The sequence below is a fragment of the Streptosporangium sp. NPDC000509 genome, assembly GCF_042898365.1.
Classification (GTDB): domain Bacteria; phylum Actinomycetota; class Actinomycetes; order Streptosporangiales; family Streptosporangiaceae; genus Streptosporangium.
The window spans coordinates 230,687-285,699 of record NZ_JBIAYX010000005.1; the positions used below are offsets into that span (position 1 = coordinate 230,687).

General features: G+C 66.3%; 56 protein-coding genes, 4 tRNA genes and 4 pseudogenes (2 of these 64 running past the window's edge). 40 read left to right on the plus strand and 24 right to left on the minus strand.

Features of this window, described 5'->3' with window-relative positions; genetic code table 11:
- The 5 genes from sigJ to ACFY3D_RS11800 form a co-directional block, all read left to right on the plus strand.
- A protein-coding gene (gene sigJ, locus ACFY3D_RS11780; protein ID WP_389978041.1) for an RNA polymerase sigma factor SigJ crosses the window boundary here: on the plus strand, positions 1–58 show its 3' end. 953 nt of this gene lie to the left of the window's left edge; the window shows 58 of its 1,011 coding nt (coding positions 954–1,011); the start codon falls outside the window, past its left edge; it ends in the stop codon at positions 56–58.
- 486 nt (positions 59–544) lie between these two features.
- A complete protein-coding gene (locus ACFY3D_RS11785; RefSeq protein WP_350941385.1) occupies positions 545–886 on the plus strand; it encodes a YciI family protein in 342 nt (113 codons plus the stop codon).
- Between the two features lie 21 nt (positions 887–907).
- Positions 908–2,134, plus strand: a complete 1,227-nt coding sequence (locus tag ACFY3D_RS11790) for an RNA polymerase sigma factor (protein ID WP_389978045.1) — start codon at positions 908–910, stop codon at positions 2,132–2,134.
- Positions 2,135–2,946: 812 nt separating this feature from the next.
- Positions 2,947–3,288, plus strand: a complete 342-nt coding sequence (locus tag ACFY3D_RS11795; RefSeq protein WP_389978048.1) for a DUF3147 family protein — start codon at positions 2,947–2,949, stop codon at positions 3,286–3,288.
- Positions 3,285–3,668: a DUF3147 family protein gene (locus ACFY3D_RS11800; RefSeq protein ID WP_389978051.1), complete on the plus strand. Its 384-nt coding sequence runs from the start codon at positions 3,285–3,287 to the stop codon at positions 3,666–3,668. Before ACFY3D_RS11795 ends, ACFY3D_RS11800 begins: the two co-directional genes overlap by 4 nt.
- A gap of 68 nt (positions 3,669–3,736) precedes the next feature.
- Here ACFY3D_RS11800 and ACFY3D_RS11805 read toward each other — a convergent pair whose 3' ends face one another.
- The 4 genes from ACFY3D_RS11805 to ACFY3D_RS11820 all read right to left on the minus strand — a co-directional run bounded on the left by ACFY3D_RS11805 (position 3,737) and on the right by ACFY3D_RS11820 (position 7,547).
- Entirely contained in the window at positions 3,737–4,732 is a 996-nt protein-coding gene (locus tag ACFY3D_RS11805) for a DNA topoisomerase IB (protein WP_389978054.1), read from the minus strand.
- A complete protein-coding gene (locus ACFY3D_RS11810; protein WP_389978058.1) occupies positions 4,732–5,595 on the minus strand; it encodes an SDR family oxidoreductase in 864 nt (287 codons plus the stop codon). The genes ACFY3D_RS11805 and ACFY3D_RS11810 overlap by 1 nt, the downstream gene beginning before the upstream one ends.
- 233 nt (positions 5,596–5,828) lie before the next feature.
- On the minus strand, positions 5,829–5,954 hold the full coding sequence (locus tag ACFY3D_RS11815; RefSeq protein ID WP_389978061.1) for a hypothetical protein: 126 nt from the start codon (positions 5,952–5,954) through the stop codon (positions 5,829–5,831).
- 126 nt (positions 5,955–6,080) lie between these two features.
- Entirely contained in the window at positions 6,081–7,547 is a 1,467-nt protein-coding gene (locus ACFY3D_RS11820) for an MFS transporter (protein WP_389978455.1), read from the minus strand.
- A gap of 173 nt (positions 7,548–7,720) precedes the next feature.
- On the opposite strand from ACFY3D_RS11820, the gene ACFY3D_RS11825 reads away from it, so the two are divergent.
- The 3 genes from ACFY3D_RS11825 to ACFY3D_RS11835 all read left to right on the plus strand — a co-directional run bounded on the left by ACFY3D_RS11825 (position 7,721) and on the right by ACFY3D_RS11835 (position 10,237).
- The gene (locus ACFY3D_RS11825; protein ID WP_389978064.1) at positions 7,721–8,440 is read left to right on the plus strand and encodes a TetR/AcrR family transcriptional regulator; all 720 of its coding nucleotides are present in this window, start codon (positions 7,721–7,723) and stop codon (positions 8,438–8,440) included.
- Between the two features lie 137 nt (positions 8,441–8,577).
- Complete coding sequence (locus tag ACFY3D_RS11830) at positions 8,578–9,432, plus strand: enoyl-CoA hydratase/isomerase family protein (RefSeq protein WP_389978067.1); 855 nt, start codon at positions 8,578–8,580, stop codon at positions 9,430–9,432.
- Positions 9,433–9,436: 4 nt separating this feature from the next.
- On the plus strand, positions 9,437–10,237 hold the full coding sequence (locus ACFY3D_RS11835) for an alpha/beta fold hydrolase (RefSeq protein ID WP_389978070.1): 801 nt from the start codon (positions 9,437–9,439) through the stop codon (positions 10,235–10,237).
- Between the two features lie 46 nt (positions 10,238–10,283).
- Here ACFY3D_RS11835 and ACFY3D_RS11840 read toward each other — a convergent pair whose 3' ends face one another.
- The 3 genes from ACFY3D_RS11840 to ACFY3D_RS11850 are packed head-to-tail and all read right to left on the minus strand — an operon-like array spanning position 10,284 to position 14,061.
- A complete protein-coding gene (locus ACFY3D_RS11840) occupies positions 10,284–11,504 on the minus strand; it encodes an amidohydrolase family protein (RefSeq protein WP_389978073.1) in 1,221 nt (406 codons plus the stop codon).
- 52 nt (positions 11,505–11,556) lie between these two features.
- Positions 11,557–12,954 carry an L-serine ammonia-lyase gene (locus ACFY3D_RS11845; protein WP_389978075.1) on the minus strand — a complete coding sequence of 466 codons (1,398 nt, stop codon included), beginning with the start codon at positions 12,952–12,954 and terminating at the stop codon, positions 11,557–11,559.
- Positions 12,955–13,005: 51 nt separating this feature from the next.
- Complete coding sequence (locus tag ACFY3D_RS11850; protein WP_389978078.1) at positions 13,006–14,061, minus strand: Lrp/AsnC family transcriptional regulator; 1,056 nt, start codon at positions 14,059–14,061, stop codon at positions 13,006–13,008.
- A gap of 91 nt (positions 14,062–14,152) precedes the next feature.
- On the opposite strand from ACFY3D_RS11850, the pseudogene ACFY3D_RS11855 reads away from it, so the two are divergent.
- The 5 genes and pseudogenes from ACFY3D_RS11855 to ACFY3D_RS11875 form a co-directional block, all read left to right on the plus strand.
- Positions 14,153–14,344 (plus strand): annotated as a pseudogene (locus ACFY3D_RS11855) (imidazolonepropionase); the annotation flags it as partial.
- Between the two features lie 41 nt (positions 14,345–14,385).
- On the plus strand, positions 14,386–15,855 hold the full coding sequence (locus ACFY3D_RS11860; protein WP_389978081.1) for an MFS transporter: 1,470 nt from the start codon (positions 14,386–14,388) through the stop codon (positions 15,853–15,855).
- Positions 15,856–15,884: 29 nt separating this feature from the next.
- Complete coding sequence (locus ACFY3D_RS11865; protein ID WP_389978085.1) at positions 15,885–17,075, plus strand: amidohydrolase; 1,191 nt, start codon at positions 15,885–15,887, stop codon at positions 17,073–17,075.
- Between the two features lie 121 nt (positions 17,076–17,196).
- Positions 17,197–17,322, plus strand: a pseudogene (locus ACFY3D_RS11870) (ABC transporter ATP-binding protein); the annotation flags it as partial.
- 473 nt (positions 17,323–17,795) lie between these two features.
- The gene (locus ACFY3D_RS11875; RefSeq protein ID WP_389978465.1) at positions 17,796–17,993 is read left to right on the plus strand and encodes a hypothetical protein; all 198 of its coding nucleotides are present in this window, start codon (positions 17,796–17,798) and stop codon (positions 17,991–17,993) included.
- Between the two features lie 966 nt (positions 17,994–18,959).
- Here the strand turns inward: ACFY3D_RS11875 and ACFY3D_RS11880 are convergent.
- Positions 18,960–19,124: pseudogene (locus ACFY3D_RS11880) on the minus strand (helix-turn-helix domain-containing protein); the annotation flags it as partial.
- 556 nt (positions 19,125–19,680) lie between these two features.
- Between ACFY3D_RS11880 and ACFY3D_RS11885 the strand changes: the two are divergent.
- The 8 genes from ACFY3D_RS11885 (at position 19,681) to ACFY3D_RS11920 (ending at position 26,252) form a co-directional block, all read left to right on the plus strand.
- Positions 19,681–20,154: an ATP-binding protein gene (locus ACFY3D_RS11885; RefSeq protein ID WP_389978088.1), complete on the plus strand. Its 474-nt coding sequence runs from the start codon at positions 19,681–19,683 to the stop codon at positions 20,152–20,154.
- A 131-nt stretch (positions 20,155–20,285) separates the two neighbouring features.
- Positions 20,286–20,804 (plus strand): hypothetical protein, encoded by a 519-nt coding sequence (locus ACFY3D_RS11890; protein ID WP_389978091.1) that lies wholly within the window; start codon positions 20,286–20,288, stop codon positions 20,802–20,804.
- Positions 20,805–21,521: 717 nt separating this feature from the next.
- Positions 21,522–21,881 carry a plasmid replication, integration and excision activator gene (locus ACFY3D_RS11895; protein ID WP_389978094.1) on the plus strand — a complete coding sequence of 120 codons (360 nt, stop codon included), beginning with the start codon at positions 21,522–21,524 and terminating at the stop codon, positions 21,879–21,881.
- Between the two features lie 250 nt (positions 21,882–22,131).
- Positions 22,132–23,505 carry an FtsK/SpoIIIE domain-containing protein gene (locus ACFY3D_RS11900; protein ID WP_389978097.1) on the plus strand — a complete coding sequence of 458 codons (1,374 nt, stop codon included), beginning with the start codon at positions 22,132–22,134 and terminating at the stop codon, positions 23,503–23,505.
- On the plus strand, positions 23,502–23,693 hold the full coding sequence (locus ACFY3D_RS11905) for a hypothetical protein (RefSeq protein WP_389978100.1): 192 nt from the start codon (positions 23,502–23,504) through the stop codon (positions 23,691–23,693). The genes ACFY3D_RS11900 and ACFY3D_RS11905 overlap by 4 nt, the downstream gene beginning before the upstream one ends.
- Positions 23,690–25,378 (plus strand): replication initiator, encoded by a 1,689-nt coding sequence (locus tag ACFY3D_RS11910; RefSeq protein WP_389978103.1) that lies wholly within the window; start codon positions 23,690–23,692, stop codon positions 25,376–25,378. Before ACFY3D_RS11905 ends, ACFY3D_RS11910 begins: the two co-directional genes overlap by 4 nt.
- A 58-nt stretch (positions 25,379–25,436) precedes the next feature.
- Complete coding sequence (locus ACFY3D_RS11915; RefSeq protein WP_389978106.1) at positions 25,437–25,691, plus strand: hypothetical protein; 255 nt, start codon at positions 25,437–25,439, stop codon at positions 25,689–25,691.
- Between the two features lie 39 nt (positions 25,692–25,730).
- Positions 25,731–26,252, plus strand: a complete 522-nt coding sequence (locus ACFY3D_RS11920; RefSeq protein ID WP_389978109.1) for a hypothetical protein — start codon at positions 25,731–25,733, stop codon at positions 26,250–26,252.
- Positions 26,253–27,106: 854 nt separating this feature from the next.
- On the opposite strand, the gene ACFY3D_RS11925 is transcribed toward ACFY3D_RS11920, so the two are convergent.
- The gene (locus ACFY3D_RS11925; protein ID WP_389978112.1) at positions 27,107–27,421 is read right to left on the minus strand and encodes a hypothetical protein; all 315 of its coding nucleotides are present in this window, start codon (positions 27,419–27,421) and stop codon (positions 27,107–27,109) included.
- A 56-nt stretch (positions 27,422–27,477) separates the two neighbouring features.
- Positions 27,478–29,043: a recombinase family protein gene (locus tag ACFY3D_RS11930; RefSeq protein WP_389978115.1), complete on the minus strand. Its 1,566-nt coding sequence runs from the start codon at positions 29,041–29,043 to the stop codon at positions 27,478–27,480.
- Positions 29,044–29,110: 67 nt separating this feature from the next.
- Here ACFY3D_RS11930 and ACFY3D_RS11935 point away from each other — a divergent pair.
- The 4 genes and pseudogenes from ACFY3D_RS11935 to ACFY3D_RS11950 form a co-directional block, all read left to right on the plus strand.
- Positions 29,111–29,905, plus strand: a pseudogene (locus ACFY3D_RS11935) (ATP-binding cassette domain-containing protein); the annotation flags it as partial.
- A gap of 59 nt (positions 29,906–29,964) precedes the next feature.
- Positions 29,965–30,729, plus strand: a complete 765-nt coding sequence (locus ACFY3D_RS11940) for an ABC transporter permease subunit (protein ID WP_389978457.1) — start codon at positions 29,965–29,967, stop codon at positions 30,727–30,729.
- A gap of 24 nt (positions 30,730–30,753) precedes the next feature.
- A complete protein-coding gene (locus ACFY3D_RS11945; RefSeq protein ID WP_389978119.1) occupies positions 30,754–31,926 on the plus strand; it encodes a sensor histidine kinase in 1,173 nt (390 codons plus the stop codon).
- Positions 31,923–32,621: a response regulator gene (locus tag ACFY3D_RS11950; RefSeq protein ID WP_389978122.1), complete on the plus strand. Its 699-nt coding sequence runs from the start codon at positions 31,923–31,925 to the stop codon at positions 32,619–32,621. The genes ACFY3D_RS11945 and ACFY3D_RS11950 overlap by 4 nt, the downstream gene beginning before the upstream one ends.
- Positions 32,622–32,966: 345 nt before the next feature.
- On the opposite strand, the gene ACFY3D_RS11955 is transcribed toward ACFY3D_RS11950, so the two are convergent.
- The gene (locus ACFY3D_RS11955) at positions 32,967–33,344 is read right to left on the minus strand and encodes a VOC family protein (RefSeq protein WP_389978124.1); all 378 of its coding nucleotides are present in this window, start codon (positions 33,342–33,344) and stop codon (positions 32,967–32,969) included.
- Positions 33,345–33,570: 226 nt separating this feature from the next.
- On the opposite strand from ACFY3D_RS11955, the gene ACFY3D_RS11960 reads away from it, so the two are divergent.
- From ACFY3D_RS11960 to ACFY3D_RS11980, 5 genes are all read left to right on the plus strand, one after another.
- Positions 33,571–34,155, plus strand: a complete 585-nt coding sequence (locus ACFY3D_RS11960; protein ID WP_389978127.1) for a tyrosine-type recombinase/integrase — start codon at positions 33,571–33,573, stop codon at positions 34,153–34,155.
- A 272-nt stretch (positions 34,156–34,427) separates the two neighbouring features.
- Positions 34,428–34,748, plus strand: a complete 321-nt coding sequence (locus tag ACFY3D_RS11965; protein ID WP_389978130.1) for a hypothetical protein — start codon at positions 34,428–34,430, stop codon at positions 34,746–34,748.
- 233 nt (positions 34,749–34,981) lie between these two features.
- Positions 34,982–35,818, plus strand: coding sequence for a hypothetical protein (locus ACFY3D_RS11970; RefSeq protein ID WP_389978133.1), 837 nt, complete (start codon positions 34,982–34,984; stop codon positions 35,816–35,818).
- A gap of 533 nt (positions 35,819–36,351) precedes the next feature.
- Positions 36,352–36,780, plus strand: a complete 429-nt coding sequence (locus ACFY3D_RS11975) for a hypothetical protein (RefSeq protein WP_389978136.1) — start codon at positions 36,352–36,354, stop codon at positions 36,778–36,780.
- 197 nt (positions 36,781–36,977) lie between these two features.
- Positions 36,978–37,811 (plus strand): tyrosine-type recombinase/integrase, encoded by an 834-nt coding sequence (locus ACFY3D_RS11980; protein WP_389978139.1) that lies wholly within the window; start codon positions 36,978–36,980, stop codon positions 37,809–37,811.
- A gap of 255 nt (positions 37,812–38,066) precedes the next feature.
- On the opposite strand, the gene ACFY3D_RS11985 is transcribed toward ACFY3D_RS11980, so the two are convergent.
- Positions 38,067–38,142: transfer RNA gene (locus ACFY3D_RS11985), tRNA-Lys, on the minus strand.
- 116 nt (positions 38,143–38,258) lie between these two features.
- Between ACFY3D_RS11985 and ACFY3D_RS11990 the strand changes: the two genes are divergently transcribed.
- Positions 38,259–38,882, plus strand: a complete 624-nt coding sequence (locus tag ACFY3D_RS11990) for a 3'-5' exonuclease (protein ID WP_350941368.1) — start codon at positions 38,259–38,261, stop codon at positions 38,880–38,882.
- 64 nt (positions 38,883–38,946) lie between these two features.
- Here the strand turns inward: ACFY3D_RS11990 and ACFY3D_RS11995 are convergent, their stop codons facing one another.
- Positions 38,947–40,104, minus strand: coding sequence for an acyl-CoA dehydrogenase family protein (locus ACFY3D_RS11995; protein WP_389978142.1), 1,158 nt, complete (start codon positions 40,102–40,104; stop codon positions 38,947–38,949).
- Between the two features lie 154 nt (positions 40,105–40,258).
- Between ACFY3D_RS11995 and ACFY3D_RS12000 the strand changes: the two genes are divergently transcribed.
- Entirely contained in the window at positions 40,259–40,717 is a 459-nt protein-coding gene (locus ACFY3D_RS12000; protein WP_389978145.1) for a PspC domain-containing protein, read from the plus strand.
- A 1-nt stretch (position 40,718) separates the two neighbouring features.
- Here the strand turns inward: ACFY3D_RS12000 and ACFY3D_RS12005 are convergent, their stop codons facing one another.
- Entirely contained in the window at positions 40,719–42,014 is a 1,296-nt protein-coding gene (locus ACFY3D_RS12005) for an MFS transporter (protein ID WP_389978148.1), read from the minus strand.
- Positions 42,015–42,181: 167 nt separating this feature from the next.
- Entirely contained in the window at positions 42,182–42,532 is a 351-nt protein-coding gene (locus ACFY3D_RS12010; protein WP_389978151.1) for a metallopeptidase family protein, read from the minus strand.
- Positions 42,533–42,566: 34 nt separating this feature from the next.
- Between ACFY3D_RS12010 and ACFY3D_RS12015 the strand changes: the two genes are divergently transcribed.
- From ACFY3D_RS12015 to ACFY3D_RS12030, 4 genes are all read left to right on the plus strand, one after another.
- Entirely contained in the window at positions 42,567–44,081 is a 1,515-nt protein-coding gene (locus ACFY3D_RS12015) for a metallophosphoesterase (RefSeq protein ID WP_389978154.1), read from the plus strand.
- Positions 44,082–44,172: 91 nt separating this feature from the next.
- Positions 44,173–44,245 (plus strand) — tRNA-Glu (locus ACFY3D_RS12020).
- A 103-nt stretch (positions 44,246–44,348) separates the two neighbouring features.
- Positions 44,349–44,423 (plus strand) — tRNA-Asp (locus ACFY3D_RS12025).
- A 28-nt stretch (positions 44,424–44,451) separates the two neighbouring features.
- A tRNA-Phe gene (locus ACFY3D_RS12030) sits at positions 44,452–44,525 on the plus strand.
- Between the two features lie 609 nt (positions 44,526–45,134).
- On the opposite strand, the gene ACFY3D_RS12035 is transcribed toward ACFY3D_RS12030, so the two are convergent.
- The 9 genes from ACFY3D_RS12035 to ACFY3D_RS12075 all read right to left on the minus strand — a co-directional run bounded on the left by ACFY3D_RS12035 (position 45,135) and on the right by ACFY3D_RS12075 (position 52,391).
- On the minus strand, positions 45,135–46,406 hold the full coding sequence (locus ACFY3D_RS12035; RefSeq protein WP_389978157.1) for a tyrosine-type recombinase/integrase: 1,272 nt from the start codon (positions 46,404–46,406) through the stop codon (positions 45,135–45,137).
- Complete coding sequence (locus ACFY3D_RS12040; protein WP_389978160.1) at positions 46,406–46,585, minus strand: helix-turn-helix domain-containing protein; 180 nt, start codon at positions 46,583–46,585, stop codon at positions 46,406–46,408. Before ACFY3D_RS12040 ends, ACFY3D_RS12035 begins: the two co-directional genes overlap by 1 nt.
- The gene (locus ACFY3D_RS12045; RefSeq protein WP_389978460.1) at positions 46,578–47,933 is read right to left on the minus strand and encodes a replication initiator; all 1,356 of its coding nucleotides are present in this window, start codon (positions 47,931–47,933) and stop codon (positions 46,578–46,580) included. The genes ACFY3D_RS12040 and ACFY3D_RS12045 overlap by 8 nt, the downstream gene beginning before the upstream one ends.
- 131 nt (positions 47,934–48,064) lie before the next feature.
- On the minus strand, positions 48,065–48,196 hold the full coding sequence (locus ACFY3D_RS12050) for a hypothetical protein (protein WP_389978163.1): 132 nt from the start codon (positions 48,194–48,196) through the stop codon (positions 48,065–48,067).
- Between the two features lie 12 nt (positions 48,197–48,208).
- Positions 48,209–48,838 (minus strand): DUF2637 domain-containing protein, encoded by a 630-nt coding sequence (locus ACFY3D_RS12055; RefSeq protein WP_389978166.1) that lies wholly within the window; start codon positions 48,836–48,838, stop codon positions 48,209–48,211.
- Between the two features lie 5 nt (positions 48,839–48,843).
- On the minus strand, positions 48,844–50,226 hold the full coding sequence (locus ACFY3D_RS12060) for an FtsK/SpoIIIE domain-containing protein (RefSeq protein ID WP_389978168.1): 1,383 nt from the start codon (positions 50,224–50,226) through the stop codon (positions 48,844–48,846).
- A complete protein-coding gene (locus tag ACFY3D_RS12065; RefSeq protein WP_389780257.1) occupies positions 50,219–50,557 on the minus strand; it encodes a hypothetical protein in 339 nt (112 codons plus the stop codon). The genes ACFY3D_RS12060 and ACFY3D_RS12065 overlap by 8 nt, the downstream gene beginning before the upstream one ends.
- 326 nt (positions 50,558–50,883) lie before the next feature.
- Positions 50,884–52,086 carry a helix-turn-helix domain-containing protein gene (locus tag ACFY3D_RS12070; RefSeq protein ID WP_389978171.1) on the minus strand — a complete coding sequence of 401 codons (1,203 nt, stop codon included), beginning with the start codon at positions 52,084–52,086 and terminating at the stop codon, positions 50,884–50,886.
- Positions 52,083–52,391 carry a putative quinol monooxygenase gene (locus tag ACFY3D_RS12075; protein WP_030905153.1) on the minus strand — a complete coding sequence of 103 codons (309 nt, stop codon included), beginning with the start codon at positions 52,389–52,391 and terminating at the stop codon, positions 52,083–52,085. The genes ACFY3D_RS12070 and ACFY3D_RS12075 overlap by 4 nt, the downstream gene beginning before the upstream one ends.
- Positions 52,392–52,618: 227 nt before the next feature.
- Between ACFY3D_RS12075 and ACFY3D_RS12080 the strand changes: the two genes are divergently transcribed.
- From ACFY3D_RS12080 to ACFY3D_RS12095, 4 genes are all read left to right on the plus strand, one after another.
- Positions 52,619–52,951, plus strand: a complete 333-nt coding sequence (locus ACFY3D_RS12080; RefSeq protein WP_389978174.1) for an ATP-binding protein — start codon at positions 52,619–52,621, stop codon at positions 52,949–52,951.
- Entirely contained in the window at positions 52,948–53,151 is a 204-nt protein-coding gene (locus ACFY3D_RS12085; RefSeq protein WP_389978177.1) for a hypothetical protein, read from the plus strand. The genes ACFY3D_RS12080 and ACFY3D_RS12085 overlap by 4 nt, the downstream gene beginning before the upstream one ends.
- Positions 53,148–53,420 carry a hypothetical protein gene (locus ACFY3D_RS12090; RefSeq protein WP_389978180.1) on the plus strand — a complete coding sequence of 91 codons (273 nt, stop codon included), beginning with the start codon at positions 53,148–53,150 and terminating at the stop codon, positions 53,418–53,420. Before ACFY3D_RS12085 ends, ACFY3D_RS12090 begins: the two co-directional genes overlap by 4 nt.
- Positions 53,421–53,757: 337 nt before the next feature.
- Positions 53,758–55,013, plus strand: the 5' portion of a protein-coding gene (locus tag ACFY3D_RS12095) for a type I restriction-modification system subunit M (RefSeq protein WP_389978183.1). 355 nt of this gene lie beyond the right edge of the window; the window shows 1,256 of its 1,611 coding nt (coding positions 1–1,256); it begins with the start codon at positions 53,758–53,760; the stop codon falls past the right edge of the window.

A 55,013-nucleotide genomic window follows, 5' to 3' on the forward strand; every position in this document is an offset into this window, starting at 1 on the left:
AACGCCGGCTCCGCCACAACAGGATCCAGATATGGATCACGAAAGACGACTGCGATAGGCACGCGAGCATCGACACGTACCGACACCCGTAGGACTCCGCGGACGAGACCACCCGCGCGGCCGACGATGCCGCGTTCGCTCCTCGACGACGTACATTCCGCGACCCTGTGGGCCGACGGGGAGCAGACCCCGGCCGTGCTCGCGAAGCTCTTCGTCAAGCGCCCGCTCGCCGAGCACCGCCAGGCGTGGCCCGTCGTGACCTCTCGGCGTCATCGTGTGGTCCGGCCCCGAGAAGGTCTCCACGTGAAGAGTCGCCGCCCCGTCCGCGCGCGGGACACGCCCACCCGGCCGGCTGCGCGAAAGAATCTTGGTGTGGGCTGTAGTGGAGGGCCTTTCCCGTTCGTCATCCACATGACGCACGGGAGAGGAGGGCACCCATGGACACGCATGGGCATGGTCACCGGTGCACAATCGCCCTGTGCCGAAACATGGCCACCACGATCGCCGTGATGGTCACCGCCGGCTACACGATAGGAGCAACCCGATGAAGTACCTGATGCTGGTGTGCACCGACCCGGCCTACACGCCCGGCCAGGACGACGGCGCCCCGGATGTGGAGGACTGGGTCACGGAGATGGACGGCAAGGGGATCCGGCTGATGGGCAACCGCACCCGGCCGGCGAGCGACGCGACCACGGTTCGCGTCCGCGACCGCAAGGTGCTGCTGACCGACGGCCCGTACGCGGAGACCAAGGACCAGATAGTCGGCTTCGACGTCCTGGAGTGCGGCGACCTCGACGAGGCCATCGAGGTCGCGTCCAGGCACCCGATGGCGTGGGCCGGGATGATCGAGCTGCGTCCGTTCTGGCCCGACGGTGAGGACTGACGGCCAAGACGGACGACGTCGATGACAGCTCAGGTGGCTCGGGTGAAGGACCGGATCGCCGGGATCTACGCCGACGGGTGGAGTCGGATCGTGGCGACCATGATCCGATTCACCGGCGGCGCCTGGGACCTGGCCGAGGAGTGTACGCAGGACGCGTTCGCGCAGGCACTCCAGAGGTGGCCCGAATCAGGCGTACCGGATCAGCCACTGGCGTGGCTCACCACCGCGGCACGCCACCGCGCGATCGACCGGATGCGTCGCGCGTCGACCGAGGCGGCGAAACTACGGGAGGTGGCCGCGTTGGACCCGGAGCCGTCGCCCTACTCGAGCGACAGCGAGATCCCCGACGAGCGCCTGGAGCTCATGTTCACCTGCTGTCATCCGTCGCTGAGCCTCGAAGCCCAGGTGGCGTTGACCCTGCGGAGCCTGACCGGCATGAGCACCGCCGAGATCGCGCGTGCGTTCCTGGTGCCGGAACGCACCATGGGCCAACGCCTCTTCCGCGCCAAACAGAAGGTCGCGCACGCGGGCATTCCGTTTCGGGTGCCGCCCGCGCACCTACTGCCGGACCGCCTTCCCGCCGTACTCCACGTGCTCTACCTGCTCTTCAACGAAGGGTACGGAGACCCGGAAAAGGCCCGGCTGTGCCGGGAGGCCATCCGTCTCGCCCGGGTGGTGACGGCGTTGATGCCCGACGAGCCGGAAGCGCACGGCATGCTCGCGCTGATGCTGCTGCACGACGCCCGGCGGCCGGCGCGTACGGACGCGGCCGGCGACATGGTCACCCTCGCCGAGCAGGACCGCTCGCTGTGGGACCGGGCGCAGATCGCGGAGGGGGCCGCGATCTGCGAACGAGCCCTACGGCGACGCCGCGCCGGGCCGTTCCAGCTCCAGGCGGCCATCGCGGCGTGTCACGCCACCGCGCCGGTCGCCGACCAGACGGACTGGCCGCAGATCGTCGGGCTGTACACGCGGCTCGCGCGGATGGCACCGAGCCCGATCGTGGATCTGAACCGGGCCGTGGCGATCAGCATGGCCGACGGTCCCGAGGCGGCGCTGCCCCTGGTCGACGCGATCGCCGGGACCGGACAGCTCGACGACTACCACCTGTTGCACGCCACCCGCGCCGACCTGCTGCGACGCGCCGGTCGTACGCGGGAGGCGGCCGACGGCTACCGCGTGGCGATCGACCTCGCACCCACCGACGCCGAGCGTCGTTTCCTGCGCGACCGGCTGCGGCTCCTCTGACGGCATACTCGGCTCCGCACGCGGCGAGGACCTTCACCGCGTCGCCCGCCCCGACCATGCGCCCGGATCCGTCGGCGATCCGATGGACCCCTGACCACCGATCGACCACCGACCGATACGCGAAGTGTTCCTCATCGTCGAAGACGATGTCTTCTCCGGCCCCTCGCCGCGCCCGGCGTCCCGCAGCGCCACCGGGCATTCACTCGTGCCGGGAATGATGATGATCTCTCCTTCCTTCACCACTTCAAGAGCATGAATTTGCCCTGATCTCTCCGATCCAGGGCAGGGCGATGGGCATGGAGCATCCACACGCGCCTGTCCTGGAGGCCCTGGCCGTCCACCACGCGTCCGGCCGGCCTCCTTTTCACCCGCCCGGTCACAAGCGGGGCCGAGGCGTGGATCCAAGGGGCGTCGAGACCATGGGCCTGGGCGTCTTCCGGCTCCGGCCCGCTCAACGCCACGAGCTCGTCAGTGCTGATCTACGCGGCTCTCGACGGCCGACGCAGGCACATGGTCGAGCACGGCCACGACGTCTACGAACGGCCGCCGCCCCCGACCCACCGGCCCCGCCCGCACCGAGATCGACGATGTCTACGGCACGCATGTGAGCCGAGGTCGAGCAGGTGCCCGCCGACAGGGCGGCCTGCCGGATCTCCGTCGAGATACCGCCCCCTGCTCGCCGGGCATGCCGGGCGACCTCACCGATGACGTGCCCCGCCGCCTGAACACGGGGGTCGACGCGGGCATGGTCGTGCCGGACGGTGTCCGGGTGGTCCGGGACCGTACCCGGACCTGAGAACAGGAGGACGATCATGGAACAGGTGTGGTTACTGGCGGCGCGTGGACTGCTGGGCGGTGTCCTGGTGGCCGTCTTCGCGGTTCTCGGAGAGATCACCAAGCCGAAGCGGTTCGCGGGCATCTTCGCCGCCGCACCCGCCGTGGCCATCGCCGGGATGACGATCACGGTGCTGAGCGAGGGGGACCTCGCGCTGGCCCGCTCCGCGCTGGGCATGATCGCCGGTGCGGTGGCGATGGTGGTCTACTGCCTGCTGGCGGTGCCGCTCGTACGCAGGTGGGGTGCGCTCAAGGGGTCCGCGTCGGCGCTGGTCGTGTGGGCGGTCGTCGCCTTCGGCGGATGGCTGGTGGTCTCATGAGCGGCATCGAACCGGAGCCGTCGAAGATCCGCACCATCTCGCTTCGCGGACTGGCCGTGCGTTTCGCCTTCGGCGCGGTGATCTCGGTGGCGGCCGGTCTGGTCGGCCACTACTTCGGGCCGCTGGCCGGAGGCGTCTTTCTGGCGTTTCCCGCCATCCTGCCTGCCACGTTGACCCTCATCCAGGAAAAGGAGGAACAGCGCGCTCCGGCCGCCCAGGACGCGAAGGGCGCCACGCTGGGCGCGGTCGGAATGATCGTCTTCGCCGTGTGCGTCTGGGCGGCGATGACCGGCCTTCCCGCCTGGCTCGCCCTGACGATCGCCACAGCGGCCTGGGCGCTGACGGCCCTCCTGCTCTACCGGGTGACCACTCCGCGGTAACGCCGTCACAACCGCCCGCCTCCCGGACGACGCGATCGATGTGGTCCGCCGCGCCGTCATCGCGGCGGCTACCCTCCTCGTTTCAGCAGGGCGATGACCGCGCGTTCGGCCGGACCGTGCGTGGCCGGGCCGTCAGCCTCGCCCAGATCCGTCAGCGCGCGTTCGATGGTCTTTCCTTTCTCGTACGCGGCGATGACCCGGGGATCCACATAGGAGGCGCGGGCGACCGCCGGGGTGTTGCCGAGATACTCGGCCACCTCCTTCACGACCCGGGCGACCGCCCGCCGGCGGCCGGTCCGGGTGCGGACCCGTTTCGAGACGGCCAGGCCCACGGCGGCGTAGACGGTGGCGTGCCAGGTACGGAAGTCCTTGGCGCTCACCTCGGTCCCGAAGCGGTCGCGCAGGTAGTCGTTGATGTCCTCGCTCCTGACGTCGAACCAGGCGCCGTCGTGCTCGTAGCGCAGCAACTCGCCCTTGTCGGAGATCCTCCGCAGCGCGGCGACGACCCTGCGGACGTCCGGGTCGGTGATCTCGACCTCGCGCGGCCTGCCGCCCTTGGCGGGGTAGGCGCAGGTCACCCGGTCCTTCGTGCAGGTCACGTGCTCCATGCGGAGGGTGGCCAGGCCGAAGGACTCATACGATTCCCCGCCGACGCGGAACAGGCCGATGTCGAGCATCCGGGCCGCCGCCGCCAGGACACGCTCCCTGGTCAGGCCCTTCGTGTCGAGGTCGGCCTGGACCCTCTTCCGGAAGTCGGGCAGCCGTTCGGCCAGTTTCCCGACGCGCTCGAACTTGGCGCGGTCCTGCTCCTCGCGCCAGACGTCGTGGTAGCGGTACTGGCGGCGCCCGGCCGCGTCGGTGCCGACGGCCTGGATGTGGCCGTTCGGGTCGCGGCAGATCCACACCTCGCGCCAGGCGGGCGGGATGACCAGCCTCCTGATCCGGTTCAGGGTGCGCCGATCCTTCACCGGACGGCCGCCGGTGTACTCGTACGAGAACGACCGCCCGCGTCTTCTCCGGGTGATGCCCGGTTCGGCCGGATTACTGGGGCGTAGCTCGGCCATCAGCCCGGGAGGGTCTCGCCACCGATGGGCGCCAGCACCTCACCCGTGTAGTAGGACGAGAGCCGCCCCGAGGCGAAGAACACATACGACGGCGCGATCTCGTCGGGGTCGGCGGCCCGCTTCATCGGAGTCTGCTTGCCGAACTCGTCGACCTTCTTCTCCGGGAAAGTGGCCGGGATCAGCGGCGTCCACACCGGGCCCGGCGCCACCGCGTTGACGCGGATGCCCTTGTCGACCAGGTTCTGCGCCATCGACATGGTGAACGCGTTGATCGCGCCCTTGGTCGCGGCGTAGTCGATCAGGGTCTTGTTGCCGCGCAGGCCGTTGATCGACGAGGTGTTGATGATCGCCGAGCCGTCCCCCATGTGCCGCAGGGCCGCCTTGGTGACCCGGAAGTAGCTGTGGATGTTGACGGCGAAGGTGTGCTCCCACTGCGCGTCGTCGAGTTCGTCGAGCGAGTCGACCGGCGCCTGATAGGCGACGTTGTTGACCAGCAGGTCGAGCCCGCCCAGCTCCTTGACGGTCTGCTCGACCACCTCGGCGCAGTGGTCGGCCCGGCCGAGGTCACCCGGCAGCAGAACACACCGCCGCCCCTCCCGCTCGACCAGCTCGCGGGTGTGCTCGGCGTCCTCGTGCTCGCTCAGATAGGCGATCGCGACGTCGGCTCCCTCCTTGGCGAAGGCGACGGCCACGGCTCTGCCGATCCCCGAGTCACCCCCGGTGATCAGGGCTTTTCTGCCCTTGAGCAGGCCCCGGCCCTCGTAATCACGCATCTCGTCCTGTGGCTCGGGGCTCATCTGCCCGCTGCTCCCTGGATAATCCTGCGTCTGACCCGGCGGTGTCTGGTTCGCTTCCTCAGGCATCCTCTTCGCGTGCCCCCATGAGCGACCGGTTAACGCGAGGGCGTAATCCGTGGAACGACTTTTGGGTTGGCGCGAAGCGGGCAACGGACCTTGTCCTTGCTTTACCTCGTCGTCGGGTGTGTCCTTCGGTTCCTGGTCCTGCCGGGTCGCGGCGATCGGGGTACTGAGCTTCGAGTTCCTCGTACTGCGCGAGCGGCTCGTCGCTCAGGGGCTATTGAGACGGTCGACCGAGCCTAGGAAGGGTGCTCGACTCGTTGGTCCTGGGTGTGCTCGGCCGGCGTCAACGCGTCGTCGATCTCGTCGATGAACAGCCGCGCGTACTTCTGGGCGCAGAATCCGGGTCCACGTCGACCGGGCACGATAAGGCGTCTCGGCGCAGAGGGTTGTCAGGGTACGAACGCTGCCGCGGCTGACCTGGCTATGGAGCTGACGGAGGGCGGTATGTCTGTCCGCATCTCCGAGGATGCTCTTGTCGCGGGCAGGGCTCAGGCGGGCTGGGCCGCGTTTCCGTGCGTTGTGCCACGGTCGTGTGGTCGACGGCGGGAGATCGCCAGCGCGACGATGGTCGCGACGGCGAACAGCACGAGCATCACGAGGATGTAGAGGGAGACTCCCGCCGCGGAGTTCACCGGCTCGCCGTTGCCGGTGAGGGAGGTCGCCCGGAGGATGCTTCCTCCGATGATGTTGAGGATCACAGCGCCGACACCAAGCATTACCTGGACCAGAGCGGCCACGATTCCCTGTTTCTCCTCGCTCACCAGGGTTGTCGACAGGTTGAACCCGGAGGTGACCACGGCCCCGGCGGTGAAGCCGAGGAGTCCGGCGGAGATGACGGCGGGGAGGAAAACGGAGGTGGAGAACAGCAGCCCGAGTGTGGCGAATGTGCCAATGACCATTCCGCCGGCGAGTGTGCGGGCTGGGCCGATCCGTCCGGCGAGCCATCCGGCGAGGATCCCGCCTGTCATGGCGCCGAAGGACGGCACGGCGAAGAGCAAGCCGAGCGCCCCCGACGCGCCGGCGAGCCCGTACCCCAGCCCTTCGTCCACGGGGGTCTGTGCGATCAGCCCGACTAGCTGAAGGAGTGCCTGGTAGGCGCCGGCACCGAGCACAACGACCACCAGGGTGGCTACGACAGGACGAGTAAGCATCCGCAGATCGATGACGGGTTCGGGCAGGCGCAGCGCCGTCAGGACCCATGCGCCAAGGAGGACGATCCCGACAATAAGCAGGGCGATCATGCCGGCGCTCATCCAGCCCAGGTCATGGCCCAGGCTGATGTACGCCAGGATGCCCGCGAGGCCCGTCCCGAGAAGCACGGCGCCGGCGACGTCCACGCGGCTTCTCACCTTGATCGGCGACTCGGGCAAGAAGATGCGGACGGTCAGCGCAGCGAGGAACGCGAGCACGGCGGACACGACGAAGACCGAGCGAAAACCGTACGCACCTACGACGATCTCGAAGAGGAAGGGCGAGACGATGCCAAGGACCGCGGAGCCAGAGGTGACGATGCCGACGGACGTCATACCGACGCGGGGCGGGAAGACCTGGCGGATGAACACGACGGTGATGAACACGGAGCCGACGGCGGCGCCTTGAATCACGCGGCCGACCAGGAAGATCCCGATGTTGGGGGCCAGGAGGCAGACCAGCGCGCCGATGCCGCCCACGAGTAGTGCGAGGACGAGCATTCGGCGTTTGCCGAAGACATCGGCGCTCTTGCCGAGGAGCGGTGCCCACATCGCGCCGGCGAGGATCGCACTGGCGTTGAGCCACGCGCTCTGGTCGGTTTCGAAGAACTCCGACATCTGCGGCAGCACGAGCAATGGTGCGACGACGACCGTGTCAACCAGCGTGTTGGCGACGATTAGGATGGTGACCCACCAGAGGATCCGACCGCTCCACCCGCTGCCTGGAGTCTCGGTCTCGGAGAGGCTCGTGGGTGTCTGAGTCATGGCCACTTCCCTGAATCTGGACTCGATCGGGGCATCGATCTGAGATTCCGGACATTGTCGGCCTGCCCGGCTAACGCCCCTAGCGTTTGCAGGAAAGTGGCCATGGTTGGCGACTCGACGCGGGAAACTGCCGGGATTGAGCATCTTGCGAACGTTTCGGGCGACATCGTTGCATGATCGTCTGGTCACTACGATCGGGAGTCGCCGACGAGAAGCGGAGGGAGAGTCATCGATGCGGCCGTGCCGGTCGACAGAACACGCAGGTGGGCCGGATCCGCGTCGATGCGACGAGAATGAGTGCAGAACTACAACCGGCACGCCGGCCGGGGGGCCGCACGCGGCTGGTCAGCAAGCGTCTGTGGGCGGCCACGCTCGAGATCCTGGCCGAGAAGGGGGTTGACGGCCTCCAGTACGAGGACCTCGCCGCGCGAGCACAGGTCGCTCGGGCGACGGTGTACCGACGTTGGCCGAATCGAGGGGACCTGTTCCGCGACATACTCGCGCGGTTCGCGGAGACCTTTGTCCCCCTCCGCGACTCCGGTGACATCCACGACGATCTGGTCGCGTTCGTCTGTGCCTTCGCCGAGGCCTCCGCCACTCCGGAAGGTCGCGCGGTCCTGCAAATCCTGATGCGGAAGGCCGACGAGAGCGACGGCCTGCGCGAGATAGGCCTGGAACTCCTTGAGCGGCGCACGGATGATCTGCAACTCCGGCTCGATGCGGCAGCGGCCCTTGGTCAGCTTCCGGCCGTCGATGCGCGTTTCGTGAACATGATGCTCGCCGGACCTGTGCAGTGGTTCCTTGTCCGCCGGACTCGACCATTCACCAGAGACGACGCGGACAAGATCGTCGGCATGGTCCTCGCCGGTTTGCGGCAAGGAGGTGCCGTATAGGTCGCGAAATCTTCGCGGGCGCGCGTTCAAGTACCGTTCTCTGCGCACCGCGTGGCGGAGACCGACCGACCGCAGTTAAAGAGATACTTTGTCTCATTAACGAGCGAGGTCGGCTCGCTTCGGCGAAAGGAGCCATGATGGCGAATGCGTCCAGCTTCGGATGGGCCGGTCACGTGCCCCCCACGACGTTTGAGGAGTACTCCGAGAGGTACGCGGCGTTCTTCAAGATGCGTCGCGAGAACGGGATCATCGAGCTGCGGCTCCACACCGACGGCGGACCGTACGTCCACAACTGGGCTGCCCACAACGCGTGGAGCCGCGTGTGGCAGGACGTGGGCAACGACTCCGAGAACCACGTGCTCATCATCACCGGCACGGGCGAGACCTGGTTCCAGGGCGACCCGCGACAGACGTGGCCGAAGCCGCTGGTCGAGGAGGAGCCCGACTTCATCTTCCAGCAGACGATCGACGCCTGGAAGCTGATCGAGAACTTCGTCAACAACATCGACATCCCCACGATCGCCGCGGTGAACGGGCCAGGCATTCACACCGAGTTCGCACTCATGTGCGACGTCACCCTGGCCGCCGAGGACGCGGACTTCATGGATCCCCATTTCATGGTCGGCACCGCCCCCGGTGACGGTCTCGCGCTCGCGCTGCAGCATCTCATGGGGAGCAAGCGCGCCGCCTACGCGATCTACGGGGGCACCTCCATCCCGGCACCCAAGGCGCTTGAGTACGGGCTCGTGAGCGACGTCCTGCCCCGCGAGGAACTGCTGCCCAAGGCATGGGAGCTCGCGCGCGACATCATGAAGCGGCCGCGATTCGCACGATGGGCGACGCACAACATCGTCAACCGCCCCTGGCGCAAGCTCGTCGCGGAGGACTTCGGTTTCCACTTCTCGCTGCAGTCGCTCGCGACGGTCGGGTCGAAGGCGTTGATCCCCGCCCCTGATCTGGTCGCGGACGCACGCCAGCGCAAGATCTGGTGAGACGGTGACCGAAGGTGAGGGTTCGGTCACCGTTACCAACGGTGGCCGCACTTCCTTCCGGATCGACGGAGTGGGGCCCCCGGTTGTCCTCGTCCACGGACTGCAGATCGGGCAGGACCTCTTCGACGCATTCCGCCGTTACCTCATCGACACGTTCACGGTCGTAACGTACGATCAGCGCGATCGGGGTGCCAGCGTCTTCGCCCCGGAGCCGTACACGATCGACGATCTCGCTGACGATCTCGCCGCGCTGATCTCAGCTCTCGGCTTCGACCAGGCCCACGTCCTGGGCACCTCCTACGGGGGAATGATCGCGCAGGCGTTCGCACTGCGGCATCCGAATCGATTGGACCGGCTCATCCTCGGCTCCACGAATCGGTTCCCCTTCGATCCCGCCCGGCTTCCTGACGGCGTCCGTGCCCTTCTCGGGGCGCTTGAAACGGGCGATCACGCGCGAGCCCGAGCTCTTCTGGCTCAGATGGCCCCCGCCGTCGGCCGCGCCGCTGCGAGACCGCGGGATTCGGAAGGGGAGACGCCGGAGTCCGCGAGCGAGCAGCTCGTGCGACGGTTTGCCGCCACGCGCGGGTTCGACACGCGTGGCCTTCTCGGCTCCGTCACGTCGCCGACCCTCGTGGTGCACGGTCGACGGGACGCAACGATACGGGTCGCCGACGTCCTGGCGATGGCGGACGAGATCCCCGGCGCCAGCGTTCTGCAGCTCGCGGACGCGGGTCACGCATGGGAGAACGAACGACCCGAATCGGCCGCCGCGCTGATCGCGGCCTTCCTGACCGGCTCGGATTAGTACAGGGAACGGATCCCCGCCGGGGATCCGTTCCCTGTACGAGTTCTCAGCGGACGCGAACACCCGCGAGCCACACCTGACGGATCCGGCCGCGAAGGTCTCGAAGATCGAGCAGGTCGCCGTCCACGACGACGATGTCAGCCAGCCCGCCCGGCTCGATAACGCCGAGATCGTCGTGCCCGAGCAGCTTCGCCGCGCTCGACGTCGCGGCTCGCCACGCCTCGATCGCCGACATGGAGGACGCCTCGGTCATGAGTCCCAGCTCGTCCAGGTTACTGGCGGACGGGCTCCAGTACGGCGGGGTATCCGTTCCCATCGCGATCTTCACGCCGGCGTTGACCGCCAGCGCGAAACTCGCGCGGTGAGCCTCGAGCGCCTCTTGGGCGAGCGCGAGACTTTCGGCCGGTATCGGCACCCCGCTTGCCGCCGCATCGATGATGGCACGCGTCGCCGAGAGCGTCGGGACCAGCCAGGCCTCGTTCTTCAGCATGAGGGCGACCGCCTCGTCATCGAGATAGTAGCCGTGCTCGATCGAGCGAACCCCGTGACGCAATGCCGCTTTGATCCCCTCGGTCCCCTGCGCGTGAGCGAAGACGTAGGTTTCGGCTGCCGCAGCCTCCGCCACGATGGCTGCGAGCTCGTCGTCACGGAAGTGTGAATGCCGAGGATTGTCTCCCAGCGACATGACCCCGCCGGTCGTAGCGATCTTAATCACGTCGGCGCCGGCGCGCAGGACCTCCCGGACGCCACGCCGAACGCCGCCGGGGCCGTCCACGCCGTCGATGATCGAGCGTGGTCGGCCGGGATGCTCGAGCATCATCGGCACCGAGCGTTCTCCGCCCGATGGGAGATGCAGATCGCTGTGCCCTCCGGTCTGTGACAGCATCACGATGGCGATCTGCAGCCGCGGCCCCTCGATGAGCTTGCGCTCGATCGCCTGCTTGATGCCGAGGTCCGCCCCCGCAGCGTCTCGCGCGGAGGTGATGCCCTGGTCCAGTAGCAGGGACAGATTGCGACCGGCTTCGAAGTACTGAAGCGAGAAGGCTTGCTGTTCGGTGCGCGCGACGTTGAGATCGCGCGCCATCACGTGGACGTGACAGTCGAACAGGCCCGGAACGATCGACATTCCGGTGCAGTCGACGACCTCGTCGCCATCCAGGTCCACGCCTATCGCGACGACGCGGTCACCGGCCACGGCGACATCGGCGTCGGAGACGGACGTGCCATCGAAGACGACACCGTTCTTGAACACGGTACGGGAGTGCATGTGGGCTCGCTTCTTCTGGACTGATGATCCGGCTGGGGCGTATTGGCGCCGATCAGCATTCGACGACGTTGACGGCGAGGCCGCCGCGGGCGGTTTCCTTGTATTTGTCGCTCATATCCGCACCGGTCTCCCGCATAGTCGCGATGACCTGGTCAAGGGAGACGTGGTGTTCGCCGTCCCCCCAGAGCGCCATGTTCGCGGCGTTGATGGCTTTGGCCGCGGCGATGGCGTTGCGTTCGATGCACGGGATCTGGACGAGTCCGCCGATAGGGTCGCAGGTGAGGCCGAGATTGTGTTCCATGGCGATCTCGGCGGCGTTCTCGACCTGCTGGGGGGTACCCCCGAGGATCTCGGCAAGGCCGGCGGCGGCCATCGACGAGGCGGAGCCGACCTCGCCCTGGCAGCCGACCTCTGCGCCGGAGATGGACGCGTTCGCCTTGTAGAGGGTGCCGATCGCCGCGGCGGTGAGCAGGAACCGTTGGACAATGTCGTCTTCGCCGGTGGTCGTGGACCGGCCGGCCGGCGTGTAGTGCAAGGCGTAGTACAGCACGGCGGGGATGATGCCCGCGGCACCGTTCGTAGGTGCCGTGACGATACGTCCTCCGCTCGCGTTCTCCTCGTTCACGGCGAGGGCGACGAGGTTGACGCGTTGCTGCCAGTATCCGTTGGCGTGGTCGGGGTCTTCCGCGGCGAGACGGGCGGCCCATTCCCCGGCGCGGCGACGTACGCCAAGACCGCCGGGCAGAATGCCGTCGCGGGCGATCGACGAGCGGACACACGACTCCATGACATCCCACAGACCTCGCAGTAAGTGCCGGATGTCGGTTTCCGAGCGCAGGACCCGTTCGTTCGCCATCATTACCTCGGCGATGCTGAACCCGGTCTCCTCGCAGATGGTGAGCAGCTCGGCCGCGGTGCGGAACGGAAAGGGCCGACGCGCCGCCGGAGGTCCGGCGTTTTCCTCGTCACCGTCACGCACGACGAAGCCGCCACCGATCGAGTAGTACGTATCCGTGGCAAGCTCCGCGCCGGTGGAGTCGAACGCGGTGAAGGACAGCGCGTTGCTGTGCCGGGCGCGGACCGTCAGCGGGCGGAGGATGAAGTCTTCGACGCGGCAGTGGATGCGATGACGGCCGCCGAGAGCGACAAACCCTGTGTCTTCGATCACGGCGAGCTTCGCGGTGATCTCCGCTGGGGTCACCGCATCGGGCCGGACTCCCTCCAGCCCGAGGAGCACGGCACTGAATGTGCCATGTCCGGCACCGGTCGCGGCGAGGGAACCGAAGATCTCCACGCGTACCTTGTCCACCCGATCGATGATCGTCTCGCCCGTGAGACGATCAACGAACTCGGCAGCGGCTCTCATGGGGCCCACCGTGTGCGAACTCGAAGGGCCGATACCGATCGTGAAAAGGTCGAACACGCCGACAGTTGGCTCCGAGACAGTCATGAATGAGGACCGTACGCACCATGGCGGTCCCGATCCATCCGATGCAGGTTTCTATCGCAGAGGCGCTCCCGCATGCGGGAAAGACATCGGAAGCGGCGTAAAATCGCCGGTTGCATTCCCGTTCGCGTCGAGGTGGCGCCCCTCCTTCTTGAGCGTCCGCAGCACCAACGATCGATCCGCGATAGCCACTTCCGGGATGTTCTCCTCGATCGCCACCTCGAGCCTCTGAATGTCCGCCAGCGTCTTCATCCAGACGGAGAGGACGAGATTGGACGGGCCGATTGTCGAGGCGGCGAGGCGGACCTCGCTGATGCCGGCGAGGACCGTCCCCGCCCGAGCGGTCAACCTGGCAGGGACCCGCAGGAAATACCATGCGTGCACGGGCCAGCCGGAGTACGCCCGCGCGAGGTCGAGACGAACCGTCAGGCGGCCGCTACTCGCCAGCGAAGCCATGGTCTCCCGCACGCGCCGCTCACCGACATCGAGAACCCTCGCCATCGAGGCGATGGTCACACGCCCGTTCACACCGAGCAGTTTCAGGAGCTCACGCTCAAGTTGGGAGTCGATGCGCGCCGGTTCGGGCGCGTCGGCCGAGACCGTGCGTTTGACCGCGGCGACCTCGGCGGCGCTCAGCGAGCGGAGTCGCCACTGACCCGCGTCGGTAAACGGCGAGGAGAGGAGATGTGTCCGCGTCGCGCGGACGCCCTCAAGCCGACGCATCCGGGTCATGACGTATTCGCCGAGGGCGTCCAGGCTCTCGGCGCCCGCGATGACCAGCATGTCGCGGCCGCCTGCTGTGAGGTCGACGGTGAACGACTCCCGGTCGGCCGCCAATGCCTGAGCGATCTCAAGGGTCGAACCAGGGTGGGATTCCACTTCGAGGATCGCGAAGGGTCCGCGAGCGTCAGCCCCCGGATGCCCGGAGACCCAGGCAAGGCCGTCGCCGGACAAGCGTTCCCAGCGGCGGGAAAGCGTCACCGAATCCACTCCCACGATTGGTGCGATCGCCGCCCATCGCGCCCGAGGATGGATCTGAAGCGCGTGGATCAGTCGCCTGTCGATCTCATCCAGGCCGCGAATCTGCGGATTAATGTCTTTTTTGTCCATAAACTGTCACTTTAGTGTCGTTGGTGTACGACTATCAGCACATAACCGGACTGAAATAGTTTGATCATGATCTCGGCGATACGGTCACCGCGAGGACGTGGAGAACCTCGGCGGCACGCTTGTTACGCCGGGCCTGATCGACGCCCGCACCCACCTCGTCTACCCGGGCAACCGCGACGCCGAGCGCGATCATCGCGGCCGGTGGCGGCATCGGCTCCACCGTCACCGTGACACGCGGCACCGCCCCGTGAACCTGCGCGACGGCGTGCGCGAGCGCCTGCGTGAGACGAAGCGTCTATGTCCGCGCTGACACTGGAGTCATTGATGATGCGATTCGCCTTCCGCTCCCGATCGCCGTTCGGTGTCGTGGGCTTTCTGGTCGTCATGGAGCTGGGGAGCGGCATGCTGCAGGGGTGGTTCTCGCCTCTGCTCGCGGCGATCGGGCAGCAGTTCTCCGTCAGCGCGGGCTCCCTCAACTGGGTCAATGCGATGTACATGCTGGTCACGGTCGCGTGTGTCCCGATCCTGGCGAAGCTCGGGGACATGTTCGGCCACAAGCGGCTCCTCGTCGCCGCGGCGGCACTCGTTGCCGTCGGCTCGCTGGTCGTCGCTTTCGCGCCGACCTTCGAGCTGTTCCTTCTCGGTCGCGCGCTTCAGGCGCCGCTGGCGGCTTTCCTGCCGCTTGAGTTCGCGATCGTCCGCTCCCGCGACGCGAAGTCGGCAAGCAGGAACATCGGCGTCCTGGTCGGTGCCCTCACTCTCGGCGCGGCTGTTGGCTCGCTCGCCTCTGGCCTGCTGTACGCCTCGACGCAGAACCTGAACGTCGTCCTGCTGTTCCCCGCGGTCTTCATCGCCCTGTGCGTTCCGGTGGTGATCTTCCTCGTGCCCGAGACGACCGTACGCAAGAAAGGCCGCATCGACTGGGCGGGCGCGATCCTGCTCACGGCCGGTCTCCTCGCCACCCTCACGGGAATTTCGAACGGCGGCGCCTGGGGCTGGCTCGAGGCGAGGACCCTCTCTCTGGTGCTCGGCGGCGTCGCCGTGCTCACGCTCTGGGTGTTCGTGGAGCGCCGGGTGGAGAACCCCCTGGTCGATCTGTCAATGCTGGCGAAGAGCGGCATCGGCCTGCCGATCGTCGTATCCGCCCTCTTCGGAGCGCAGACCTACGGCGGGCAGACCGCGAGCTTCCTCTGGCTTCTCAGCGATCCGGCCCGGGAGGGATACGGACTCGGTCTGCCCCCGGCCGGTGCCGGCGCCATCATCGTGCTCTACGCGATCGCCGCGTTCGCCGGGACGCTGCTCGGCGAACGCCTTGCGCGGTGGGTCACCCCGCCGAGAGCCGTCGCGCTGGCCGGCGTCGTCGCGGGGGTGAGCTTCGCCCTCATGATCATCTTCTCCGGGTCGGCGGCGATGTTCATCGGTTGGATGGCCTTGGGCGGTCTTTCCGCCGGTGTCCTCCTCGCCGTCCTCCCCTCGATCGTGGTGCGCAACGCACCCGCCGATTCCGTGGGCATCGCCTCGGCGTTGTTCAACACCGCGCGCACTGCGGCGGGCGCGGTCGCGGGCGCCGTCTTCGCGCTGGTGATGTCCCTCTTCGTCACCACGCGGAGCGTCGAAGGATCGACCGCGGTGAGTTCGACGCCCCTGTCGTTCTTCGCCGTCTGGGGGATCTGCCTGGCGATCTCCCTGGCGCTCTCCGCCCTCGCCCTGCGAATGCGCGTGGCGAGAGAACCTGACACCGACGAGACATCCACCGTCGAATCCCCCACCGCCGAACCGATCGAGGAAAGATGACCATCGCAAAACGCCCTTCCCATCCGGAATTGTCCAACTCCGTCCGGGAGGCAATCCTCGCCTCCCGGACGGAATGGGAGGAGTCCGCGATCGCACTCAGCCGAGAGATACACCGAGTTCCCGAGATCGCCTTCCAGGAGCGCTACGCGTCGACCCTCGTCGCGCGAGAGCTCGAGGCCGCGGGCTTCGACGTCGCGATCGGCGCGTATGGACTCGACACCGCGGTCGAGGCGACCTATGGGAGCGGCGACGTGACCGTGGCGATCTGCGCCGAGTACGACGCGCTCCCCGGCATCGGTCACGCGTGTGGTCACAACATCATCGGCGCGGCAGCCGTCGGCGCGGCCATCGCACTGACGGCTGTCGCCGATCGAATCGGCCTCCGTATCAAGCTGCTCGGCACCCCCGCGGAGGAGCACGGCGGCGGAAAGGCGATCATGCTGGATGCGGGCGCGTGGGACGACGTCACGTTCTCCCTCATGGTGCACGGTGCTCCCGGCGAGGACGTCCGCTGCCTCGATGTCCGCACGCAGGCCGTGTGCCGATTGCACATCACGTTCCAAGGCCGGGCGGGACATACGGGCGGGCCCACTCCGACCAGCGACAACGCCTCGAACGCGGCGACAATCGGACTCGTCGCCCTCGGTCTGCTCCGCCAGCATCTCCCCGACGGCGTTCGCGCCAATGCGTTCGTTTCCGAGGGCGGGCAGACGACCAATGTCGTCCCCGCCGCGGCCGCCGTGCGTGTCGAGGTTCGGGCCGACACCCTTGAGGACCTGCAAGAGACACGACGACGAATTCTCACCTGCTTCGAGGGAGGAGCGACGGCGGCGGGATGCACATGGAGCTGGGATGAAGCGGAGCCGACATACGCCGACATGCGGCAGGATCCGATCCTGGCAGCCGCATGGGACCGCAGCCTTGCATCGCTCGGCCGCGAAATACACGAACGGCCGCGCCCCGCGGCCGGGTCCACCGACATGGGAAACGTGTCGCACGTGGTGCCATCGATTCACCCTCTTATCGCGGTCCTCGGGAGTACGTCCTGGCCGCACACCCCCGAGTTCACCGCGGACGCGACAGGTCCGGCCGCGGAACGTGCCGCCATCGACGGCGCCCTGGCGATGGCTCTCACCGTCGTCGACGTCGTCACGGGACCTCACCTCGGTCAACTCTCACATGAGGCGTTGCGCGCGGGTCTCGAGCCCACCGGGACGTGAGTCGGGAACGCACCGAGCGTCATCACCGGTACTGCGGTCATCGGAGGTCGGTACCACGGACACACCCATGTTGGTACTGAGGGCAGATGTCACATCGTCGACGGATTCCTAGCGTGGGGGGGTGATCGTTTCTCGGAATCTGACCAAACGCTACGGCGAGAAGACCGTCGTCGACGACCTGTCGTTCACTGTCCGTCCCGGGGTGGTGACCGGATTCCTCGGGCCGAACGGCGCGGGGAAGCCGACTGCCAAGATATGACCCCTAAATGTCGCTTGATTGTTATGGATCTCCGCAGGTCAAGGGCGTTGGGGGTTCAAGGTGCGCCTACCCGCACATACTCCGCCTAGCCTGCTCATCCCGTCTGCCTCGACCCATCGCGCAGCGACAGCGGGCCGGTAACGGAGGGTCAAGCCCGTCTTCGTGTGTCCCTTCGCTGGTCGCCATTCCTCGATCATGGGATGCCAACGAGTACAGACGGGCTTGACCCGTAGGCGCCGGACTGCTGGGCTCTGCCTGGGTCGTGGCAGGCGGGATGAGCAGGCGCCTACCTCAGCTACCCCGCTACCCGCGCGCCGCGCTCCTCCCTCATCCCGGAGCGGAGACCCCCGCCGGAGGCATCTTTAACGACCTGGGTCGGCTCCTCCATTGAAGTGCTCTATGAGAAGACGGCGTCCTTCGTCGGAGACGGTGTCCCCCTCAGGATGAGGCTCGTACAAGGGATGACCTCCAAGCTCGACTTCAGCGACAAGCAACACATCTTGCACGGAAACTCCGACTTCATCGGCGATTGCTTGCAACGTGTGCATAGCCGAACTCTGTTATGCGTCGAGCGTGGTCGTCAATTCTCTCGCCAGGTCAGACATTCCATGCTGGCGGGCGGCACCAATCATCATCCGCACGTCGGCAGTGATGCGTGATGAGTGGACGTTAGCTGCTCCCGTGGCTGCTTGCAGTGCTCTGGCTTCTCCTTGCGCATGCTCTCCGGCGCGTATGTCGAGCACAGCTAGGCGCGTTAGGCAACGTAGACCCGTGCGGGTGCGTCCGGAGTCCAGGCGGCCTAGCGCGGCGGTCAAGTGGTCCCGCGCTCGCTCATCTTCGTTTAGCTCGAAGAGAGCGAGTCCTAGCGCGCTGTCATGATGACCTTTCGATGCCGTGATGTGACGCGCCCAATCAGGTGCCAGTGCTGGAACCTCCCGCGTCAACGCTTCTTCTGCTCGGCCAACGTGCCTTAGTCCTGCCTCGCGCTGTCCTGCTGTCCCGCAGTGCCTAGCCGCTACAGCGTGCAGGTTGGCTTGTTCTGCGGAACTGATTCGCTCATCCCCCAGCGCCATCCGAAGGATCTCAACGCCTTCTGCTGGTTGACCCATGTCGGTGAGCACCGTGGACAGGTCGAGCATGATGTGTGCCCGCAAGTCACGATCAGGGCCGCGTGCGGCGGTATCGAGGGCGAAGGTAAGTAACTGGATCGCTTTTGGTGAGGCGCCTGCATCGTAGGTTGCCCACCCTAGACGGTCGCTCAGTAGGCCGACAGCGGAGAACAGCCGCTCCTGTGTAGTCGGTGACATGCTTTGGTCTAGGAGGCCGACCCCCCACGTGAGTGCTCCTCGCGCCATCGCGGCGGCTACATCGCCATGACGGGCGAGGTCCATGCTCATGTACAGTTCGGCTGCCTTCTCGACAGCTTCGACCTCGGCTAGACCGACGCGGGCAGGCAGTGTTCCGGTTCCCGTGAGCCCGTCGAACAGGCGGGCAAGTGGCTCTAGTGCTGCGACCCCCATGGATGCCGCTGCGATGGCACTAAGCAAGTCTCTTCGCCTCACAGCATCGACGGTACCGGCTGACGGGGAGGCATCGTTAGCACCAGGGGGTGCGGCAACCGGGACACCGAGCACCCTCTCGTAAGCCGATATCAGCGCGGGGGTCACAGAACGTTCGTTACGCTCCACGCGGCTCAAATGGCCCTTTGAGGTGCTGATTTCCTTAGCCAAAGTGTCGAGACTAACGCCTTGGGCCTCTCTCAACGCCCGTAAGTCTTTGCCGGTTGTCACGTAGGTTCATCCCTCCGGCGTAGTTGCCGCACTTAGGTTGCGGCAACCCCGCAACGGTGACTCCAGAGTTGCCTACTCCGATGCTAATAACCAGGTCGCGCGGGTGAGGTTCATACGGCGCTTTCCTTTGCGACGACAGGCAACCGAAAGCTCACAAGTCTTCTAGAACCGGCATCGCTCGCACGATTCACAAACCACACAAAGCGGACCCGCCGAAAACGACGCGACTCGTTCGGCGGGTCCTTGACCGCACATCTGGAGGTGCGCGATCCATGGGTAACCCTACGGCTGCTGGCAGTACGACACGAAATCGCCTGGAACAGCGGTACATCCATCTTGTCCGACTGGCGTGGGACCTCAGCTTGCTTGGCACAGAGACGGCGGTGGAACTTCCCCGGACGGACGAACCGCGCGTGGTGATCCCTCGCACGGTGGGGGATCTGCGGGTATTCGCTCTCGTACGTGGCGAGAGGTGGATCTTCTCGTGGGGGCGTAGTCAGTGGATCGACGCTCTCGCCGATGATGCGGCGCAGGTCATCCATAAGGCGGCGGCGCTGTGAGCCGGGAGGACGTCTACAGCGCAGTGGAGGCGATGTTCCAGCGCTGGGACGGGCTGTGCATCGTGGGAAGCCGCAACTTCGCGGGCGAGAGGCAATCGGTGGGGCGGGCTCGTAAGTGGGTGAGGGACCTGCTGAGCACACATCACGTCTCGGGGGATGTCCTGGACACCGTGACACTGCTCGTCAGTGAGGTCGTCACGAACAGCGTCCTGCACAGCGACTCAGGGAGCGACCCCGATGGGGTGATCACGGTTGCCGTGGGGCTGGGCAACGGCGTGATCCACATCGAGGTCATTGATCAGGGGTCGGCGGTCAACGTGCCGAAGATGCGGCCGACCGATGCGGAAAGTCTCAGCGGGCGGGGTCTGGACTGGGTTCATCACCTGTCTGACGGCTGGGGGTCCGATCACGACAAGGAGATAGGTCGTGCGGTCTGGTTTCACCTCGACTGGGCCGGGGCTCCCCGCTGATCTTTAGAGCCGGTGCGACGGTGCGCCATCCCCGCGCTTTATGGCCGTCGCACCTTGCCGGGGGGATCTGCATGGTGAAGGGCACATGTGGATCTCTCCGGCCCACCATTGGAAGCGTTCGAAGGTTGGAGATGCCTTACCTACTGCTTGATCGCCGGACCAACAGACGCAAGATCATCAATGGTCTCGCCTCTGGGCTGAGCTTGAGACAGGTGTGCGCGGAGGTAGGGATAAATCCGGTCACGGTGTATGTCTTCCGCCAGAGAGACCGGGAGTTCGACCGTGCCGTCATTAAGGCGGCGGGCAGACACGGCAAGACGTTGCGGTCGCTCTATGTGGGGGTGCCGCCCTACAAGGACAGGGAGTTGCAAAGGCGCATCCTTCATGACATCTCGCAGGGTGGGTGTCGAGAGGATGACCTGGCAAAGGTGGCGGCGAAGTATGGCTTCGGGCTCCGGCAGTGGTGGCGCTGGCGGACGCTGGATGAGACCTGGCGCCATAGCTTCGATCGGGCGTTGATGAGGGTCCGTGATCCTGCCCTCAATCATGGGGCGGTGAGCGCGTACAGGGCTGGCTGTCGGTGCCCTCCGTGCCGGACGGTGACGCACCCCAGGGAACGGCGGTATGAGGCGCTTGCCGAGTATCAGTGACGGGAAGCAAAGCCGGGCCTTTCCGTAGGTGGAGGGTCCGGCTTTGTCGTGTCACGGCGCTGAACAAGATCAACTAAATGAGTCCGCGGGGCCTTTTCATGATCACTACGGAGTGGAGCGGCCGGCGCCAATGCGAAGCACCCCGTAGGGGCCGCGTAGCGGTTGGGGCCGGTGGTCGGAACGGCCTATCAGCGGGTGAACCTCAACGGCTCGATGGGTGCGTCATCTACATGACGTATCGCGCGGGTGTTCGTCATCTCGTCGCGTGGGGCCTGGGGCGGCTGCGCGTGGTTGGTCGGCGGGTGCGGTTGGCTGCGGCGGGTGGGCTGTGCGGCGGGCGGCGGGGTCTGCCTGTTCCTGCCGGGCGGGCGCGGGGCGGGACCGGCGTCCACGCCGCATGCCCGGTCCCGATGTCTGTCCGGCGGGGGCGGGCACGCCCCGCCGGGCGGCGGCGCGGAGCGCTGCCGCCTGCTTGACACTCATAAGATTAATTCGGCAATCGTGGCGAATCGGTTTGCGGTTGTCTCTAATGGTGCGTTAAGGATATGCCCTGCTAATAAGTGATTCGGGAACCTTATGTGACGCTTATTCGTTATCCGGGTACAAGTTCAACAGGGTGACGAGAGGGGTTACACGTTGGCACTACAGGGTCCGATCCCTGTATCCCATCAGTCCGTTTTTCCCCACGGCTGTTATGTCGTGGGCGAGGTAAGTCCGGTGCTCGACTTCGACGCGAGCACCAAGGATCGCCCGGTCTATCAGCGCGATAAGACGACGGGTGACCTGATCTGGGCAGTCCCTGTGATGGACGGTGATCCCAGTCTCAAGGCGGCGGCTAAGTCTGTCGCGATCAAGGTGATTTCCCCGGTGGAGCCGGTGATTCCCCCGGTTCCTCCCGCTATGGCGGGGCTGCCATTCGTGCCGGTCGAATTCGAGGGCCTGACGGTCACGCCGTGGATCAACGGCGACGGTGAGCGGGCTCGTATCGCGTACTCGTTTCGGGCGAGTGGGTTGCGTGGGGTGACCCTTCCTGGTCCTGGTGGCGCGGCGGGTAAGGGCGGTAAGGACGCCGGGTAGCGGCGTATGGCGGGGCTGGCTGCGGTCGGGCGTGCGGGGGCACGCTGACGGCGTGAGGCGCGGCGCCCCTTAATTCGCAGTGCGGTGCGGGTCGCCGGATCTGTCATTCCGGCGGCCCTGCATTCGGCATGGCCGCTGAGCGGCTGTTCACGAATTCATTCACTCGTCAGAGAGGGCGGTTTAGTTCGTGCTGCGCAAATTGCCGGGGGCAGAGGTGCAAGGGGTCGTCTCGACAACTCCTGATACGGCGGTGGTGTGGTCGCCCACCGTGCTCAAGACTCCCGCGATCGTCGTCATTGTCATCTGGGCGTGGCGGCTGGTGGCGGGGCTGGTCAAGACGGTGTGGCGTCATCCGGTGGCGTGCTTGCTGGTGGGCGGGGTGTCGGCGGGGCTGTACTGGGGCGGCTGGTATAACACGCTGGCGATCGGCGGGGGGCTGGTCTGCGTGGTCTCGACCTGGGCGGGGCTGTGGCCTCAGGCGGGGATGCGCCTGTTGTGGTGGCCTGCGGTGAGCTGGTGGCGCTGGGTGTGGATCTACCGGCGCAAGTGGCGCGGCGTGGTCGCGGTCGCGGGTCTGGGGCGGTCGGTGCGGGGGCGCGGGTATGCGCCGGACCTGCGGCGGGTGGTCTCGGATCGGTGGTGCGATCGGGTCACGGTGCGGATGCTCGACGGGCAGAGCGATGAGGAGTACGCCGACGCGCAGGCGAATCTTGCGCATGGGTTCGGCGCGGTGGGCTGCCGGGTCTCCTCGCCTGCTCCGGGCTGGGTGACGCTGACCCTTCCCCGGCGCGATGCGCTGGCGCGGGTGGTGCCCGCACGCCCGTACCCGGCCTATCCAGAGGTCGAGACGGTCGATGTCGGGGCGGGTGAGGACGGGCGTCCGTACCGGCTGAAGGTGCACGGGACGCATGTGCTGATCGCGGGGGCGACGGGCGCGGGCAAGGGGTCGTGGTTGTGGTCGATGGTGCGGGGTCTGCTGCCTGCTCGGCGGGCGAGGGTCGTGGAGCTGTGGGCGCTGGATCCCAAGCGGATGGAGCTGAGTTACGGGCGGGCGCTGTTCGATGAGTACGCGGCGACGGCTGAGGAGTGTACGGAACTGCTGGAGCATGCCGTGAAGGTCATGCAGGAGAGGGCGGATCGCTACGCGGGGGTGCGGCGCAGTCATGAGCCGACGCAGCGTGACCCGTTCGTGGTGGTGATCGTTGACGAGATCGCGTTCCTGACGGCCTACCAGACCGACAAGGGCCTGAAACTGCGGATCATGGCGGCGCTGTCCACCTTGACGACACAGGGCCGCGCGGTCGGTATCGCGGTGGTCGCGGCGCTCCAGGACCCGCGCAAAGACGTGCTGAGTATCCGGCAGTTGTTCCCCGATCGCGTCGCGCTGCGGCTGGATGAGCCGGGGCAGGTGGACATGGTGCTAGGCGACGGTGCCCGTGATCGGGGCGCGCTGGCTGATCAGATTCCCCGGCACCCGTCAGACCCGAGCGTCGGGGCGGGCGTGGCGTACGTGCGGCTGGAGAACGACCCCAACCCGGTGCGGGTGCGGGCGGCGTATGTCTCGGATGAGGAGATCCGGCGGATGGTTCTGGCCTACTCGGACGACGTGCGGGAGGCCGTGTGACGCTCTACGTGGTCCTGGTGGACCTGGCGTGCGCGACGTGTGAGGAAAGTGATCAGCTCTGGCAGGACGTGACGCTCGCGCTGATCGAGTGCCGGGCCTGCGGCACGCGGTACCTGGCTGGTGGCGTCGATGCCCTGGATGAGGGCGCGGGGTACGGGCTCGATCTGTATGACGGATGGGACGCTTGACCGTTGAGGTTGAGGCGGGGCGGGGGCTGCGGGTCCTGCGGGATTCGCGGCTCCTGACCTTGGGCGCTGCTGAGCAGATCGCCGCTACGAACGGGGTGTGTATCCGTCCGCTGCTTCACAAGCGGACGGACATCGCCACCGGTCACGCGGACGTGGTGCATGTGCCGTGCGGCGCCACGTTGGAGGCCAAGTGTCCGCCGTGTGCCAAGCGCAATCGTCAGGTGCGGCGGGCGCAGTGCCGGGAGGGCTGGCATCTGGAGGCTGAGCCGCCGGTGATCCGGGCGGGCGGTCTGGCTGTGACGGCTGAGCCGGGCGAGGGGCAGCGGTGGCTGGTCGAGATGCGCGACGACCTTCGGGCACAGCGTGAGGTGGCTGAGTCCATGGGCGCGGACACGGGCGATCTGGACGCGGCGCTTGCGGCGGTGGATCGGGAGATCGGCGCGGCGGGTGTCCGGGCGGCAGAGGCCGATGTGGTGGAGCTGGCCGACTCGGGGCCGCAGACACAACGGGTGCGCTCGACCAGGCGGCGCCAGGACGCGCCGGATCTGCCTCGTCGGGTGATGCGGGATGCGACGGTGGGGCGGAGGTATGCGGCGCCGGACGGCAAGACCTATCGCCCGTCGATGTTCCTCACGCTCACGCTGGGTTCGTACGGCAAGGTGCGCGACGGTGCACCGGTCGATCCGGACACCTACGACTATCGGCGGGCGGTGCGGGATGCGTTGCACTTCTCCCGGCTGGTGGATCGGTTCGTGCAGAACCTTCGCCGGGTGGCTGGGTGGAGCGTGCAGTACTTCGCGAGTGTGGAGGGGCAGAAGCGGGGTGCTCCTCACCTGCACATGGCGATTCGGGGCACGCTGCCTCGCGCGGAACTACGCCAGATCATCGCGGCCACCTATCACCAAGTGTGGTGGCCTGCGGCTGATGAGGTGGTGTACGACGGTGCTCGTCTGCCGGTGTGGTCGGAGGATGCGGCGGGCTACGTCGATCCGGCGTCGGGTGAGGTGCTGCCGACGTGGGATGAGGCGCTGGATCGCCTCGGTGTCGATGAGGACGCGAAGCCTCTGCACGTGGTGCGTTTCGGCGTGCAGCACGACGTACAGGGGGTGCTGGCTGGAAGCCGGGACGCTGATCAGCGGGTCCGCTACCTGAGTAAGTACCTGACCAAGAGCCTCGGTGAGACGGTGGCTGATGGCGGGAGTACGGCGCGGCGGGCTCATGTGGCGCGGCTGGTGGCTGCCCTGCGCTATGAGCCGTGCTCGGCGACGTGTTCCAACTGGTTGCGGTACGGCGTGCAGCCGAAGGGCGCGACGGAGGGCATGGCGCCGGGGTGGTGCCGGGGTAAGGCGCACCGGGCCGAACATCTTGGCTATGGCGGGCGGCGGGTGCTGGTGTCGCGTCGGTGGTCGGGCCGGTCGATGGGTGATCACAAGCGGGATCGGCGGGCCTGGGTGATGGCGGCGCTGGGGCTGGATGAGACGCCGGACGCGCACCGGTACGTATGGCGGCGGGTGGCGCTGGGCGAGGTGGAGGTGACGGCGCTGGCGGTGGGGCTGCTGCGGGAGGTGGCCCATCGTCAGCGTTGGCGGGTGGAGTTGGAGCGGCTACGGGCGCGGGCGAATGATCCGCCGCACGCTTTTGAGACGGCTGTATTAGGAAATGCCGATGTCCTGATTGGGGGGTGAAAAGGCCGCGTTAAACCGGTAGATATGTACGCACGTCAACGAGAGAGGAAGGTAGCGGGTGCGTTTCGACTTCGATGGGTTCATAGCGGGAATCCACTGGTATCAGTGGGCGATCTTCGTGGTCTTCGGGCTGATGGTGCTCGTCAAATTGGTCCGTGAGTCGGTGGAGTGGTGGCGGGATCGGAGGTGGCGGAAAACGCGCGGGTTGTCGTATGAGGATGCGGAGGATGCGCGGGAGGTGTTGGCGGATCGTCAGGCGCGGCGGGTGTGGGAGGAGCGGAACTCTAGTCTGTACCGCCATTGGCGCAGTTAGAGCGGCTAGAGCGGTCGGCACTCGTAGTCAGGGAGGTAAGTGGTGTTCGTAGCGGCGTATGAGGCCGCCTTGTGGGTCTTGTTCGTGGTCGCCATGATCGGAACGGTCAGGCATTGGCTGAAATACGGCTTCGGGTGGCGCGGGCAGGAGCGCGCAGTACTGGAGCGGATTAAGCAGAGGGAAGAGAAAAGGTTACGGGAACAGGCGAAGAAAGAGCGTATACGGCCGAGTCGTCTAGCTGAGGGGGTGGTGCATGAGCGGGCGGCAGAGTCGGGGGTGCGGTGGCCGGTGAGACCGTACGTGGTCACAACGATCAAAACCGGTTCGATCACGCCGGACCGTGATGGTTCGAGCGATGTACAGGAGTGGCTGGTGAACTGGCCGCAATTGAAGGAGTGGGGGGCGAAAGCCTCGGCGGTGCCGGGGGTTCGGGCTATGGCGGTGTATGAGGATCAGGGGGCGCGGATCAGCACCGTATGGACGTGGGAGAACGGGCGGTTAGAGAGCAAGGTCGCTTATCGCGGGTCGTGGCAGTCAGCGGTGCGGGCTCATTGCATCTAGGGGCGGTAACGGCCAAGACAACCCCTGAGAGAGAGGTGCCTCTATGCGTCTTGCTGCGGGTGGCGTCACCGATACGCATGTGCTGGTGGCCTGCATCATCATGATCGTCTTCGTGGGCGTCCACCGGTGGATTCAGCATCGGAAAGACGCAAAGTGGCGTGTGGAGAGCGGGGAGCGGGGAGCGATACGACGCTCTTAGGCCCCGTTTCGCTGACCAGTCTGCGGATCGGTACGTCGTCGGGGCTTTGGGCGGTGAGTCGCATGTGGTCGAGACGTTTGATGTGGAGGCTGTGGAACTGGCGATTAAGGAGTCGCGGCACAACGGCGGTAAGGAGGTCTATCTCTCGGGCAACGACGGTAGGACGCGGGTGTATGTGCGGGGGTATCTACAGCGGACGTTCCGTTGAGGGCGGCGGCTGCGGGCGGTAGTTGCGCCGGATAGGTGAGCGGGTCAGAGGTGATGCGCGCTAGGTAGGCGTGCGAAGCGCCTTGCCTGCTTTTGACCTGGGTGGGTGGGCGGGATGGAGACAAGGGGGACACAGCAGCGGGGTCACAAAGTGATCATGGGCAGGGGGACGGAACCGACACGAGAGAGTCGCTTCACGGGTCCATGGGCGCCCGTGCAGTCATCGGGGGCGCGGCGGCGGAGATTCTGGAGGCGGTGCGTGAACAAGCTCGGCGGGATGCTCGGGCGGCATCTGCGGGAGATCGGCAGGAACGTAACCAAGCGTTGACGGTGCTGGTACGCCAGATGCGCCATGTAAGGCAGGCTAGGCGGCTGGCTTCCTGAGACGGCGGCGATGCCCCGGACCCTAGAACCTAAGGCGGGAGGGTCCGGGGCTTTGTCGTGCCTGCTAGGCGCGTTGCCACCTGGAAGGAAGCCCGCGTAGGACGTAGTGGCCTGGCTCGAACTGGCCGGTTTGAAGCACGATCTGTAGGGCTAGCGTGCACTCGGCGAACAGCCGGTCATAGCGGGCTTTGTCGGCGTCGCTGTGCTCCCCGGTGATGCGTCCGTCCACGATCTCGGCAATGTCGTCGTAGACGTCGCTGTTGCCAAAGGGCCGCTTGTGCGACAGGCCAGGGGCTCCGCCTCGGTCGTCACCTACCCATGATGTGTGACCTCGGCGCAAGAGGGCGATGTGCTCGGGGAGCATGATGAATTCATCCATGAACTCGATCTCTCTCCATGTCTCGTACGGGCTGCGGTGCATGGTCTTGCCCTCTCCTATCGACCGATGATCGTGAACGAGTCGGCGGGGTAGTTGTCCGGCAACCACCGTCCCTTACGGGGCAACGGGTGGATGATCACCTGATCGACGTAGCGGCGAACGATCGCGGTCCGTGCCTCGACGGTGGCGGGCGTCTCGTCCAACCATGTCGCTATGAGGTCTTCTTGGCTGGTCTGGTCGCGCTGCTCCTGGGCGAGATATCCACCGATCTCACGCTTAAGCTCGTCGATCTCGTCGCGTAGCTCTCGCATGACCTGTCCGGCGTCCTCGATGCTCCACAAGCCCGACTTGGCCGCCTCCCGCGTCTTGCCGATGCGCTCTTCCCGGATGTCGATCTCCGCGCGCAACCGCTCGATCTGCTGGGGCGCGGTGGACTCGGCGGGCGCGGCGTCGTACTCCTCGGTGATCCGGGTGAGAACGTACTCTTTGATCAGATCGTCTATCCACTTCTTGTTGCGGCCTATCTTGCCGCACCCGCCGATGCCCTTCGCGCACACGTACATGTCTTGGCGGGTGCCTCCGGGCTGCTTGACCCGCAACCGTGAGGCACACAGGCCGCACCGGATGACTCCAGAGTTCGGGTGCTTGCGCTTGCCCTGACCGGGCTTGGCCAACTCGGGGTTGGAGTAGCGGTAACGGCTCGACGCCTTGCCCCGGCGCTGCGATGACGAGTAGCGGCTGACCAGCTTTTCCCACTTACCGGCGTCGATGACGGCGGGCCACGTGCCCGCTCCCACGATTTGACCGTGATGCACGCTGAGTCCCGCGCGGGTCGGTGACAGCAGGACGGACTGCACCTCATCGCGCGTAATCCATGGTGTGCCGTTCAACCGGTGGAACCCTTCGGCGTTCCAGTAGTCCATAATGGCGGTCCAGCCCAGATCGGCTAGCGCCATGTCCATAGCTTGGTCGAAGTAGTGAACGGCGCGTTCGTCCACGTGGGTGAGATAGCCGATGCCCTGCTCCGGGTCGGGCTTGAGATACCCCAGCATGTGCGTTCCGCCGTGGTGCTGGCCGGTGGCGCGGCGCTGCTGGTGGGCTCGGGTCACTCGCTCACTGATGCGCTCGGCTTCTGCGGCGTCGGCTGCTGCCAGCATCCGGCCCAACATGCGCCCGTCGGCGGTCGTCAGATCGATGGCGCCGGACATGACGGAGATCAGCCGTACTCCGGTGCGCTCCACAAGAGAGATGATCTTCTCGTACTCGGCGGGGCGGCGCGTCAGACGCGCGTTGGTGTAGTACACAACGGTGCTGATCACACCCGCCTCGACGTCCTCGATCAGCTTCTCGAAGTCCGGGCGACGCTTACGGCTCTTGGTGGACGCGCCGATGTCGTTGTCGCAGTAGCGGCGAACCTCGCTCGCCTCGGCGCGAATCGCTGCGGCTAGTGTGTCCTCTCCCTGTCGGGTGACGCCCAACTCCCGGCCTTCCCGGTCATCGGAGATCCGCAGGTAGGTAGCTGCGACTCCTTGCGGGGCGGCGGGTACCGGTCCAGAAACGGAGTCGTCGGGCGGCCAGATCCGGACTCCACCGCCGGTGATCCTCTCGGAAGCGTCGCTCATCTGATCTTCCTTCCCTTGCCTCGTTCTTTAACTCCTTAGGGGTCCTAATCTAGTTGTCGGCAAATCGACGACGATGCGGCTGATGGTGGGCCTCGACCGCCCGACCCGCGGCGGCATCACGATCGGAGGCCGCCACTACCAGGAACTCCGCGACCCGATGCGGCACCTCGGGGTGATGCTCGATGCGCGATCGGTCCACCCCGGCCGGAGTGCGCGCGACCATCTGCTCGCGGTCGGGGAGACCCACGGCATCGGCCGGGCTCGCGTGGACGAGGTCCTCGAGATGGTGGGTCTCAGAATCGTCGCCGGCCGTCGTGCCGGCGGCTTCTCGCTCGGGATGAGCCAGCGACTGGGGATCGCGACCGCGCTCCTCGGTGATCCGGCCGTGCTCGTCCTCGACGAGCCCGTGAACGGTCTCGATCCCGACGGTGTGCTCTGGCTGAGACACCTGCTTGTGCGACTCGCAGACGAGGGAAGGACCGTCTTCCTCTCATCCCACCTGATGAGCGAGCTGTCCCTGGTCGCTCAGGATCTTGTCGTCATCGGGCAGGGCAGGCTGCTCGCGTCCGGCTCGATAGACGACGTCATCGACTCGGTTGCACCCCAGGCCACGCGCGTCGTCTCGCCCGACGCCCTCAGCCTTGCCGACGCCCTGCGCGGCGAGAACGTATCGATCCGGCAGACCGATCGTGACACGCTCCTCGTCCGCGGGCGGACCGCGCGGGAGGTCGGCACAGTCGCGGCCGCCGAAGGAGCGACGCTCTTCGCGCTCGTCGAGGAACGCGCATCCCTTGAGGAGGCTTTCATGCACATCACCCGCAACGCCGTCGAGTACTCCACCCACCGAGAGGTCGCCTCGTGAACCTCGAAACCATCCCCGCTCACCTCACCGGCGACGACGCGTCGTACGATCCCGGATCGGTGCGAATCACGGCCGGAGGGCTCCTCCGGTCGGAGTGGCGGAAGCTGTGGTCCGTGCGCTCGCTCTGGATCACCCTCGCGGCCGGGTTCGGTCTGATCATGGCCCTTTGCGGCTACATGATCCTCGACGGCCGGACGCTGGGCCGCGGCCAGGCTGCCGACATCCCGTTCGGCTGGACGGCGATCTATCCAGTCGGAATGCTCGTGCTGGTGGTGCTCGGAGTGCTCAGCGTGAGCACCGAATACTCCAGCGGGTCGATCCGGACGAGCCTCACCGTCAACCCTCGTCGCACCGGCGTGATGCTGGCGAAGGCGGCCGTCATCACCGGCATCGTCGCCGCTCTTGCGGCCGTCGCATCGGTTCTGCTCTATCTCTTGCTGCAGGCGGCGCGCACGGTTCCCTCGGCGGTGGGCATGTCGCTCTTCGCTCCGAACATGTTCTGGGGAGTCCTCGGGGGCACGCTCATGCTCCCGTACGGTGCGTTGTTCGGCGTGCTTCTCGGCTGGCTCATCCGTAACGCCGCCGGCGCGATCTGCCTGTACTTCGGCGTGTTTCAGATGGGGCCGCAGATCCTGCCCGCACTTCTTCCGGAGCCGTTCTCCGGCATCAAGGACTTCATGCCGCTGGCAGCGATCAACGTGATGCGTTCCGGTGGACTGGCGACGGAGCCCTACCGCCTCGGAGTGGCGATCGTCGTTCTGATCTTGTGGTTGGCCGTGCTCGGCGCCGCCGCCTGGTGGCGGTTGAAGAGGCGTGATGCGTGACGAAACGGAACGAGGTCGGCGTCCGTGAAGCGATTCCTCATCCAGGCGAAGGCCTTCGACGGGCGTCATCCGTGGTGCGGGGACGTCGCGCTCGCGCTGGTCTCCGCAGCGGCCTCGGTCAGCGCGTCCCCGGCCCTCGATCCGCTCACGGTCCCGTTCGTCGTTCTGGTGAACGGTGCCGTGGCGTTCCGGCGGTGCTGTCCGCTCACCGCCCTCGTGGTCGCGGTCGGCGGGATCACGACCTTGGCCGCCCTGGCCACGGCCGGCCGCCTGCCGGCGCCGTGGACTTTCCTGGCCGCGTGGATACTGCTCTTCGCAGTAGGGCGCCGACGACCTGGGGCCTTCATCGTCGGCGCACCGCTCGCGGCCGTCACAGCGTTGGCTGCGTTCCTCGCCCCCGCCGGGACCCCGGAGGCCGCACTGACGGAGCGGTGGTCATCCTTCCTGCCCGTCGCCGCGATGAGTCTCGCGGCACTGCTGGCGGGATCGCAGGTCCGCATTACCAGCGAGACGATCATCCGGCGGCGCGAGGAAGCCATGCGCGCAGCCGTGAACGACGAGCGCGCGCGGATCGCCCGCGAGATGCACGACATCATCGGTCACAACCTCTCAGTGATCACCTCGCTGGCCAACGGCGGATCGATCGCGGTGCGCTCGTCACCGGGTGATGCCGCACGGGTGTTCGCCGAGATCGGCGCAGTCAGCCGCACTTCGATGAGAGAAGTGGCGGACGTCCTGCGACTCCTGCGCGCTCCCGACGAACGTCTCGAGGCTGCGCCCCCGCCACAACCCAACTGGCGGCAATTCGCCGCGCTCGTCGACAGCGTCCGATTCGCCGGTCTGCGGATCTCCTTCGAAAGCAGCGGGGAGCTCTCATCGCTCTCCGCCGGCCGTCGACTCGCCATCTACCGCATCGTTCAAGAGGCGCTGACGAACGCCCTGAAACACGCCGGGCCGGGCGCCTCCGTGACCGTGACGGTCGCTTCGGACAGCGAGGCGACCTTCGTAACGGTGGCGGATGACGGCGGCCCCGGTGAACACGCCCGCTCAGCACCTGCTGCGGAACCCGGGTACGGCCTTATCGGGATGCGCGAGCGGACGGAGGCCTTCGGAGGGTGGTTCGAGGCAGACGGAACGGTGTGCGGGTGGCGCGTTCGGGCATGGATCCCTCACGAGCGACCGGAGGGTCTCGGATGAACGAGGTCAAGGCAGCGACAGTGCCTGTCTCAGTGCTGCTTGTCGACGATCAACCCCTTCAGCGCATGGGCATGCGAATGTTCCTCGCAGGCCAGGACGACCTCGACGTCGTCGGCGAGGCTGTGGACGGCGACGATGCGATCCGTCAGACGGAGCGGCTGCGCCCGGACCTGGTCATCATGGACGTGCGGATGCCCGGGACAGACGGCATCGAGGCCACCCGGCAGATCATTGCCGGCCTACGCGAGACCAGAGTCCTTCTCCTCACGACGTTCGACGTCGACGAGTACGTGATCGCGGGGCTGGAGGCGGGCGCGAGCGGGTTCCTGACCAAGGACGCGGAGCCGACGGAGATCCTTTCTGCGATCCGGGCCATCGCCGCTGGAGATGCGGTGATAGCACCGAGCGCCACTCGGCGTCTGCTCGACCGGCTCGCCGCGACACCCCTGTCGTGGCGCGACAACGAGGATCGGTCATCGGCGCTCGCCGCGGTCACGGCCTTGACGGACCGGGAACGCGAGATCCTCGTGGCAATCGGCGAGGGCGCCACGAACGCGGAGATCGCCACGCGCCTGCATCTCGCGGAGTCGACTGTGAAGAACTACGTAGGGCGGGTGTTCGCGAAGATCGGAGCTCGCGACCGGGTGCATGCGGTCATCATCGCGTTCCGCGCCGGTGCGGTTCCGTACCGCTGAGATCGCCTCTGCCGACCGTCTTTGGCCAGGGCTTGACCCTTAGTCGGGCTGTTCGGGGAGGAGAGAGCCCCGCCGGGTCGCTCTCGAGGGTTGTTCTGTGGCCGTCATGTGCGTCCGGCTTTGTGTGAGGGCCCGCGGCGATGTTCCCGCTGCGCGGGGGACGTACCAATGAGCAACCGGCGAGCAACCACGGCCGATCTCGCCTCGCCGCCGAGGCCCCAAACCGGCCCAAAACCACTGGTCAAATCAGGTCATAAGTGGTGGGGCACCAGGGATTTGAACCCTGAACCCACGGATTAAAAGTCGTGAGGATCTATGTCGGACCCAATCTCTCAGATTCCGCGCTCACCCTCCATACGGGCGAGTGATGATCTCCAGGTTGTGGCCGTTGGGGTCGGACCAGTACAGGCCGCGACCGCCGTCGTTGGTGTTGATCTGACCCGGCCGCTGGTGGAACGGGTCGGCCCAGAAGGTGAGTCCGCGACCCTTGATCCGGTCCCAGATCTGGTCGAACTCCTCCTCGGTGACCAGGAAGGCATAGTGCTGGGGATGCACGGGACCGTCGGCCCCGGCGACGTCGAGAGACACTTCGTTGCCGAGATCGACGACGAGGAACGGCCCGAAGGCCGTCGCGGGCGGCAGACCGAGGATCTCCACCAGAAACGCGGCGGTCTCCTCGCGGTCACGGGCTGCCACGATAGTGTGGTTCAACCGCACTGACATGTCGATCTCCTTCCCAGACGGTCCCTACGCGGGGGTACGACAAGGGCCTCGATGTCTTTCGCCTCCTCGTTTCCATGATAGGAGCGGCCGCCAGGCCGGGTGGGTGCCGGCCGGAGCAGCGGCGCATGGGCCAGATTGGGGGCCGAACGTTCGATTTCGGCGGCGGCCCGGCTGTTCTCCGGTGGGCCGGTCACGAGCCGGAATGTGACGTTGCTGTGCCGGCACCGTGAAGGCGCGGGCCAAGGGCATCTGGGCATGCGATCTGTTCCACGTCGACACGGTCTTCCTCAAGAGGCTCCACGTTCTGTTTTTCATCGAGCGCCCCCTGCTTGGGTCCGTGTCCGGGAAGATCGGGGCACCCCACTCTTGCCTGCCCGAACCGTGCCGGGGGCGGACGTTCACCAAGCCAAAGGGCAAGGGCAAACGGTCCATCGCTCTGCCTCCTCCTCTGATCGTTCTCCTCAAGCTCCACAGGGAGGCTCAGAGGCTCGAACGGGAAGCGGCGGGGGACAGGTGGCAAGACTGGGATCTCGTGTGGTGCACGCCGGACGGAAACCCGATCGATGCCGGGGACGACTGGGACGACTGGGAGGAAGTCCTGCGACTCGCTGAGATCGACAAGGACGCCCGCGTTCGCGACGCGCGTCATACGGCCGCGACACTCCTGCTTGAACAAGGGGTGGACATTCGAGTGATTCAGGCGGTCCTCGGCCATTCCCAGCTGACCACGACCAAGCGGTACACCCACATCACGGAGACGCTGGCGATCGAGGCGGCGGGCCGGATGGGGCGGGCACTGTGGGACGGCTGACGGCAACGAGCTGGTCGTAACTGCAACTGGAAATGCAACTGGGCAGGCTTCCCGATCATGGAAAATGGGAAGTCTGCCCAGTTCATTGGGGTAGGGCGCCTGGGACTCGAACCCAGAACCTACGGATTAAAAGTGGACGGCTCTTATCGGCATTCGCAACGCTCTGGCCTGGTGTTTCGGATGCCGTCTCCCTCTTGCCCGGGGGAAGGAAATCCGTGCATAGTCCGGATCTTGATGGCGCTTCCGAAGAGGGGGCTGGGAGACTGTGTGACATGAGCAGGATCGAACGGCCGCTCGTACGTGAGTTGTTCCCCGATCTCGTCACGGATCTCATCGCGTGTCTGGGAGAAGAAGGGGAGGAGGACCTTGCCGTCTCCGCCCAGGACATTCGGTTCTACGAGGAGTGCGGATGTGATGATGACTTCTGCCAGAGCTTCTATACGGCCGAGCGGCCGGACGGAGCGTACGGTTTCGGACACAGATGCGTGTCGTTGCTTTCGCCGAGGGGTTATCTGGTCCTTGACGTCGTTGAGGGACGGATCATGTACGTGGAGGTCCTGTACTATCCGAAGCTGCCACGTCCGGTGAGTTGACGCCATCAGCTTGGGAATCATCTACTGATCTTGCTGCCCTGAGCTGGGAAAACAGGGGTGCAGGTCAGAGTGGGGCGGGTCCCCGTGAGTGACCGTGGTTCCCCGCCTGTTCTGGTACGGATCTGGCACGTTGATCATGGCTGCTCGGTACGGGGAAGGCATCTTTTGTGTTGCTCCGCCAGGGGCAGGTATGTCACAAGCCCTGATCTTGACGCACGAACCGGCTGTACGGGATGGTCATCGACGTGTCCCTGTCGAACGACGAACCAGCAGTTGAAGTGATCCCTCGTGCGGGTGTATCCGAGCCGCGTTCACGGATGCGGACAGTCGTAGTGGCCATGGCCGTGCTTCTCACCATCGGTGGAGCAGGTGCTGTCTGGTTCTCCGGGATGCGCTCGCAAAGTGTCCTTCCCCCACCGGACGGCCCCTGGCCTGAGCAGCGTGGGTTCATGGTTCTGCAGTGCTCGGCGGAAGGGCTAACGCCGGAGACCCAGCCAGTTGTCGAGAAGTTCCTTCGCACCTTGCCGGAGATCGAGAACCTCACGGCCTACAGCAAGGTGCAGATGGAGGGAGAGCCGCTGATGACGCGCAATGTCTGCGGCGTCCAGGCGCATTTTGTGGGAACCGCTCGTGATGTGAGTGACATTCCGAAGATCGCGAAGGAGGTAGCGAAGTCGCCGGTTTCCGTGGGTCTGGTGCGGTTGCCCGTTAATTTCTGGGCGGGCAAGGCGGACGTGCGGGTCATGTTGACTGGCCCGAGTTCCCCCGTTCTCCAGCTTGGAAGGGAAGGAGCTCGTGCGGCGGGGAAGAAGGATATAGAGGTTATTGTCGAGAAAATTCGGCGGGCAGTGGATGCCGACAAGATCTATTACGAGGATAGTGCCTTCGCGACGAAGATCAGCGCCTCCTACTGCCCTGACCGCCTGTGCGGTTTCATTCCAGGTCCGGTCGATCAGGAGGCCCTCTATGTCAAGACTGATGCTCCCAGCGCAGCCGAGACGCTGAAAAGTGCTCTTGATGACATGCCGGGCGTGGACTACGTCTTTCCAGTCACCCCTGACGTGCTGTGATCGGCCTTAGCTATGGAGCGGGTGACGGGAATCGAACCCGCGCTGTCAGCTTGGGAAGTCTCTAACGCACTCGGCCTCTGAGCTGGGGAAGCGCTGACCTGCGGGGGAGTGCTTCGGTTTCCCGTGATTCCCCGTGAGTTCCCCTTGCTCCCTCTGCTGACGGGCACGCAACGGGCACGGCTTGAGAGCCCCGTGCGAACGCACACGCCTCTCCCGCCGGATCTTCCCGTCTGCCTCGTCCCACCCCGGAGGGGCAACAGCTCGGGGACGGAGGAGCAAGGCCGTCTTCGCGTGTACGTCAACTGGTAGGCGTTCCTCGGCCATTGGACGCCAACGGTCACAGACGGCCTTGATCCGGAGGAGTCGAGATGTTGGGCTTGCCTGGGACGTGGCAGACGGGAAGATCCGGCTTCACCTTAACCACTTATGGCCTTTGTGATGCGACGTCGATCATCCCGGAGCCGAAGTACCCCCGCCGGAGGCATTTGGTTGGAAGGTAGAAGACTTTGACTTCGATCAGGAATGATCTCTACATGGTCGATGAGAGAGGACTATCGGCAGAGGACTATGCGTCGATGGTTCATGCGGGTGAGGTGCTGCATGCGAAGGGGTGGCGCAAGGTCTTCACCGTGTCCGAGATGGCTGAGCAGTGGGCATGGCTCGTCGCCAAGGTCGAGAGTGGATACGACGACATGGTGGATGAGTACACCAACGATCTTTATTGTCGGGACTGGCTGGCTGAGGCGCGGCCGATGTTGACGCACCCGGTACGGGTGATCTGGCACTCGGAGATCCATCCGCTCGACGAGCGTTTTCGCGCGGCGACCGTTGACGACGGGGGCAGGGCGATCTCTCGATACCACCGGATTGCTCTCAAGGAGGGTTGGTGGTGGCGGAGGAAACCGCGGAACCTGACCGGTTCCTTGGGGTCCTACTTTGTTGAGGTGCTGGATGACGACTGATCTGTGCTGCAGGGAGCGGTGTAACCGAGAAGCCCCAGGGCGAACGGAGTAGATCAGCTGACGGCGGTGTGGCTGGCTTTGCGCGGTGGCGTGACGCCGGGACGGCGAGTGGGTTGGGTACGGCGGGTGCGTGGGTCGGTGGACGGCTCGGGTCGCCGCCGGCCGGGACCGGCGCCCACGCCGCACGCCCGGGCGGCGTGCGGCAGAGGGCCGGGTACGGCGGCGCGGCGCGCCGCCGCTTGACCTACCGGCGCAAGCGGGCGGTGTTCCATCACGTGTTGGAGTACGCCGTAGAACTCGGGGAGCTTTCGGCAAATCCGATCCACAAGGTCAAGTTCCGCAAGGTCAAAACCGGTGGCGAGATCGATCGTCGGTCGGTGGTCAATCCTGAGCAGGCTCGTCAGCTGTTGATCGCGGTGACCTACGCGGGTCGCACCCGTGGCCAGATGATGGCGGCCATGTTCGCCTGCATGTACTTCGCCGGTCTTCGCCCGGCTGAGGCGGCCGGTCTGCGCAAGGCGAACTGTGAGCTTCCGGAGACCGGATGGGGCACGCTCACTTTGGAGAAGACTCGGCCGGAGAGCAACAAGCGTTACACCGACTCGGGGGAGTCCAACGACGAACGAGGGCTCAAGCACCGCGACGAGAAAGCCACGCGGACGGTGCCGATCCCCCCGGAGCTGGTGGCCATCCTGCGTGAGCACATCGAGCGGTACGGCGTCGCCGAGGATGGCCGGCTGTTTCGGACCCGTACCGGCCAGAGCTTCCCCGGCTCCACGGTCTCGATGGTCTGGAAGCAGGCCCGGTCGTACGCCTTCACGCCTGACCAGGTCGCCTCACCGCTCGCGCGCAGACCGTACGACCTGCGGCATGCGGCGGTCTCGCTGTGGCTGAACGCGGGGGTTCACGCGCCGGAGGTGGCGGAGCGGGCGGGGCACGGGGTGGATGTGCTGCTCAAGGTTTACGCCAAGTGCATCGACGGCCAACACGAGGTGGCCAACAAGCGGATCTTGGAAGTGCTCACGACGTGACATTCTCAACAGCAGGACACGAAGGACTCCGGGTAACCCTCGGGGTCCTTCGTCGTGTCGGCTCCCATGGTCCCGGAATCGTTCCGCGAGCTTCCGGGACTCTCGGGCTGACCTGGGGAAACAGCGGTGGTCCCATTCCGCGTATATTCCGGGACTCCTGGCAGACGGCTGCATTCGACTGCATCCGGCTGCATGGGCGGAGAAAGATCGCTAGGGACGTAGGCCCAGGTCAGAGCCTACGTTCCTGCTCGCGAGTGGTAGGGCGCCTGGGACTCGAACCCAGAACCTACGGATTAAAAGTCCGCAGCTCTAACCATTGAGCTAACGCCCCGCAGGTGACAGCGTACCGAGGATAGTGTCCACTAACGTCCGTCGCCAGGCCTATTCATGGTCATCGGTTTGCGGAACACCCGGTGAGGGGCGGGATCGGCTCCTAGAGTGGCAGGCATGACGAGCTCGGGGCTTGAGCCCGCCTTCGCCTCCCAGGTCTCCACGCGCCCAGGGTATGTCGTGGTCGATGTCGAGACCACCGGTTTCTCGCCGTCGAGGGGGGACCGGATCTGCGAGATCGCGCTCGTCTCGCTGGACACCCGGGGCGAGATCGTCGACGAGTGGCACTCGCTGGTCGACCCCCGGCGCGGCACCGGGGCCGTCCACGTCCACGGCATCACCAACGCGATGGTCCAGGGCGCGCCGGTGATCGAGGAGTTGCTGGACGAGATCTGGCGGCGGATCGCCGGCCGGGTCCTGGTGGCGCACAACGCCTCCTTCGACCTGCGCTTCCTGCGGAGCCTTCCCGGCAGTGAGTGGGTGACCGAGACCCTGTGTACGCAGCGGCTGGCGCCCGCCTTCATCCCCGAGGGCAGGTGGACGCTCGCCGCGTGCTGCGAGCGCGCCGGAATCCCGCTGCTCGGGGCCCACGCCGCGCTGGCCGATGCCCGCGCCGGGGCCGAACTGCTCCGTCACTACCTGCGTACGGGCGTCTCCTGGGAGGAGGAGCTCAGCAGGGCGGCCCAGGCCCCCGAATGGCGGCCCTCCGGGCTTCCCCAGCGGCCTCCGCGTCGCCGGTGAGCTCAGAAAGCCGTCGATGAGTCCGGAAAGGTGAGTCCGGGAAACCGATGGATCCCGGAGATGGTCAGCGGTAGGCGGGGATGCCGGTCAGGGCCTCGCCGAGCACGAGGGTGTGAATTTCCTGGGTTCCCTCGTACGTCAGCACGCTCTCCAGGTTGTTCATGTGCCGAATCACCGGATACTCCAGCGTGATGCCGTTGCCACCCAGGATGGAGCGCGCCTGGCGGGCGATGTCCAGGGCGGCGCGGACGTTGGCGAGCTTGCCGAAGCTGACCTGGTGCGGGGTGAGGGCGCCCTCGTCCTTGAGGCGGCCCAGGTGGAGGGCGGTGAGCTGCGACTGCCCCACACCGACGTACATCCAGGCGAGTTTCTCCTGGGTCAGCTGGAAACCACCGATGGGCCTGCCGAACTGGACGCGGGAGGTGGAGTAGTCGACGGCCGACTCCAGGCAGGCGCGGGCGGCGCCCACCACGCCCCACACGATGCCGAAACGCGCCTCGGACAGGCATGACAGCGGGCCCTTCAGGCCACGCACCCCGGGCAGTACGGCGGAGGCGGGCAGGCGTACGTCGTCGAAGTAGAGCGACGAGGTCACCGAGGCCCGCAGGGACATCTTCCTGTGGATCTCCGGGGCGCTGAACCCCGGGGTGTCCGTGGGCACCACGAAACCGCGGACGCCGTCCTCGGTCCGTGCCCAGACCACGGCGACGTCGGCGACGGAGCCGTTGGTGATCCACATCTTGGAGCCGTTGAGTATCCAGTCGCCCGAGGGGTCCTGCTTGGCGTGGGTGCGCATGCCGGCGGGGTCGGAGCCCTGGTCGGGCTCGGTCAGGCCGAAGCAGCCGATCGCCTCGCCCGCGGCCATCCGGGGGAGCCACTCGTCCTTCTGCTCGTCGGAGCCGTACTTCCAGATCGGGAACATCGCGAGCGAGCCCTGCACGGACACGAACGACCGCAGCCCGGAGTCTCCCGCCTCCAGCTCACGACAGGCCACGCCGTACGAGACGGCGTCGAGGCCCGCGCAGCCGTACCCCTCCAGGTGCATGCCCAGCACGCCGAGCGAGCCGAGGGCCGGGGCGAGCTCGCGGGCGGGGAAGACGGCCTCCTCGAACCAGTCGCCGACGTGGGGGAGGACCCGGTCCGCGACGAACTCTCGTACGGTGTCGCGGATGAGGCGCTGCTCCTCGGCGAGCGCGTCGTCGATGCGCAGGAGATCGTCCATGGGATTTCCCTCTCTCTTCGGCCCTGCCAGGGTATTACCGGTGCCGGTGGGACGGAGGTCAGGGTCGTGACCGGCCTCGGGAGGGGTGAGAGTCAGGGTCGTGCCAGGGGGAATCCCGATGTGAGGAAAGCTCACTCTCGGGCAGTCTGTGGATATGAACGAAAACGACTTCACCGGCGTCAAGAAGCTCCAGAGGACCAAGGACGGGCGCATCATCGCGGGTGTGGCCTCCGGTCTCGGGCGCTACATCGGAGTGGACCCCAACATCATCCGTGCGGCCCTCGCGATCGCCACCTTCTTCGGTGGCCTCGGTATCGCGGTCTACGCGATCGGCTGGGTGCTCCTGCCCGACGAGAGGAAGGACAGGTCGCTCCTGCAGGACGTGATCGACAAGAACAAGGACAACCCGATCTGGGTGGACGCCAAGACCAAGGCCGAGCAGGGCTGGGCCAAGGCCACCAACCAGCACCGCGCGCCGCACCAGCCGGGTTCGGAGTACCCCACCCACCAGGCCCCCTTCCCGCCCGCCGCTCCCCAGGCCCCGTACAGCACGCCCCCTCAGGCCCCGTACGGCACGGAGCACCGGCAGGACGACACCCGTCCCCAGGTGTGAGTCAGGAGGTCGCCTCCGCGCGAACCCTCTCGATGATCTCTTTACGGGAACCTCTCCAGAACACGGCCAGCGCGGCCGCCACGGCGAGCCCGGCCGCGCCGGCCAGCGCGACCACCAGCTCGGGGCCGAGGTGGTCGGCGGCGGCTCCGCCGATCAGGATGCCGACGCCCTGGGAGGCGAGCAGGCCGGACTGGACCAGGCCGAAGGCCTGTCCCCGCCGCTCGGAGGGGACACACTGCACGAACGCGGCGTTGGCCGCGAGCTGGTAGGCCCCACCCAGGCCCGAGACGAACCACAACAGCAGCACCACAGGAAGCGGTGGCTGCGCGGCGCACAGGATCAGCGGCGCGCAGGTGAGCATCGCCATCCGGCCCATCGATCGCAACCGGTTCGATGGGCTGACGTAGCGGCTGAAAAGGAACGCGCCGACGACGGTGCCGGTGGGCATGGCGCCCATCAGCAGACCGGTGACCAGCGAGAGCTGCTGGGGATTTCCGGTCAGCTCCGCGGCGTACGGGGCGGCGATCCCCTCGGGCAGCACGTAGAAGCCACAGAGCCAGGCGAAGAGCACCAGCGTACGCAGCCGGGGGTCGCCGAAGACCAGCCTGGCGCCGGCGCGGGTCATCGTCCACATCGAGGGCCGGTTCTCGTCGGCGGGGAGGGGCGCGGGGCGCCGCCGTACCCCGGAGACGATGATGAGCGCGGAGGCGAGGAAGGTCGACGCGTCCAGAGCCAGCGCGCGGTACGGACCCATTCCCATGATCAGGAAGCCGCCGACGGCGAAGCCGAGCATCTGCGCGCCCTGGTTTGTCATGTTCTGCAGGGCAGAGCCCGCCACGTAGCGATCGCCCTTGAGCAGCTCCGGCAGCAGGGCCGCCCGCGCCGCGGAGAACGGCGCGCTGAGCAGCACCACACAGAAGACCAGCACGCAGAGCGTGGCGAACGAGACGCCGGGCACCGCCATGAGCGCGACGAGGAGGGCCCGGAGCAGGTCGCAGGCGATCATGATGCCCCGGCGGGCGTAGCGGTCGGCGAGGCCCGCGAGAAGCGGCCCGCCGATGATCGGCGGCAGGTAGGTCAGGGCGTAGACCGAGGCCGTCGCGAGGGGCGAGTCCGTCCGTTCGAAGACGAGAATGGACAGTGCCACCCGTGAGAGCTGGTCACCGAGGAGGGAAAGTCCTTGGCCCAGCCAGAGCGCACGGAACTCCCTGATGGCGATGACCTCGCCGTAGGTCGCTTGGCGTTCCGCCGGACGGCGGTGCCGCCCGGGTGGTCGGCCGGACTTTGTCGCCGCCATAGGACTCCGCTGAGCTCGCAGGCACACTGACTGTGGGTGTTCACTGTGTAACCTACGGTGCCTGCTGCGAGGCCGCTGCGCAACCGAAAGCGATTAAGCGCATGCAAACTGTGATGATAAGCCGTGACATTCCGGAAAGAAGGCCTTTGACGTGCAGTGCGGGCTACTTACCAGCCCAGCTCGTGCAACCGGTCATCGTCGATGCCGAAATGGTGGGCGATCTCATGAACGACGGTTATCTGAACCTCTTCGATGACCTGGTCCTCGGTCTCGCAGATCGAGCAGATCGGGTTGCGGTAGATCTCGATCCGGTCGGGTAACACTCCTGCGTACCAGTCGCCCCGCTCGGTGAGCGGAATACCCGTGTAGAGGCCCAGAAGATTCGGTTCAGGGGGGTCGTCCACGACGACGAGCACCACGTTGTCCATGACTTTCGTCAGCTCGGGGGGAATGGTGTCCAGGGCTTCGGCCACTAGCTCCTCAAACTTCTCCCGCGAGATCTCGATCACACTCGTCATTCTGCCCCGTGATCCCGGGTAGAGGTGGAGGCGCATGAAATTCGCTGATTGGACCCAGGGAGCCCGCCGTTTCGTCACCGGTCTCGTCACCGGGCGAATCGCCCGCGGCGTGGCCGTCGCCGCCGTCGCCCTGGCCGGTGCGTGGCTCGGCGTCATGCTGGGCGGTGCCGTACGGGCCAACGTCGGCCCGGTGGAGCTCGGCATGTCGGCGGAGCCCTCGTGGACCGGGGAGACCGTCGTCGACGCACACCCCTTCGGCACACTTCTGTTCGACACCCACGACGCCCCCGTCGGCCTCCGCGTGACCCTGCAGAACATCAACCCCGAGCGGGCCCGCGGATTCCTGGACGACCCGCGCTTCTCCGCCGACCGCCTCCCAGCGCTGCTGGAGGAGGAGTTGAGTGCCGGAGTCAGGACGCTGGTCCTGCGCGCCGCGCTCAGCGGCCTGGTGGGCGCCCTGGTGACGTCCCTGATCGTCTTCCGCAGGCCGGGACCGGCCCTGGCGGGCCTGCTGGGCATCACCGTCGCGATCGCCGGTACGGGAGCCGCCGTCGCCCTCACCTTCAGGCCCGACTCGGTGGTGGAGCCCAAGTACACCGGCCTGCTCGCCGGCGCGCCGTCCCTCGTCGGCGACGCCGAGTCGATCGTGACCAGGTTCGAGTCCTACCGGGTCCAGCTCGCCAAGCTCGTCAACAACGTCTCCCAGCTCTACGACACCGTCTCCGCCCTGCCGGTCTACGACGCCGACCCCACCTCGATCCGGGTGCTGCACGTCTCCGACATCCATCTCAGCCCCATCGCCTGGAACCTCATCCGCTCCATCACCGCCCAGTTCAAGATCGACGCGATCATCGACACCGGCGACCTGACCGATCACGGCACGGGCCCCGAGGACAGGTTCACCGAGGAGATCAGCACCTTCGGGGTTCCGTACGTCTTCGTCAGGGGCAACCACGACTCCATGGCCACCCAGCGGGCCGTGGCCAAACAGAAGGGCGCGGTCGTCCTCGACGGCGAGACCAAGACCGTGGCGGGGCTGCGCATCTACGGCATCGGCGACCCCCGGTTCACCCCGGACAAATCCGTCCCCGTCGACTCGAACCTCGAATCGCTCGACGCCCTCGGCCGATCGCACGCCGCCGAACTGGCGAAGCTGCCCAAGCAGGTCGATCTTGTCGCCGTCCACGACCCGACGATCGCCAAGGGGCTCTCCGGAGCGGCCCCGATGGTCCTCGCCGGCCACTCCCACGCGCGATCCACCGAGCTGCTGCCCTCCGGCACCCGCGTCCTGGTCCAGGGATCCACCGGCGGAGCCGGCCTGCGGGCCCTCGAACACGACGAGCCGACCCCCGTCGAGGCCTCCGTTCTGTACTTCGACGCCCACACGAACCGCCTGCGGGCCTGGGACGACATCACCCTGGGCGGGCTGGGCGAGCAGTCGGTTCAGATCCAGCGTCACGTTGAGACCGACCCTGGCCGTACAATTTCTCCTGTGCCGACGACCGCCCCGTCTCCAACGGGGTCCGTCACCGTCACACCGTCGCCGTAGGTCGCAAACCGCTTTGGCAACAGGGCAAAAGTCCCCTATGCTTCAGAGGTCTCCAACGGAAGACGGCAACGGAACGAGACGAGAGTCTTGAGCCCCCATCGTCTAGTGGCCTAGGACACCGCCCTTTCAAGGCGGCGACACGGGTTCGAATCCCGTTGGGGGCACGGCCGAGCCAAGGCTCGCCAGGGAAACGGCAGGTCGAAGACCTCCGGAAAACTGGTAAGCTAAGCGAGGCAAGAACGACCGGGACAAAAGCCCCGGAAGCAAGGTCCTGTAGAGCAGTTTGGAGTGCTCGCCACCCTGTCAAGGTGGAGGTCGCGGGTTCAAGTCCCGTCAGGACCGCTCTGGTAGGTGTTCGATCCACCACCGAGGTCAGGTAGCTCAGTCGGTACGAGCGTCCGCCTGAAAAGCGGAAGGTCGGCGGTTCGACCCCGCCCCTGACCACAGCAACTGAGCAGCACAAACGCCCCGAGCCAATCAAGGCCCGGGGCTTTTTGATGCCTGGTGACAGCAACGCTGACAGCAACGTCGATCCTTGGCTTGCTATGACATTGATATAGGAATCTAGGAATCGCTGCCAACCTCATATGTGTCCGAGCTACGCTAGGTTCTTGCAAGTCGGAACGAGGCCAATGTCGCCAGCAAAACCGCTAGCGACACGGTGAGCTGGCCCGACTCGGTTGGTAGCCGAGCCGGGCGTAGCTACGAAGGGAAGGGCCCGTCCACTAGCTCATAAGAGCTAGTAAAGCCGCCGCTAACGGTGCCAACCTTGTCACGGCGTCTAGGACGGGCCACACCCACGCCCACGATCTTTGTGGACGCCGGTGCTTTGCGGTCACATACATCACCTCCTCTCGCTGTCGGGGCTAAAACACAGCACCCGACATAGATCGGTGAGGAAGCGGTGCGGACTGCTGTCCCGCAGGTGTAGCTGTCCCAGGCTAAAGCAGCGGAGCACGCCGAATCTTGGTATACGCCGAACTTCTAAAAGATCCTCCCGACAAACGAAGATCGCCCTGACCGAAGTGGCCAAGGCGATCTAGGAATTGGGTTTCAGCCGAGCGCATCCCCTAGTTTGCCGAGGGCGTTGCGCTTGTCGTCGAGGGAGACATGGGCGTAGATGGTCATGGTCACTTCGATGTCGCTGTGGCCGACGATGTCGCGGACGACCTGGGGCGGTACGCCGAGGTTGAGCAGCAGGGTCACGCAGGTGTGGCGGAGGTCGTGAAAGCGCATGTCGCCGAGGCCGGCGGCCTTGCGGATGGCTCCCCAGCTTCGTCGGAGGTTGTCCGGCTCCATGGGCGTTCCACGCCGAGACGGAAAGACCAAGCCGTGTTCCTCCCAGTCGTCCCAGCGGTCGGAGCGTTCGGCGAACTGTCGCCTGCGGTGCTCCCGAAGCGCCTCGACGCAGATCGAGGGAAGCGGGACAGTCCGCTCGGAGTCATTGGTCTTGGGCCGGACGAACTGGAGTCGGCCCCCGACCCGCTGGAGGGTCTGGATCACTTCGAGTTTCGCGCCGTCGAGGTCGATGTCCACCCAGCGGAGCCCGAGGAGCTCCCCGCGCCGCAGGCCGAGGCAGAGCGCCAGGACGTAGAGCGCCGACAGCCGATGCTCGTGAGCAGCCTTGAGAACCGCACGCGACTGAGGCACGGTCAGACCGCGATTGACCTTGTACTTGGGAACCGGGACCTTGACGAGCTTGGCCGCATTGCGCGGGATGATTTCCTCTCGTACCGCGGACTCCAGGGCGTTGCGGAGTACGGCGTGTACGGACTGAACCATGCGGGTCGACAGCCGGGACTCGCAGCACTCGCCGTCCTTGAGCGCGCAGCAGACGGGAGTCTCACGAGAGGCGTCCCAGCCATGCTTGCAGCACTGGCACTCGGTGCGGGTCCGGGTGATGAACAGCCGGACCTCCTGGGCGTTGAGCTTGTTCAGCCGCCGCTTGCCCAGGCCGGGAACCAGATGCAGCCGGACGACGCTCTCGTAGCCCTGGTAGGTCTTGGGACGCCGCTCCTCACGGACGATGTACTTGAGCCAGTAGTTCAGGTAGTCGCCGACCGTCCAGTTCTCCGAGGAGACGGGGATGCCCTCGTCGGAGTTCTTGAGAAGCTCGGTCAGCTTCTTCCGCGCGTCTTCCTGGGATCGAGCCGAGCCCTGCACGCGTTTGACGGCTCCGCCCGTGGTGGGCACGAAGGCGGCGTAGCCGTACCGGCCGTCCTTCCGAGGCCAGATGCTTCCCTCACCGTTGGAGCGCTTCCGCATGCGGCGCTTGCTCTGCCGCTTCGGCTCTTCTTCGGGCGTACCGAGTGCTGTCCTGGTCATCACGCCGCCTCCATCAGGTTGTGGATGCACTCGGCCACCGCGTCGACCGGGATGAGACGGCGACGGCGGATCTTCAGGCTTCGGATCTCGTTCGAGCGGATCAGGCAGTAGAGGGTCCACCGGCTCACCCGGAGGCGAGCGGCGGCCTCGTCGACGGTCAGGAGTTGCTCGTCATCCATGCGCGGCCTCCGGCGGGAGTGTGGGAGGGAGTAGATCGGTGCCGCTTAAGGCGGCGGCGAGGAGCCGTTCACCGGCAGACAGACCCTGTCCGGCGTAGTCCCAGTGGGAGGTGATGAGCACGGTGTCCTCTTCGAAGAGGGGGAGTCGGCCGGTGCTGACGGCCTCGTCGCGCATGTGGTCGGCCCGGTCGGCACGGAGGTCGCCGAGGGTGGTGGAGTAGCGCCGTGACTTCGTGGAGAAGTGGCCGCGGAAGCCGAGCATGTGAGCCCATTGCACGAGCCGGAATTCGGTCAGCTCGTCGAGCACGCCCAGGCGCAGGCACTCGGCGATGAGCCGTCGAGGGTGGTCGCGGATCGGCAGGGCGGCCAGGTCGTCGAGGAGGTTGATGCGCCGGTCCAGCGTGCCGACGCACTCGGCGGCTTTGGTCGCGTACTTGGCGATGTAGGCGGCGACGGCCTGTTCGGAGAGGTCGCCGTCCATGCTGATCTGCCGGACGTCGAGCTGCGCACCCCACCGGAAGACCCGCGTTGGTTCACCGGGAACCTTCGGCACGGTCACCGCGACCGCCGAGGCGGCATGCCGTACGGCGTCCGTCATCAGGTCGGCCGTCGCCCAGGCCGAGGGAGCCGTGACCGGTCCCTCCGAGCCGTCGAGGCGGATCACGGCATGGAAGTGGACGACCCCGCGCCGTTGGTACTCGGCCACCTTGGCGAAGGAGATGACGGCCTGTTCCCGTAGTTCCCGTTGGGTCAGTCCGGCGTTCTTGGCGATGCGTCGGCGCAGTGCCTCGGTGAAGCGTCGCCACAGCTCCGGGGACATCGCGTTGAACAGCACCGAGCCCGCGTAGTCGTAGCACTCCGGGCACAGCGGTTCACCGAGGCACGGTTCGTCGGCCCCATGCCGGGAGATGCAGGACATGACCCGTCCGTGCGGACACGTCTCGGCGTCGCGGCGGGCGTGACAGGGCAGGACCTTGCCGTTCTTCTCTCGTCGTACGTGCACCGGTCCGAAGGACGGCGCGGTGAGTGTGACGAACAGGCAGGGGTGCGCGCTCACCGAGGCCGGGACACCCTTGCCACCGACCAGGCCCGCGCGCACCAGCTGGTAGGTGTCAGCCCGGTAGGTCTCGGCGCAGGACGGGCAGCGGGTCGCGCGGCGGGTCTTGCAGGCCACCCGCAGTACGCCGTCCGGTTCCAGGTGGGTGCTGTAGCGGTGCAGGAGCGTGCCGGTCGCGCGGTCCCAGTATTCGACCTTTCCGCGCAGGTGGATCGGCTGTCGGCAGCCGCCGGTCCGGCGGATCTGGGAGGCCCAGCGCTCATAGTGGGGATCGCGGAGCCGGGAGATCATTCCGGCTACCGCGTGTGGATCGGTCAGGGTGGGCAAGATGGGTTCCGTCCTGTGCAGAGTGATCTGTGAGGGATGGCCCCCGGCGTGGCGCGGAACTTGGCGGTTGTGTGGCCACGCGGGGGCGCTCACGGCTATGCGCCGTGGTTGTCGATCCCGATGCCGTCGCAGTCGGGGCAGGTCTCGCCGTCACCGGTGACGCCGGTTCCGTTGCAGGTGCAGCAGCGGTAACGAACCACCTGGAGTGGCTCGGTCTCGGCAGGCATGGAGAACTCCCTTCACGCCGTGCGCAGGTGGCGCAGTAGGTCGGAGGCGAGCTGGCCGGAGACGCCCAAACGGGCGCGTAGCAGGTCGAGGGTGATGGGCTTGCCGTGCTTGGCGTGATGCTCGTCGGCCACGCGGCGGGCGTAGTCGAGGAGCGCGGGAGACGGTTCGGCGCCGTCGCCCTGGTCGTCGTCGGAGACGGGGAGGAGAACCGGAAGCGCGGTGACCGACTCGGGTACGGCCGGGGAGGGTTCGGGGCGGGGACCGGTCGCCCGGCGTTCCAGTATTGAGACGGCGATCAGGAACGCCGCAGCGGGAATCCCTGCTGTCAGCCAGCCCCACACAGAAGGTTCGGCTTGATGGAGGTTGGCGGCCAGGGACAGGACGATCCCGGCGACGAGGACGAAGGTCGGCCAGGAGAGCGGACCGGTTCGCTTGCGGCCGATCTCCTTGTCGCGTTGGCGTTCACGGGCGGCCATGACGCAGGTCAGATCGACGCACACGGCCACCGCCCAGGCCATCCAGCCCGTCTGCCCGTGCTCCACCGCTGTCTTCCGTACGTGGGAGAAAGAGCCGGCACCGGCGATGAGCGCCAGGACGATGACGGGACCGGAGTCCAGCAACCAGGAGGCGAGGCGTCGCATGGTGGTCAGCCCTTCCGGAGTTCCGGGAGTACGGGGTCAGGGGTGAGGAACTCGGCGAGGTCGGCATCGGTCACCTCGGCGCAGTGGGTACCGGCCGTGATCTCCGCCCAGGACGGAGTGAGATTGGCGTAGGTGTGAGTGGCGTCTTCGGCGGCCTGCTCGGAGACGTAGAAGGAGCGCGCCCGGTACCACTGGCCGTCCTGTCCGGCCACGATCGCGACGCCGGGTGTCTCGGAGGCGATGGCCCGAGCGGAGACGAGCGCCGCAGGGTCGAGATCGCCGAGGGTCATGGTCGCGGTTTCGGGATCGTTGACGCGATGGCAGATCCGTCCCGAGCACTGAGCGCGCAGCGCAGTGACGCCGGGACCGAGGTCGGAGCCGATGCGCTGGCCGCAGCAGAACAGATAGATCCCGAACGCCCGCCCGAGCTGGGCAACCCGCAGCAGCGCCGTTGACGTCTTGGCGATCTCGTCTTTCTCGGACTTGTCGGCCATCAGATACAGCTCGGCCAGTTCGTCGACCAGGACCACGACGGGAACCGGCCGCCGGTCGCTGGACAGCTGCCAGATGTTGCGCGCTCCGGCCGTACGGCACACGGCCATCCGGTTGGCCATCAGCGCGACGAGGTCATCCAGCAGTTCCACACATTCGGTGCGGGAGGTGGCCAGCGCTGAGAGGCGAGGTTCGTAGGGGGTGAACTCGACCCCGCCCTTGAGGTCGAAGCCGACGAGCGCGACCGGTTGCGGGGAGAGTCCGATGATCAGGGCGTTGGCCAGGTTCGACTTGCCCGATTGGGTGGCGCCCGCGTTGAGCCAGTGCGGGACCGTCCGGAAGTCGATGACCCAGGGGGAGCCGGTCTCCAACCGGCCGACGGTGACTTTGAGGAGTTCGGTCGAGACGGGAACCTGACTGATCCGGACCAGCGGGTCTCGGATGGTCGCGGCGAGGGTGACGCGGCCCCGTTTGGTCGAGGAGACGCGTACGGCGTGTACGCGCCAGGAGTGCGCGAGCCGGTCGGCGACCTGGGCGTAGTCCTCGGGGATCTGTCCCTCCAGGAGACGGACGGTGACGCGCCAGCCGTGACGGGTCGGCATGGGCAGCCACATCCACGGCTTGGTGTCGACCGCGACTCGTTGCAGGCGTCGCTTGACGCGGACGAGGCCGGTCGAGGAGATCAGGCCGGGGACGGTGGTGAACCAGAAGCGCTGCCGCTTCTTGGTCAGTCCGCAGCCCAAGGTGACCTTGCGCCAGGTGAAGCGGACCGTGACGGCGGTCAGCGGGTAGCCGAGGCACAGCCAGAAGGACCGGTGGTGCCAGCGGTGCCAGGCCCAGAGCCCGGCCACCGAGGTGGCCAGGACTCCGAGCGTGAGGAGAAGACCGTCAGACACCGCGTGCCTCCACGGTGGTGGCGGCCAGGAGTGCCGAGGCGCGGTAGGCGATGCCCCAGCGGCCGGACAGTTCCCAGACGTAGCCGACCAGGCCGACAGGCTTGACCTCGTTGCCGGGGAAGACCGAGGGCTCTCCGACGACGCCGATCTTGACCAGCTCGATCTTGCCGAAGGCGTCCTCAACGGAGAACAGCACCTCGTAGACGGTCTGGCCGCTGGCCTTGTCGGTCTTCAACTCGCCGGTCTCCTTGTTCACGATGCGCGGGCACGGAGCCTTCACGCAGATGAACTGGAGCCGGGAGACATCGACCGGGATGGGGATGTTGCGCATGCTGAAAACACCTCTCGTCTGCCTACTGAGCAGGGCATGGGGGACGAGGGAGATCGCACGCCGTCAGAACCGAACGCGATAGCATCGAAGCGCCAACTAGGGTGCTGACCGCATCCGGCCTGGGCGGGTCTCCCGCTCAGGCCACTTTCATGTGTGGCCTGTCTCCGCTCTTCAAGAGCGGTCTTTCGCTATTTGCCCCTGAAACGCAGAAGAGCGTTTGCGTTGGGCTGTCACCTCCTGTTGGGGAGAGCTTCAGCGTCAACACAAACGCTACCTCGCACCGCGAGTACCTGCTAGTACTTTTAGTATTAGTGCACGTACTTTTTCTACACTCCAACTCGGTCGGCGAGTTCCCGCAGCTCAGACGAGGGCGGGTCTTGCATGGTCAGCAAATCGGACACCAGCTGGTAGGTGATTCGGTGGTTCCGTATCTGTTCCGGCGTGATGGCTTCGGCTTCCAGCAGTGCGGACACGGCCTCTGCGACCTGACGACGCTGGGCATGAGCGCGAGCAAGGTCTATCTGGAGCCGCGCGCGCCGCTCACTCGAAAGCGGCGAGGTGTCGACCGCCGTCCCGACTCGCAGCGCGTGACCGGCGTCTCCCAGCTCGACCGCCACCGCCACCTCGTGAAGCGCGACGTTGGCCGGACCGAACTCGGTGTTGTAGTCGTTGCGTCCCTCTTCCAACCGCTCCGCGACCTCACGAGCCCGCGCCAGGTGCTGGTACGCGGTGTCCGCCTCGTTCAGCCGGGAAGCGGCCACGGCCCGCTGCAGGGTAAGTCCACCCCACAGCGACATGGCCTCGGGCTTGCCCTCGTCGACCATGAACCACAGAGCCTCGGCGGCCGTACGAGCCGTCTCCTCCACCTGGTCGAAGTGACGCGCACCCAGGAAGACGAAGCCGAGCCGGAAAGCGCCGGCCGCCATCATCAGCGCGTTGCCCGCCCGCTCCGCGGCGACGATCGCCCGATCTGCGGCGATCCACGCGGCCTCGGGCTCACCGAGCTTGGCGAGCGCGGCCGAGCACGCCTGGTAGGTCACCGCGAGCAACTCGAACAGCTCCGCCCGCCGCTCCTCAGGAGCCGATCGAGCAGCCGACTCCAACGCGGGCACCAGACCCCGCAGCAGATCGGCCAGCTCCACATACCGGCTCTCGTGCGTCAGGTCCCAGGCCCGATCGACCCGCGGCTTGATCTCCGACGTGGCCGGGACAGGGGCCGAGTGCAGCATGGCCCGCAGGGAGTGTGCTCCCGACAGCACCAGGCGCAGACCGGCCGTTCCCGGAATCTCCTCGGCGGAAGCGGCGACTACCGGCGCCTCGGCGGCCAGCTCTGAGAGCGGGATGTCGAGAGCCTCGGCGACCTTCTCCAGTACCGACATGCGATCGACCTTGCGGACCCCGCGCTCCACCTGCGAGATCCACGCCACCGACCGATCGACCAGCCGCGCCAGCTCCGGCTGTGACAGGCCGCGTCGCTTGCGTTCCTGGGCGATGCGTCGCCCCAGGGCTCTTTGGTACTCGGTGCTCACCCCGCCGTTCCCTTGCCGCTCTGGAGGGTGAGCCAGTCGACCTCGACCGAGGACAGCAGCTCTTCCCGAGCGCCCAGGAACCGCTTGGTGTGCTCCTGCTCCTCGTGGGTGTCGAAGGCCGCGCGGTCCCGGTAGAGCTCGTAGAAGATCCGCTGGAGCGGCTGGCCGTCGACCCGGTGCGATGCGTACACCAGCGTTCCCGGCTCACCGTCGCGGATCTTCTCGATGGTCTCGCCGACCAGCTGATCGAATGCCTCGGCGGTTGCCTCGTCCTTACAGGTGAATCGGACCATCAGACCGAACATGGGTGTCCTCCTTCGTCGGAGCCTCTACGAGATCAGTACTTATTGTGCGGCGCAAGTACCCCAAGTGGCTTGCACTATAAGTATGGTACTCGTACTTTAAGTATCAGTCACATGGCGAGTGCCCCTGACCTGCTTGATCGCGAGGTGAGCCGACGATGACCCCACCCCCAGACAGCCGTGAAGGCGCCGGAAGATGGCACCGAACCTTCCTTGGAGAGAAGGAACAGGTGCGCGCGGCCCGCCGCTTCGTGAAGACTCACCTCCCCGACCACCCGGACGCCGAACTCATCGCCAGCGAACTGGCGACCAACGCCGTCGAGCACACGCGCACGGGACAGCCGAACGGACTCTTCACCGCGACCGTCAAGCGCCACCCCGACGGCACCGCCTACATAGAGATCGCCGACCAGGGCGGCCCCGCCGCGTTCGGCCTCCCTACCCCCAACCGCGAAGGCGGACGAGGGCTCTACCTCGTGACCGCCCTCACCAGCGCATGGGGAGTCAAGGGCGACGCCGCCGGCCGAACGGTCTGGGTCGAGCTACCCCCACCCGCTCCATGAGCACCACACCCCCAGCGCTACGCATTCTCCGCGAGCGCTTCCCCGCCTGGGCGTTCCTCTACAACCCCTTCGCGTATCGGTGGTTCGCCCTCCATGGCCGCACGACCACGCTCACCGCTGACACCGCCGAGGAACTCGCGGCCCGCGTCGAGCGCTTCCAGTCACGCCGCCCTCTGATCAGACCTCAACCGCGGCGATGACTTGTACCCATCACGCGATCACGCTGGCCTGCCCGATCGAGTGCCTCAGGCCCGTGCTGTCCGCCAGGGCCTACAACCCGCTCACGCAAGCCTGCGGAGCTTCGTTCGACCGGCTCGACACGGTCGCAGACGTCATCACGCTTTTGCGCACACGCCAGCTCAATCAGGTCTGGGGCCTCGGTCCCCGGCGTATCGGCGAGATCGAAGTAACCCTGGTGTTCGTCGGCTTGACCTGCGACCACGGCAGTCCGCTCAGCGACAACCTGTGAAGCACCAGGTAAGAACGTCGTAACAGCTACCATGCGTTCAAGATCATCGGAGTTCGCCTACTCCGGATGAGAACTTTCTCTACGGTTTCAAGGCGCGTGCCGCCTGCGGCGTCTCGCGCGCATGGGCGGTCGCTGGCCGCGCTGCGGCTCTTCGGCCGGTCGCGGCCAGCACCGCCCACGCGCTGAGGAACACCCACGCCGACAGCCAGATGCCGAATCAGTGCGTTACCGAGTACAGCGGGGTCTGTAACAACGAGCATTCACGTTGGCGCGGTCTTGGGGATCTTCCGCCATTGGCGGCGCGAGATGTCGGCGGGCTCTGGTAAGACTTCATCTTGTGACGACCGTGCCAGCCTGGACTATCAATGCTGAGGACCGTAAGAAGGAACAGGAGCGAGCTGAGCTTCACCGGGTGATCTGGAAGATCGCCAACGATCTACGTGGAAGCGTGGATGGCTGGGACTTCAAGACGTATGTGCTGGGGGTGCTGTTCTACCGGTTCATCTCCGAGAACCTGACGGCCTACCTCAACGAGGCGGAGCGCAGTGCAGGCAACGAGGACTTCGATTATCGTTACCTGTCCAACGCGGATGCCGAGCTCGGGCGTGAGGAGACGGTCAAGGAGAAGGGTTTCTTCATCCTGCCCCAGGACCTCTTCGCGAACGTCCGCGAGCGGGCCAACAGGGACGAGAACCTTAACGAGACTCTGGCGCGGGTGTTTACCAACATTGAGGCCAGTGCGGTTGGTACCGCTTCCGAGGATGACATCAAGGGTCTCTTCACTGACCTCGACGTCAACAGTGGCAAGCTCGGCCCGACCGTCGTGAAGCGCAACGAGAAGCTGGTCAAGCTCCTCGATGCAATCGGGTCGCTGGACTTCGGCAACGGCGAGTTCAACGAGAACACCATCGACCTGTTCGGTGACGCCTATGAGTACCTGATGCAGATGTACGCGTCCTCGGCCGGCAAGTCCGGCGGGGAGTACTACACGCCGCAGGAGGTCTCCGAGCTGCTCGCTAGGATCACCGTTGTCGGCAAGACCGAGGTGAACAAGGTCTATGACCCCGCCTGTGGCTCGGGTTCGCTGCTACTGAAGTTCAAAAAGGTGCTGCCCAATGGGGTGCGGCAGGGTTACTTCGGTCAGGAGATCAACCTGACCACCTACAACCTGTGCCGGATTAACATGTTCCTGCACGATGTTCCGTACGAGAAGTTCGACATCGCCCACGGCGACACGCTGATTGACCCGTACCACTGGGACGACGAGCCATTCGAGGCGATCGTTTCCAACCCGCCGTACTCCACGCGCTGGGAAGGTGATTCGAACCCGCTGCTGATCAACGACGAGCGGTACGCCCCCGCCGGTGTGCTGGCGCCGAAATCGAAGGCTGACCTGGCGTTCACGATGCACATGTTGTCGTGGCTGGCGGTCAACGGCACGGCCGCAATCGTCGAGTTCCCCGGTGTGCTATACCGCGGCGGTGCGGAGCAGAAGATCCGCAAGTACTTGATCGACAACAACTACGTCGACACCGTCATCCAGCTCCCACCGGACCTCTTCTTCGGGGTGACAATCGCGACCTGCATCATTGT

Excerpts from the sequence above, each read along its gene's own strand:
- ACFY3D_RS12055 (WP_389978166.1), bottom strand. The coding sequence starts at position 48,838 with ATGCGACGCCTCGCCTCCTGGTTGCTGGACTCCGGTCCCGTCATCGTC.
- ACFY3D_RS11930 (WP_389978115.1), bottom strand. The coding sequence starts at position 29,043 with ATGAGCGACGCTTCCGAGAGGATCACCGGCGGTGGAGTCCGGATCTGG.
- ACFY3D_RS12065 (WP_389780257.1), bottom strand. The coding sequence starts at position 50,557 with ATGCGCAACATCCCCATCCCGGTCGATGTCTCCCGGCTCCAGTTCATC.
- ACFY3D_RS11830 (WP_389978067.1), top strand. The coding sequence starts at position 8,578 with ATGGCGAATGCGTCCAGCTTCGGATGGGCCGGTCACGTGCCCCCCACG.
- ACFY3D_RS12090 (WP_389978180.1), top strand. The coding sequence starts at position 53,148 with ATGACTTGTACCCATCACGCGATCACGCTGGCCTGCCCGATCGAGTGC.
- ACFY3D_RS11800 (WP_389978051.1), top strand. The coding sequence starts at position 3,285 with ATGAGCGGCATCGAACCGGAGCCGTCGAAGATCCGCACCATCTCGCTT.
- ACFY3D_RS11785 (WP_350941385.1), top strand. The coding sequence starts at position 545 with ATGAAGTACCTGATGCTGGTGTGCACCGACCCGGCCTACACGCCCGGC.
- ACFY3D_RS11860 (WP_389978081.1), top strand. The coding sequence starts at position 14,386 with ATGATGCGATTCGCCTTCCGCTCCCGATCGCCGTTCGGTGTCGTGGGC.
- ACFY3D_RS12085 (WP_389978177.1), top strand. The coding sequence starts at position 52,948 with ATGAGCACCACACCCCCAGCGCTACGCATTCTCCGCGAGCGCTTCCCC.
- ACFY3D_RS12040 (WP_389978160.1), bottom strand. The coding sequence starts at position 46,585 with ATGGATGACGAGCAACTCCTGACCGTCGACGAGGCCGCCGCTCGCCTC.
- ACFY3D_RS11990 (WP_350941368.1), top strand. The coding sequence starts at position 38,259 with ATGACGAGCTCGGGGCTTGAGCCCGCCTTCGCCTCCCAGGTCTCCACG.
- ACFY3D_RS11955 (WP_389978124.1), bottom strand. The coding sequence starts at position 33,344 with ATGTCAGTGCGGTTGAACCACACTATCGTGGCAGCCCGTGACCGCGAG.
- ACFY3D_RS11845 (WP_389978075.1), bottom strand. The coding sequence starts at position 12,954 with ATGACTGTCTCGGAGCCAACTGTCGGCGTGTTCGACCTTTTCACGATC.
- ACFY3D_RS12005 (WP_389978148.1), bottom strand. The coding sequence starts at position 42,014 with ATGGCGGCGACAAAGTCCGGCCGACCACCCGGGCGGCACCGCCGTCCG.
- ACFY3D_RS11825 (WP_389978064.1), top strand. The coding sequence starts at position 7,721 with ATGATCGTCTGGTCACTACGATCGGGAGTCGCCGACGAGAAGCGGAGG.
- ACFY3D_RS12050 (WP_389978163.1), bottom strand. The coding sequence starts at position 48,196 with ATGCCTGCCGAGACCGAGCCACTCCAGGTGGTTCGTTACCGCTGCTGC.
- ACFY3D_RS11965 (WP_389978130.1), top strand. The coding sequence starts at position 34,428 with ATGAGCAGGATCGAACGGCCGCTCGTACGTGAGTTGTTCCCCGATCTC.
- ACFY3D_RS11850 (WP_389978078.1), bottom strand. The coding sequence starts at position 14,061 with ATGGACAAAAAAGACATTAATCCGCAGATTCGCGGCCTGGATGAGATC.
- ACFY3D_RS11795 (WP_389978048.1), top strand. The coding sequence starts at position 2,947 with ATGGAACAGGTGTGGTTACTGGCGGCGCGTGGACTGCTGGGCGGTGTC.
- ACFY3D_RS12075 (WP_030905153.1), bottom strand. The coding sequence starts at position 52,391 with ATGTTCGGTCTGATGGTCCGATTCACCTGTAAGGACGAGGCAACCGCC.
- ACFY3D_RS11975 (WP_389978136.1), top strand. The coding sequence starts at position 36,352 with ATGGTCGATGAGAGAGGACTATCGGCAGAGGACTATGCGTCGATGGTT.
- ACFY3D_RS12010 (WP_389978151.1), bottom strand. The coding sequence starts at position 42,532 with ATGACGAGTGTGATCGAGATCTCGCGGGAGAAGTTTGAGGAGCTAGTG.
- ACFY3D_RS11890 (WP_389978091.1), top strand. The coding sequence starts at position 20,286 with ATGCCTTACCTACTGCTTGATCGCCGGACCAACAGACGCAAGATCATC.
- ACFY3D_RS11805 (WP_389978054.1), bottom strand. The coding sequence starts at position 4,732 with ATGGCCGAGCTACGCCCCAGTAATCCGGCCGAACCGGGCATCACCCGG.
- ACFY3D_RS12015 (WP_389978154.1), top strand. The coding sequence starts at position 42,567 with ATGAAATTCGCTGATTGGACCCAGGGAGCCCGCCGTTTCGTCACCGGT.
- ACFY3D_RS11810 (WP_389978058.1), bottom strand. The coding sequence starts at position 5,595 with ATGCCTGAGGAAGCGAACCAGACACCGCCGGGTCAGACGCAGGATTAT.
- ACFY3D_RS11790 (WP_389978045.1), top strand. The coding sequence starts at position 908 with ATGACAGCTCAGGTGGCTCGGGTGAAGGACCGGATCGCCGGGATCTAC.
- ACFY3D_RS11875 (WP_389978465.1), top strand. The coding sequence starts at position 17,796 with ATGACCTCCAAGCTCGACTTCAGCGACAAGCAACACATCTTGCACGGA.
- ACFY3D_RS12045 (WP_389978460.1), bottom strand. The coding sequence starts at position 47,933 with ATGATCTCCCGGCTCCGCGATCCCCACTATGAGCGCTGGGCCTCCCAG.
- ACFY3D_RS12035 (WP_389978157.1), bottom strand. The coding sequence starts at position 46,406 with ATGACCAGGACAGCACTCGGTACGCCCGAAGAAGAGCCGAAGCGGCAG.
- ACFY3D_RS11950 (WP_389978122.1), top strand. The coding sequence starts at position 31,923 with ATGAACGAGGTCAAGGCAGCGACAGTGCCTGTCTCAGTGCTGCTTGTC.
- ACFY3D_RS11840 (WP_389978073.1), bottom strand. The coding sequence starts at position 11,504 with ATGCACTCCCGTACCGTGTTCAAGAACGGTGTCGTCTTCGATGGCACG.
- ACFY3D_RS12000 (WP_389978145.1), top strand. The coding sequence starts at position 40,259 with ATGAACGAAAACGACTTCACCGGCGTCAAGAAGCTCCAGAGGACCAAG.
- ACFY3D_RS11820 (WP_389978455.1), bottom strand. The coding sequence starts at position 7,547 with ATGACTCAGACACCCACGAGCCTCTCCGAGACCGAGACTCCAGGCAGC.
- ACFY3D_RS11995 (WP_389978142.1), bottom strand. The coding sequence starts at position 40,104 with ATGGACGATCTCCTGCGCATCGACGACGCGCTCGCCGAGGAGCAGCGC.
- ACFY3D_RS11925 (WP_389978112.1), bottom strand. The coding sequence starts at position 27,421 with ATGGATGAATTCATCATGCTCCCCGAGCACATCGCCCTCTTGCGCCGA.
- ACFY3D_RS11970 (WP_389978133.1), top strand. The coding sequence starts at position 34,982 with ATGGTCATCGACGTGTCCCTGTCGAACGACGAACCAGCAGTTGAAGTG.